This is a genomic window from Klebsiella sp. MBT K-1 (assembly GCF_002556465.1).
Lineage (GTDB): Bacteria > Pseudomonadota > Gammaproteobacteria > Enterobacterales > Enterobacteriaceae > Klebsiella > Klebsiella grimontii.
Window position 1 is genome coordinate 1 of sequence record NZ_PDEL01000001.1, and the last position, 57,671, is coordinate 57,671.

Here is a 57,671-nt window from a genome sequence, read left to right on the forward strand (position 1 = left end):
GACCCCTTCCCCCGCCATTCCCCAGAGCGCCCAACTGGCCCCCTCAATGCGCGCCCGACCGTTCTCCAGCGCGCTAACGGTGCCATGCAGGCGATTATTACTGCCCATAAACTCGGCGGCAAACAGCGTTTTCGGGCTGCCGTACATCTCCTGCGGGGTGCCCTGCTGCTCGATCACGCCGTTATTAAGCAGCAGAATGCGATCGGAAATCGCCATCGCCTCATTCTGATCGTGCGTGACCATCAGCGCCGACAGTCCCAGCTTGACGATCAGCTCGCGCAAAAAGACCCGCGCTTCTTCCCGCAGCTTGGCGTCCAGATTCGACAGCGGTTCATCCAGCAGGATCACCGGCGGGTTGTAAACCAGCGCCCTGCCGATGGCCACGCGCTGCTGCTGTCCTCCGGAGAGCTGATGCGGATGGCGATTGCCAAGATGCCCCAGCCCCAGCTGTTCAAGTACGGTCTGGACCCGCTGCTTGATCTCCGCGGCGGCAACCTTACGCAGCTTCAGCGGGTAAGCGACGTTTTCAAACACTGTTTTATGCGGCCACAGCGCGTAGGACTGAAACACCAGCCCCAGGTTGCGCTCCTCGGCCGGAATTTCGCTACGCGGGTTGCCGTCATAGACGCGGGATTTTCCAATGGTGATAATGCCGCCGGTCGGCTTCTCCAGCCCGGCGACCGCCCGCAGCAGCGTGGTTTTTCCGCTACCCGATGGCCCGAGCAGCGACACCACCTCTCCCCGCTTCAGTTCCATGGACACGCCCTTAAGCACCGGATTATCGCCGTAGGTCAGATGCAGGTTTTCTACCGATAATTCAATCATGTAATTTCACTCCAAAGCGCAGCGCGATACCCAGCCCCACGACCACCAGCAGGATATTGATGAAGGAGAGCGCGGCGACAATATCGATAGCCCCCGCCGCCCACAGCGAGACCAGCATCGAACCGATCGTTTCGGTTCCGGGCGAAAGCAGATAAACCCCGGTTGAGTATTCGCGCTCGAAGATAAGAAACATCAGCAGCCATGAGCCGATTAAGCCGTAGCGCGACAGCGGCACCGTGACGTGACGGGTAATCTGCCCGCGCGATGCGCCGGTACTGCGCGCGGCCTCTTCCAGCTCCGGCGCCACCTGTAGCAGCGTCGAGGAGATCAGCCGCAGGCCGTAGGCCATCCACACCACGGTATAGGCCAGCCAGACGCTAAAAATAGTATTACGCAGCGCGCGCAGCTGAACGATCAGGTGCTCGCGCAGCCAGTCCGCCACCGGCAGCGCCGAGAGCCAGCCGTTTTTCAGCGACTGATCGAGCCACATCGGCAGAAACAGAAACACCCACAGAAACGCCAGCCCGGCCAGCAGCCCCGGCACGGCGCGCGGTACCAGCACGCTGTAGTCAAGAAAGCGCGTGACGTTATCCGGTTTACGGTGCATGGCGATGCCCACGAACAGATAGCAGACCACCGCCAGCGCGCCGCCGAACACGCCAATCGCCATGGAGTTAACGATGGCGCGCAGCAGGTTCGGCTGCTGCCAGATGCTACGGAACGTCGCCAGCGAGAGCTCATCCCATAGCGAAACGCCTACGCCCCAGTTTGAAATAAAGGCCCGCAGCGCCACGCCGATCAGCGGCACGCCGATGGTGACCGTCAGCCAGGCCACCACCACAATCCCGGCGACCCAGCGCCATTTCCCCAACGGCAGCGCGCGGGCCTGGGACGCTTTCCCCTTCATGGTGACAAAGCGGTTGGCAGTGCGCATCAGGCGGCGCTGGAGCATTACCAGCGGAATGGTGATGCAGATCAGCACCACCGCTACCGCCGCCATCAGGTGATAGGAAGGGGTGCCGAGCTTGTTGGTCAGCTTATAAAGATAGGTCGCCAGCACCATGTTGCCCTCCGGGTCCCCCAGCACCAACATCAGGCCAAACACTTCCAGACCAAGGAAAAACAGCAGCACGCAGGCGTAGAGTATCGACGGTCGCACCATGGGCAAGCTCACCGCCGTCATCACCTGCAGCGGCGATGCGCCCACCGTGCGCGCGGCCTCCTCCACGTCCGACCCGACGCTGCGCAGGGCGGAAGAGATATAGAGATAGGCATGCGGAACGTGCGTCAGTCCGGCAATCACCACGATGCTGAACATTGAGTAAATATTCCACGGTACGAAACCGATCAGCTGTTCCGCCCATTGCGAAAAGAAACCTACCGGTCCGGCCGCCACCACGTAACCAAAGCCCAGCACCATCGGCGAAACGAAAATCGGCACCAGAATCAGCGGCTCAATAAACCGCCGCCCGGGTAAATCGGTGCGCACCATTAAAAAAGCGAGGATCCCGCCGAGGGGGATGGCGATCGCCACCAGACCGAAGGCGAGAATAAAACCGGATTTTAGCGCCAGATAAAAATCCGGGTCGCTAAAGATAAACGCGAAGGCTTCGAGGCTGAACGACTTCGAGCGGGCAAAAAAAGGCGCCGAGAGAAAGCTCTGCACCACGATAAACAACAGCGGGACATAAATCGCCAGCGCCGTCATCACGACGACGATACCGCGCGGCAAACCCTGCCATTTTCGACGTAAGACATTCATAAGCGATCCCTTTAAATCTGGCGGGCATTAAGCGGGCTGCGCATCCGGAAAAGAGGCGCAGCGCCGGAGGGTTATTTCGCCGCGGCGGTACGCCACTGTTTGATAAATTCCAGACGTTGCTTCGGCTCAAGATACGCCAGCAGCGTTTCATCGACCGGAATCGGCTTCAGCGCGCTGCCAAGCATTTTGGTCATGCCGTCAATATCATTTTTACCTTCGATATCATTGCGCAGGGAGGGAATATCGGCCTGGTTCGCGAGGATGCTTTGCCCCTTTTCCGACAGCACGTAGTCAAACCACAGCTTCGCCGCATTAAGATGCTCGGCTTCTGCGGTAATAAAGGAGACCCGGGAGAGCACCAGCACGTAATCTTTCGGATATGAGATGCCAAGCGAAGGGTCGGTTTTCGCCCGCGCTTCCGCGTAGGAACCGAGAATATTGTAGCCAATCAGGTTTTCACCGGAGGAGACGCGCTCCATCATCGTACCGGTGGACGATTGCACCGTCAGGCCGCCTTTCGCAATGCCCGCCAGATCGTTAAAGTAGTTAGCATCGGCTTTGCTGTCCTGCACCGCCAGCATAAAACCCAGCCCTGATTTTTCAATATCGTACGTGGTGACCTTGCCTTTGAATTTATCGGCCTGAGCGGAGATAAGCTTCGCCAGCGCGGTATGCGAGTCCGGAACATCACCCTGCGGGATCAGCCGTTTATTATAGATAAAGACCACCGGCTCGTAGGTCGTGCCGTAAGCTTTTTGTTGCCAGACCGCCCATTTTGGCAGCTTATCCCGCTCCGGCGAGGCGTACTCTTCGGCGTATTCGGTGGCAAGCTTCAGCGCCGTATCCATGGAAGAGCTCCAGACCACATCGCCGCTGCCGCCGCCCGCCGCCTGTTCGCTGATATAACGGTTGTACAATTCGGTACTGTTCATATCGTTATATTCAACTTTAATGCCGGGATATTGCGCCTCAAAGCCTTTAATTAACGGGCCTGCGGCCTTGGTATCGGTCGTTGAATAGATAACCACTTTGCCTTCTTTAATCCCGGCATCCACCACTTTTTGATAATCCGCCGGGTAGCCCTCAGGGACTGTGGCAAGAACCTGACCGGAGAATATTGCCGTCAGTGAAATCATTAACCCACTAATTTTCATATACATAAAATCAACCTTTAGGTATCAATTATTAAACGTAATTTTAACATATAGCGGGACGCCAGAGCCTTGCAACGCCGGATTTTGTTTTTTTACGGCTTTTGTGACGCTGGCGTAATTTAAAGGAAGATTCGCGGGATAAAGCGAAAGCGATTAACGCTCTGCGGCGGGAATATTAAGAAAACATTAAGTCCCTCTATTTTATCGGTTATCGAATATGGCGTTTCATTAAATACCAAAATACAACCCGGGGCACATGCCCACAAAAACCATCCAGTGAATATCAGCCGGGTTAAATAATGTCGAACACCGCTTAAATTTTGTGACCTGGCTCGCAAACTACTCTTTAAATGCCGCAAAAAAAAAGCAACTTAAATCAAAGAACTAAAACAAAATCGCCGCGGTGGTAAATATGACAATAGTCACAAAATCACAATCAGGTCATTTTTTTTAAGTAAAGGTGACTTTTTTACTATGTCATCGCTATAACGAACAGGGAAAGATATCAGGAGCGGTGAATAAATTGACGGGTACAGAAGCGTTCAGGAGTCGACATGCCGGTGGTTATAACCTACAAATGCGTGCTAAACGAAGGTATTCATGCCCGGCCAGCGGGTTATATCGCGCGGCTATGTAACCTCTTCCAGGCTGCGATCGACTGGGAAAACACCCGCACGGCGCTGAAAGCTAATGCGAAAAGCGCCCTTTCGTTGATTGCCAGCGACACGCTGCTCAATGATGAATGCCGAATCACCCTGAGCGGCGAAGATGAACAGCAGGCCGCGGCCCAGCTACGCGCACTGCTTTCCGATCTTCCCTCATTCACCCTTGAGCAGGAATCGGTGACAACCCAGGGCTATCTGCCCCGTTGTCTGCGCGAGCTCAATCCGCAGGTTATTCAAGGATGTCGTATTAATAAAGGCGCCGCAATTGCAAAACCGCAGGTTATTCAGGGTCTGACGTTCGACGATCTCATCGACGCCAATCCAGGTTTTATCGGCAGTATCGAATACGAAAAGGACCGTTTTCATACAGGGCTCGCATCGCTACGCGCAGAGAAAGAGGCTGCTCTTGGGCAGACCCAAGGCATTGAGCACGACCTGATGGCGGCGCATCTATCGCTGATAACCGACATGACCTTTCAGGATAACGCAGTCGGATATCTTAATGAGCGGATGAATGCCTGGTCAGCTATCGCTCGGGCGTCGCTCGACATTTGCCACCAGCTTGAGAATTCGTCCAGCCGTTATCTGCAGGAGCGCGCGCTGGATATACTCGATATCGCAGCGCAGCTTATCAGCGCGGTTTATGGTGAACAGGCTCTGGCGTCTCGTCCGATCGCGTTAAATGAACCGGTAATTGTGTTCGCCAACAACCTGACCCCCAGCCAATTTCTGGCGCTCGACCGCAGCCAGCTTGCAGGCCTGGTGCTGTCATCGATGGGTAAAACCTCCCACACGGCAATCCTGGCGCGATCGCTGGGCATTCCGACCCTGGCCGATATCGATTTTTCTAAGCTGGCGCTTGAGGATCAACAGCAGATCATTATCGATGGTGAACCGGGGATACTGATTATCCATCCGGATGAGAAGGTGCTGCGCTACTACCGTCAGGAAATTACCATCCAGCGGGAAATGCAGCGACGGCTGCGGGCCAACGCCCTGGTGCCGGCACAAACCCGCGACGGTCATCGCATAGAGATAGCGGCAAACATCGCAAGCCTTGCCGAAGCGCAGGCCGCCTTTGAAAATGGCGCAGAGAGCATTGGCCTGTTTCGCACCGAAATGGCGTTTATGAGTCGCGATTGCCCTCCCACCTGCGACGAGCTGGCCGCGCTATATCAGCAGGTGGTCGGTCTGGCGGGCGGCAAGACCGTTATCTTTCGCACCTTCGATATCGGAGGCGATAAACCGGTCGGTTACCTGAGTATCGGCCCGGAAGACAACCCATTTCTCGGCTTTCGGGCCGTACGTACCTATCCACACCATCGCGACCTTTTTGCCACTCAACTGAAGGCTATTCTTATCGCTTCTGCGACAGGTACAGTCAAAATTATGTTGCCGATGATCGCCCGGGTGGAAGAGCTTATCTGGTGTCGGAAGGTGCTGGAATCCGTCATGCAGGAGATGCGCCACGCGGGTCTGGCGTTTGATGAGCAGATTGCGCTAGGCATCATGCTGGAGGTGCCTTCGGTACTGTTTGCTATGGCTGAAATGGCCGAACATGTCGACTTCTTCAGTCTGGGCAGTAACGATCTGACGCAGTACTTTTTCGCCGCCGACCGGGGTAATGCCCGGGTAAAAGCGCTTTATGACAGCTATGCGCCGCCATTTTTACGCGCTCTGCAATTTGCAGTCAGCGAGGCCCATCGCCTTGGTAAACCTATCGGCCTGTGCGGAGAACTCGCCGCAGACGAAGCCATTCTTCCGCTGCTTGTCGGTATCGGATTTGATGAATTGAGTATGAACTGCGCGACAATTCCGCGGGCTAAACACGCGCTGCGCGAGCTTAGCCTCGCAGATTGTCGGCCGCTGGCGCAAAATCTGGTGCAACAGAAGAGCGCTCAACAGGTCAACGCCGCGCTACAAAAATCAGGCGCTAGCGCGATGAAAAAACCCTTGCTGTCGCCGGAGATGATTTTATGGGCAATTGACGCCGCTGATAAAAATGAGGCGATCAAAATACTGGTGGATAATCTGTGGCTACAGCAGCGTACCGACGCACGAGACCCGCTCTGCGACGATATCTGGGCCCGTGAAGTGCCCTTTCCTACCGTCGTCGGTTCGGGTTTTGCTATCCCTCACGCCCAAACGGACCACATCAAGGATTCTACCGTCAGTATTGCCACGCTCAGGCAACCTATTGCCTGGGGCGGCGTCATGGTGGATACCCTGTTCATGCTGACGATCGGCAAATCCGCGCAGGATAATGAGCACATGAAGTACTTCTCCACCCTGGCGCGCATGCTCATGAATGATGAATTTGTCAGCCAAATTAAAAGGGCGAAAGACCCGCAAGCCCTTTATCTGCTGATATCCAAAACGCTGGACTTCTGAGCAGCAAACGTTACGAGGCTGTCATGTTAAAACTATTAAAAAATACGAAACGACATTTTATGACCGGCGTTTCCTACATGATTCCGTTTGTGGTCGCCGGCGGCGTTCTGCTGGCGCTGGCGGTGATGTTCAACGGCGAAGCAGCGGTGCCGGACCACGGTTTTCTAAAGGCCATATCGCAAATTGGCATGGCGGGCTTAACCCTGTTTATTCCAATATTGTCGGGGTTTATCGCTTATTCGATGGTCGACAAACCAGGCATCGCGCCGGGCGCTATTGGCGGGCTGATGGCCTATCAGATGGGAGCCGGATTTTTGGGCGGCATGCTCTCGGGAATTATTGCCGGGCTGGTGGTTTATCTCCTGCTAAACCTGATAGCCTGGCTCAAAATCCCAAATTTTCTGCGCATGGTCCTGCCGATATTTATTATTCCACTGGTCGGCACATTCCTCACCGGCATGGCGGTGTATTACATTATTGGCGATCCTATTGCCGGTTTGATGAAGTGGCTTAGCGTCTGGCTGAGCAATATGCAGGGCGCCTCGTTTATTATCCTCGGCACCATTTTAGGCTGCATGATCGCCGTTGATATGGGCGGACCAATGAATAAAACCGCCTTTTTCTTTGCTGTAGCGCTGATCTCCACCAATCCTCAGCTGATGGCGGCGGTTGCTAGCGCCGTCTGCACGCCGCCTCTGGGTCTGAGTCTGGCGACATTTCTGTTTAAAGACGTTTTCACTGACGTGGAACGGGAAGCCGGGAAACCTGCGGTGATCATGGGGATTATGGGGATCACAGAAGGTGCGATCCCTTTTGCAGCGGCCGACCCAGTACGGGTAATCCCGGCAATAATGTTCGGCAGCACGATCGCGGCAATCCTCTCATTATGGTTTGGCGCGGCCAACGCCGCCCCGTGGGGCGGGCTTATCGTATTACCGGTGATCGGTAACCATTTTGGCTACATCGCTTCGATTATCGCCGGCACCATCGCCACCGCGGTGGCGGTGAAGGTTCTTAAAACCGTTATCAAACCGCGGACATAATATGGGCACTTTTATTCAATCTATTCTCAGCGAATTTAGCGCCGAGGGGGCAATAAACGAAAGCGTACTGGTGGCTAACGGTAACGCACAGGCCCCGGCAATGGCCTATCATCTTCACGTGCCACGCATAGAACTAACGGTAAAAGGCGCGCTCAGCATGCTGCTGCCAAAAGGGGTGGACCGCATTGTGAAATATGAACGTCCGGTCGGTACCATTACCTACATTCCCGCTAACAGCTGGAATTCGCCGCAATGGGAAAGCCCGGTTATTTGCATGTCGGTGGTCTTTTGGAAGCAGGACGTCGGTTTTAGCATCAGTAACTGGGACGGCACGCAGTTTAAAGAGGTGGAGAAGTACAATTTGCAAAATTCAAGTAGTACGGTTCGCGACAGGTTGCTCGACCTGGCCGAGTCGCTGGCGTGGTCGCAGGATAACACCGACGAGACTTTCGCCCATGTGATCTATGCGCTCATTAACGACCTGTTGTATCAAATTACGGATGGCCTGACTAACCCGCGAGGCCCGTTCTCTTTGCTGGACGAAATTAAGAGCCATATTGATAGTCACTACCACACGGACATTAGCCGGGAAAGCGTCGCCGAAACATTTAATATCTCGCCTGGCTATCTGTCGCGTCTGTTTTCGAAGGAGTCAGACGTGAAATTCAATGAGTATCTTAAGTTAGCCCGCATCACCCGTTCGAAAGCGCTACTAATCAATACCAATCTGAAAATTAACGAGGTTTCAGAGAAGTGCGGTTTCACTGATACCAACTATTTCTGCAAGGTATTTCGCGATATCAACGACTGTACGCCGCTTGAGTACCGGCGCAAAAATAAGGGAGTAAGCTTATGAGCACTCGTGCAGGAAGAGATGAAATCCAGCCCTTCTCCAGCGAACGGAATCTGCATATTGTGGCGGTGACCGCGTGCGCGACCGGCGTGGCGCACACTTATATGGCCGCGGAGCAACTGGAGAAACTCGCGAAGCAGTATCGCTTTGCGATCAAAATCGAGACTCAGGGCGTGCTGGGGCTTAAGAATAAGATTACCGATAAAGATATTTTCGAATCGGAGCTAGCCATCATCGCCTCTGATATTACTATCGATAATCCCTCACGCTTTGACGGTTGCCGTGTTTTGAACGTCTGTATTAACTCGCTGCTGCTTAAACCGACGGAGGTTATCGCTGCTATGCGTAAGTCTCTAAATCTGCCGCGAGGCAACGTTATTGATCTGTGAATCTGTCGCCCCGGTTAGGCGTCAGCCGCATTAAAACACGGGCAAGGCATACCCCCGATCCTTTTATAAGAGTGAGGGGGTTCAGTCCCCCAGCGCAGCAAGTTCAGGTATGTGCTTCGCTCCGCGCTGTTCCAGAAACGTCAGCACCTGTCGCACAGAGGTGTTCAGCACTCTGGATGGTGGAAAATCCGCCTCCGTTAGCACATGCTGGCAGGCGCTAAAATCTCCCAACGAAAAGGCGCTGTGCGAATCACTTCCTAACGAGAGCAGCCCGCCGCAATCACGCACGGCGGCGACAATTTTACGGCAGTTCCCCTCGCTGCCCTTTCGTGAGTGAACAAACGAGGCGTTATTGACTTCCAACGCCACATGACACGCTTTCGCCGCCGCCACAACTGCCGGTATATCAATCGGATACTCTGGGTTACCGGGATGGCTAATAATATGTACCTTTCCGCTCGCCATCACCGCAATCATCGCATCGGTATTGGTAATGATGTCCGCAGGGGTGAACACCTGTTTGTGGAACCCAGCGATCGCTAAATCCAGCGATGCGCGCATTTTATCGCTGCAATCAGTCTCGCCGCCGGGTTTGATATTGGCCTCTATACCGCGCAGAATCCCTACGCCATCGACAATGCGCGGCAGCACGCGCAAATTATCAAAGTGAAACGGATGCGGCGCATCAACCATTTCCGGGCCATGATCGGTAATCGCAATCAGGCGAATGTGGTGACGCAACGCGGCGGCAATATAATCGTGAACCGTGCTGTAAGCATGGGTGCTGGCCAGGGTATGCATATGAAGATCGACGGGATACATGTGATTCCTTCCCTGAATGAAAAGCGGCCCCTCAGGACGTAAGGGGCCGTACTGGTTAAGCCAGAAGCGCTTTTGCCTGCTGCAATACCGCTTCAAGGGTAATACCAAACGCCTGATAAAGCTGTTCCGCCGGTGCGGACTCGCCGTAGCTTCGCATACCAATAATCGCGCCGTTCAGGCCGACATATTTAAACCAGTAATCGGTTATTCCCGCTTCCACGGCGAGACGAGCGGAAACCGCCGGCGGCAATACCGCGTCGCGGTAAGCCGCATCCTGCTTATCGAAGACATCGGTTGACGGCATTGATACCACCCGCGCCTTTACGCCCTCCGCCATCAGCTTTTGCCACGCGTCTACCGCCAGCTCAGTTTCCGAACCGGTCGCGATAAGAATGAGCTGCGGTTGCCCTTCGCAATCCTTTAATATATAGCCGCCGCGCGCGATATCCTGCACCTGCTGCCAGGTTCGTTCCTGCTGGGTCAGGTTTTGCCGGGAAAAAATCAGCGCGGTAGGTCCATCCAGGCGTTCCACGCCATATTTCCACGCCACCGCCGACTCCACTTGATCGCAGGGACGCCATGTGCTGAGATTCGGCGTCAGGCGTAATGAAGCAATCTGCTCGACCGGCTGATGAGTCGGGCCATCTTCGCCCAGACCAATTGAGTCGTGGGTATAAACCATCACCTGTCGCTGCTTCATCAGCGCCGCCATGCGTACCGCGTTACGGGCGTATTCGACAAACATCAGGAACGTCGAGGTATAGGGCAGGAAGCCACCGTGCAGGGCGATGCCGTTAGCGATGGCGGTCATGCCGAATTCACGCACGCCGTAGTGAATATAGTTTCCACCGGATTGTTCGTTAATCGCCTGAGAGCCGGACCATAGGGTCAGGTTGGATGGAGCCAGATCCGCAGAGCCGCCGAGAAACTCCGGCAACAGCGGGCCAAAGGCTTCAAGGGTATTCTGCGAGGCTTTACGGCTGGCGATTTTTGCTGGTTTAGCCTGCAATTGTTCAATAAACGCCTGCGCCTTACCGGCAAACTCAGCGGGCAACTGCCCCTTAATCCGGCGGGCATATTCAGCGGCCAGCTCGGGGAACGCTTTCGCGTAGGCCGCAAACGCTTCATTCCATGCAGCTTCCTTCACCTGTCCGGCTTTGCGAGCATCCCACTGCGCAGCAATCTCCGAAGGAATAACGAATGGCGGATACGGCCAACCCAACGCGTCGCGCGTCGCCGCGACTTCAGCCTCGCCCAGCGGCGCGCCGTGGACATCATGGGTACCCGCTTTCTGCGGCGAACCGAAGCCAATCACCGATTTACAGATAATTAACGTCGGCATGGAAGCGATCGACTTAGCGACATCAATTGCGGCTCGTATGGATTCAGGATCGTGCCCATCGACTCCGCGCACCACGTGCCAGCCGTAGGACTCAAAGCGTTTGGCTGTGTCGTCGGTGAACCATCCCTCGACGTGGCCATCAATAGAGATACCGTTATCGTCGTAAAACGCCACCAGCTTCCCGAGCTTCAGCGTTCCGGCCAGAGAGCAAACTTCGTGCGAAATCCCTTCCATCATGCAGCCATCGCCCATGAAGACGTAGGTAAAGTGGTCGACAATTTGGTGACCTGGCCGGTTAAACTGCGCCGCGAGGGTTTTCTCGGCAATAGCCATGCCGACCGCATTGGCAATCCCCTGCCCCAAGGGACCGGTAGTGGTTTCCACGCCCGGGGTATAACCCACTTCCGGGTGACCAGGCGTTTTTGAATGCAGCTGACGGAAGTTTTTCAGTTCATCAATCGATAGATCGTAGCCGCTAAGGTGCAGCAGACTGTAAATCAGCATCGAGCCGTGACCGTTGGAGAGAACGAAACGGTCGCGGTTGGCCCACGTCGGGTTATGTGGATTGTGGTTGAGAAAATCCCGCCACAGTACTTCGGCAATATCCGCCATTCCCATTGGTGCCCCGGGATGACCAGAGTTTGCTCGCTGCACGGCATCAACGCTCAGCATACGAATAGCATTCGCCAGAATCTTTCGTGATGACATTTAAAACTCCCTCGAAATCTTAAGGAAAAAATCCGCCTCGCCCTGGCGCGTTACGCTCAGGCCAAGGTAGCGATCAATGGTTTGCCAGGTGTCGATATCATGAACGGTGGACTGACGGGTGAGGACTTCAACGACAGCACATCCCGCCTCGGTCGCGGAAAGCAGACCGGCTATTGAATCTTCAAAAGCCAGGCAGTTAGCAGGTGAAAGGTTGAGCCGGCTTGCACCAATAAGGAACGGTTCCGGGTGCGGCTTGCCCTTAACAATATCTTCGCTGGTCACCAGCACCGGCGGAGAGGGAAAACCGGCCCAGCGGATCCGCGCCGAAGCAACCTTCAGCGACCCCGACGTCACTATTGCCCAGGGCACCTGCAACTGCTCCAGTCGGCGGAGAAAATCCACCGCTCCGTCAACCGCGGTAATACCATCAGTGTTACGCGCCTCAAACGCTTCCAGCGCGGTAAACTCCTCAATAATGGTTTGTTCGCTGGCATCGGGCATAAAGTGGCGCAGCGTATTCAGGGCTGTCTTGCCATGGAGGTAATCGCATACCCCCCACACATCCAGCCCCTTTTTAGTAGCCCATAAGCTCCAGGAAGCCTCGACAAAATCCAGCGAGTTCACCAGCGTCCCGTCTAAATCCAGTAATATACCTCGAAAATTCATCGTAATTACCACGGCGAAATTAAAAGAATGTGCTTTATTTTGTACTCCATTAACCAGCAGCCAATAAATAGAAAGAAAGAGACGTTAGTAGCAATTGCGTGACCATAGACCGAATATTATTTAAAATGTGACCGCTCTCACGCCGGACCCAACAATTCAATTTCACGACTGCGATCACAAAATAATAATCCGGCCCTTTTATTCAAGCAAATGTCACTTTTTTTCTATTCAAAGCCTGCCGATGCTGATGAATGATATAAAACATGAAATGCAGGCATTCATACCTACAAAGAAAATTAATTAGCCCTGGCTAAAATATTATCGGGAGCAGCAATGATGTCAGAGATAATAACCTATCAATGTGAACTTAAGGATGGTATTCACGCCCGTCCGGCGGGACACATCGAACGATTGTGCAATACTTTTCAATCAGTAGTGTGCTGGAAAAATATTCGCAACGGCCTTCAGGGTAATGGTAAAAGCGCGCTCTCGATTGTCGCTACCGATACTTTGCTCAAAGACGCCTGTGAAATTACGCTCAGCGGAAAAGATGCTGCAAAAGCGGCTCATCAGCTTAGCGAGCTGCTCAAAAAGCTGCCCTCTTTCGAGGTGAGCCATGTGCAAGAAACCGCAGCGCCCACGGGCTACCTCCCGCGTTCCCTGCGGGAAACTCAGCTCAGTTTTATTCAGGGTTCATGCATCAGCGGCGGTATTGCCATTGCCAAGCCCGTTCGAATCCAGGGCCTGTCATTAAAGGAAATGCTGGCGCGTAATCCCGGTGGTGAATATTCTTCTGAGCACCAGCAGTGTCTTTTCCTGGCTGGTTTAGAAACGCTTAAGCACGAAAAACAGACAGCCCTGGAAATAAAAAAAGGCGTTGAGCACGATATTTTACAAGCGCACCTGTCCATTATCACCGACATAACCTTTCAAACTCGTATCGCCGCCGCCATTGCCAGCGGAGATAACGCCTGGGAGGCGGTCATTAAAGCGGCGATGGAATTTTGTGAAATCCTTAACCAATCATCAAGCAAATACATTAAAGAGCGCACCCTCGATGTTCTCGATATAACCGGACAATTACTTACTGCGATTTATGGCGCAGGCATACTGCCGCAGCGCAGCCTTGAATTAACGCAGCCATCAATTATTATCGCCGACAGTCTGACGCCGAGTCAGTTTCTCGCGATTAATAAAGAACACCTCGCCGGAATGGTATTATCCGCGACAGGCAAAACATCACACACGGCGATCCTCGCACGTTCGCTTGGTATCCCGACCCTGACGGATATTGATTTTTCGACCCTGGCGCTGAACACCGAAAGTAACATTATTATCGATGGCAATCCGGGGATCTTGATTACGACCCCTGATGAAAAGGTCCTGCGCTATTACCACAATGAAATTGCCATCCAGCAGAGTATGCAGCAACAGATGCGGGCTAACGTCCGCCAGCCGACGATTACACACGATAATCATAATATTGAGATTGCCGCGAATATCGCCAGCCTGGCGGAAGCCGAGGCAGCCTTCAGCAATGGTGCCGAAGGCATCGGGTTGTTTCGTACCGAAATGTCATTCATGGACCGTGAAACCGCACCAGACTACCGCGAACTGGCAGAACTTTACGGGCAGATTATGCAGGTCGCTCAAGGGAAGCCGGTTATCTTCCGTACCTTCGACATTGGCGGCGATAAACCCGTCGACTACCTGAGCATCGGCGAAGAAGAAAACCCGTTTCTTGGTTTCCGGGCGGTGCGAACTTACCCTCGCTATCGTGAACTTTTCGCCATGCAACTTAAGGCCATCCTCAGCGCTTCAGCTTTAGGCGATGCCAAAATCATGATTCCGATGATCGCCAACGTTGATGAAGTGATCTGGTGTCGCGAGGTCCTCGAAGAAGTCAAAAGCGCGATGCGCGATGAAGGCCTGGCGTTCAATGATGGAATCTCGCTCGGTGTGATGCTGGAGATCCCATCCGTTATCTTCGCGATGAGCGAAATAGCAGAATACGCTGATTTCTTCAGCGTGGGCAGCAACGATCTGACGCAATACTTTTTTGCCGCTGACCGTGGAAACACCCAGGTTGCGGCAGTTTACGACAACTATGCCCCGGCATTCCTCCGCGCTATGCAGTATGCCGCCAATGAAGCCCATCGCGCGGGCAAGTGGATTGGCATCTGCGGGGAGTTGGGCGCCAGCAAAGATTTTCTGCCGCTGTTCGTCGGCATGGGCTTTGACGAGCTCAGCATGAGCGGCACTTCAATTCCAGGCGTCAAACATGCCCTGCGGGAGCTGAGTTTCGCTAAATGTCAGGCGCTGGCCCAGGAGTCAGTGACCTTAAAACGCTCAGCTGAAGTCAAAGCCGCGCTGCGTTCGCCGGAGGTAAAAGCGATCGACTCTATGCCAATTCTCGCACCGGAATTTATTCTCTGTGGCCTGGAGGCCCGCGATAAAAACGAAGTTATCAAAAAGATGACCGACAATCTTTGGCTGCACCATCGCACCGATAACCGGGATCAATTAACCGACGATATCTGGGCCCGTGAGGACTCCTTCTCCACCGCCGTGGGCTATGGTTTCGCCATTCCGCACACTAAATCGGAGCATATTCACTACTCCACTATCAGTATGGCCACTCTTGCTGCGCCAATTATGTGGGACGATCAGCAAGTCGAAACCGTATTTATGTTAACGGTCAGTAGATCGGCCGATCCGAACGAGCATATGAAATATTTCTCCACGCTTGCCCGAAAGCTAATGAAAGAGGATTTCCGCAATGAAATAAAGCAAGCCGAAAACGTTACCGTACTCTACAACCTGATGGCCAATACTTTGGCCATGTAAAAAATCATATAAAATTTAGCCAAATAATAAATCAGGAGTCACTTATGAAAATTGTCGGAGTCGCAGCATGCATTACCGGAGTTGCCCATACCTATATGGCTCAGGAAGCTATCGAGCAAGAGTGTAAAAAAAGAGGTTATGCCGTCAAAGTCGAAACACAAGGCGGCATGGGAATCGAAAATGAATTAAGTGAAGATGAGATTGCTGAAGCCGACGTGGTTATTCTGGCGATTGCCATTGGTATTGAAGGCGTCGAGCGTTTTGAAGAAAAAGAAGATGCTGGGCTAGTTATTTCACTTAACCCGGCAGAGGTAGTACGCGATCCGGCTGCAATTATCGACAAAGCCGAGAAACTGGTACAATAAATTAAATTATCTGCTGCGAGTTTATTTCGACACTCGCGACCGGTGAATAATAACGTTAACTCAATTTCTGCGAGCGCTATATTTCGTTAATGGTGCCACGGCATAACAGCACATATATATCATCGCCATCCCGATAAAAATATAGCGTTCTGGAGGATCAACAATGTCGGAAAAAGCAAAAGCGATTAAGGACGATTTAGTTAAAGCGTTCAGTACCGGCGTGTCATATATGATGCCGGTAGTGGTAGTCGGCGGTATCTGTCTCGCGCTCTCGCTGGTGGGCGGCGAACCGGTCGCCGGCAAAGGCATGGTGGTAACCAATCCATTTTTATTAAACCTCGGTGCTATCGGAAGCGCAGGCCTGGGAATGATGATCCCGGTGCTGGCCGCCTATATCTCCTACTCTATCGCCGGTAAACCTGGGCTGACGCCGGGTTTAATCACCGGATTTATGGCCAGCACACCGTTGGGCGCAGACCATGTGGTAACCGGTTTTCTCGGCGCGATGCTGCTCGGTATTCTCAGCGGCTACGTCGCTAAATGGATAAAAACATGGAAAGTCGGTAAGGCACTGATGCCGGTTATGCCGATCATGATTATTCCCATTGTTTCAAGCGTCATTGTCGGCATGCTTTATCTGTACGTACTGATTGGGCCAATTGGATTTGCCATGAACTGGCTGGTATCCATGCTCTCAAATATGCAAGGAAGCAGCGGCGTTATTTTGGGGCTGATCCTCGGCGCAATGGCGGCCTTTGATATGGGCGGCCCGGTGAATAAAACCGCAACGGCATTTACCCTCGCGCTAATGGCCGAAGGGATTTATGGCCCGAACGGCGCTTACCGTATTGCCTGTGCTATTCCACCGCTGGGCATTGCCCTTTCCACGTTTATTTCCCAACGTAAATGGGCGGAAGATGAAAGAAGAATGGGAACCTCTGCCGCATTTATGGGGTTAATCGGTATTACCGAAGGGGCTATTCCTTTCGCAGTCAAAAACCTGAAGACCGTTCTGCCTTCAATTATTATCGGCAGCGCCGTCGGTGCGGGTCTGGCCATGGTTCACGGCGTCGAGTCCATGGTTCCCCATGGTGGATTAATTGCTATTGCTGGCGTCAATAAAGCACCGATGTGGTACGTCATTGATATGGCCATTGGCGTTATTGTCACGGCAATCTGCCTGCATATTTTGCGCCCCAATATTAGCGAGCCGGTAAAAAAACCCCCGGCTAAAAAAACCATCACTTCTGATATGAATAAAGCCTGAGGAATTAACATGAAAAACACAATGAAACAGTACGTCGATTATATTGTTAACGGCGGTAAATCCACGATGTTAGGAATTGGACCAATGTCTCCGGCATTAATTCAGGCTTGTTTTGAACTGGGTAAAGAAAAAGATCTGCCGCTGATGTTTATTGCCAGCCGTAACCAGGTCGACGCCGATGAATTTGGCGCCGGATACGTTAACAACTGGGATCAATTCCGCTTTGCCGCCGATCTGAAAGCCATGGCGGAAAAAGTCGGCTTTGACGGCGATTACTTCCTCTGCCGTGACCATGGCGGTCCATGGCAGCGCGATAAAGAGCGTAAAGACCATATTCCGGAAGCCGAAGCGATGGCCCTGGCTCGTCGCTCCTATCAGATTGATATGGATGCCGGTTTTGACCTGCTGCATATCGACCCGACAAAAGACCCGTATGTCGTCGGTAAAGTTATTGATATTGAACTGGTACTGAGCCGCACCGTTGAACTGATCCGCTTCTGTGAAGAGTACCGTAAGGCCAATAACCTGAAAGAGTTCTTCTATGAAGTCGGCACCGAAGAGACCAACGGCGGCCTGACTGACATCAGCGCCTATGAAGGTTTTATCATTGAGCTGAATAAGCGTCTGGCCGCCGAATCGCTGCCGCAGCCGCTGTTTATCGTCGGTCAGACCGGTACTCTGACCCGCCTGACCAAAAACGTTGGCCATTTTAATGATAAACAGTCCGCCGAACTTTCGGCTATCAGTACCCGTCACGGCGTCGGTCTGAAAGAGCATAACGGTGACTACCTGCCGGATGAGATCCTGCTGAAGCATCCAGGTCTGGGCATCACGGCGATGAACGTCGCACCGGCCTACGGCACCATCGAAACCCGCGCCTATTTAAAACTGGCGGAAGTTGAGAAAGATCTGGCGGCAAAAGGCTTTATCAAGTCAGCGTCTCATCTAAAAACCGTTCTCACCCGCGAGTGCGTCCTAAGCCATAAATGGGAGAAATGGATGACAGATGAGCACAAGAACAAGTCGGAAGAGCAGATCTTTAACGAACCGGAATTGTTGAAAGAAATTCTTGAGCTCAGCGGCCACTACAACTACGAAAAACCGGCGGTAGTCGCAGAGATGCAGACCATGTTCGCCAATCTGAAGTCGTTTGGCATCGAGCCTGAGCGCTACGTCATCAATAAAATTAAAGATATGATCCAGAACGAAGCCGAGTGCTTCAACATGCCAGGCCTGACCACCCGCGTCGCACAGGCTAAATAATCATTTATCCAGCTTAACAACAAGGAGCGGGCACCGCCCCCTCCTTGTTGTTTCCAGCTCAACTCTTGGAAAAACAGGTCATGGCGATGAATCAACTTGAACAACTAAAGCAGCGGACAACGATTGTTGCCGACAGCGGGGACATTGACAGCATTATGGCTTACCAGCCTGAAGATGCGACCACCAACCCTTCGCTTATTTATAAAGCGGCACAGCTTCCGCAATATCAGAAAGTGGTGAAAGATGCCGTCACAACGGTGAAGTCCCGTCAGAGCGGAAAACCTGTACAGCCGTCGGATATTGCCGATTACCTGGCCGTCAGTATTGGTGCGCTGATCCTGAAAAGCGTTCCGGGACGCATTTCAACCGAAGTGGATGCCCGTCTTTCGTTTGATACCCGAGCCAGCATTGCCAAAGCACAGGAAATCATCGCCCTGTATGCAGAGAAGGGTATCGGTAAAGAACGGGTTTTGATTAAGCTTGCCGCCACATGGCAAGGGATTCGCGCAGCAGAAATGCTGGAAAAAGAGGGTATCCAGTGTAACCTGACGCTGCTTTTCTCCTTTGCCCAGGCCAGAGCGTGCGCCGACGCCAATGTTTTCCTGATTTCCCCCTTTGTGGGCCGCATCTACGACTGGTACAAGAAAAACAACCCCGATACGACCTTCACCGTCGATAACGATCCGGGCGTCGAGTCGGTACAGAAGATCTATCGCTTTTACAAAATGCACGGCTATCGCACCGTGGTGATGGGGGCGAGCTTCCGTACGCCGGAACAGGTCCTGGCGCTTAACGGCTGCGATCGTCTGACCGTGTCTCCGGCGCTACTGGCGCAGCTGCAGCAAAATCAGGGGCCGGTGCCTGCCCCGCTGACGTATGAAGGCGAAATACAGGCGAAACCCGCGGCGCTGACTGAAGCTGAGTTCTACTGGGCGCATCATCAGGATGCGATGGCGGTGGAAAAACTTGCCGAAGGTATTCGCCTGTTTGCGCTAGATCAGAACAGCCTGGAGGCGTTACTGAGCCAGTATCTGTAAGATGACAGCATCCCGGGTCGGAGACGGCACTAAGGCGCCTTGCCCGGGCTACAAAATCATCAAACTGTTCCAGGATGGGGAAGCGATTTTTCCCTGACTCGCTGAGTACCCTTGCACATTCCTCGATCTTACTTCGCCCCCGACGCCAACCCAGCGCCGTGCCGCGGCTATCTATTAACACCTGCGTCGGGATCCCCTTGATCTTCGCCGTTGCTCAGCGCAGCATGGAAATGCAAACACGCTAAAACAATAATCCGCAACCCATTCACAGGAGAGAATCAGTGCAAACAGGACATCGCTTCCAGGCCACGGATCTGCATCAATTTGTTAAAACCCTTTTCACCCATATGGGAAGCTCCCCCACCGAAGCGTCGCTTATCGCCGACCACCTTATTGCCGCCAACCTGGCCGGGCACGATTCCCACGGAGTCGGTATGATCCCAAGCTACGTACGCTCCCACGCGCAGGGCTATCTCCATCTCAACCGCCACGCCAGCGTGATGAAGGACGCGGGCGCGGTGGTCACGCTGGACGGCAACGGCGGATTCGGCCAGGTGGTGGCCCATGAAGCCATGCAGATCGGTATTGAGAAGGCAAAACAGCACGGTTTGGCCGCCGTGGCGCTGCGCAACGCGCACCATATTGGCCGCATCGGCTACTGGGCGGAACAGTGCGCGGCCGCCGGAATGATCTCTATCCATTTCGTTAACGTCGTTGGCAACGTGATGGTCGCCCCGTTCCGTGGGAAAGACAGCCGCTTCGGCACCAACCCGCTGTGCGTGGTGTTCCCGCGCGTCGGCCATCCGCCGCTGCTGCTGGATTACGCCACCAGCGCCATCGCCTTCGGTAAAACCCGCGTTGCCTGGCATAAAGGGGTTCCGGTACCGGCAGGGTCGCTGATCGACGCTCGCGGCGTCCCCACCACCGACCCGGCGGTGATGCAGACCTCGCCGCTGGGGGCGCTGCTGACCTTTGCCGAACATAAAGGCTACGCGCTGGCGACGCTGTGCGAAGCGATCGGCGGCGCGGTATCCGGCGGCAAAACCTCGCATCAGGAGACGCTGCAGGGCAGCGTGGACGCCATCTTCAACTGCATGACCACCATTATTCTCAGCCCAGAAGCGTTCGATGCGCCGGATATGCAGCGCGAGACCGAAGCGTTTATCGACTGGTGTAAACAGTCGCCGCACGAGCCGGACGCGCCCATTCTGGCGCCGGGGGAGTGGGAAGAGGCGAACCGTCGGCAGCGTCTGGCGCAGGGCATTCCGCTGGACGCCGGAAGCTGGCAGGCGATTTGCGCCGCCGCCGAGGAGGCAGGAGTACCCGCCGACACCCTCGCGCAGCTGCGCCAGAAGCTGGCCTGATTGTCCCTTGATGACGCCCGAGCGGGCGTCATGTCATCGTCATTAGTGTCGACATCACCGCCGCCCCGCCTGCACCTCCCGACTATTCTAAATAAATTCAATAACTTAAAATTTGGCACATCCTATGCATAACGCTCCCGTCATCTGCCGGTACGCTGGCGCATGACGCCCTGACAAGGGCGGGCCGGGCCCGGCCTGTCCATTGTTGTTTATTCTCTGTTAACAGGTCTGTTACTGATGAAAAAAATCACGAGCGTTTGCCCTTATTGCGGGGCCGGTTGCAAACTTAAGCTGGTCGTCGAAAACAATAAGATTATCCGAGCCGAAGCCGCTGATGGCGTTACCAACCAAAATCAGCTGTGCCTGAAAGGCTATTACGGCTGGGATTTTCTCAACGACACACAGTTGCTGACGCCGCGTCTGCAGCAGCCGATGATTCGCTACCAGAAAGGCGGCAAGTTCACCCCGGTAAGCTGGGATGAAGCCATCCGCTATACGGCGAAAAAACTGCGTGAAATAAAGGAGAAGCATGGCCCGCGCGCCATTATGACGACCGGTTCATCGCGCGGTACCGGCAATGAAACCAACTACGTGATGCAGAAGTTCGCCCGCGGGGTGCTCAACACCAATAACGTCGACTGCTGCGCCCGCGTCTGCCACGGCCCGTCGGTCGCCGGCCTGCAGCTGGCGCTCGGCAACGGCGCGATGAGCAACTCGATTAGCGATATTGAGAACTCAAAATGCCTGCTGGTCTTTGGCTATAACTGCGCCGACTCCCACCCAATCGTCGCCCGCCGGGTGATTAAGGCCCGCGAAAACGGGGCAAAAATCATCGTCTGCGACCCGCGCCGTATCGAAACCGCGCGCATCGCCGATCGTCATCTGCAGCTCAATAACGGCAGCAACATGGCGCTGGTCAACGCCTTCGCTCACGTCCTGCTGGAAGAAGATCTGTATAACCACGACTACGTCGACCGCTTTACCGAGGGGCTGGATGCCTATCGTGAGATGGTGAAAGACTATTCCCCTGAAGCCGTCGAAGGCATCGTCGGCGTCCCGGCCGCTGAAATTCGCCAGGCGATGCGCATGTTTGCCGCCGCGCCTTCCGCCACCATTATGTGGGGGATGGGCGTCACCCAGTTCGGCCAGGCGGTGGACGTTGTCAGAGGGCTGGCGAGCCTCGCGCTGTTAACAGGCAACCTCGGACGCGCCAACGTCGGCGTGGGGCCGGTACGCGGGCAAAACAACGTCCAGGGCGCCTGTGATATGGGCGTCCTGCCGAATATGTTCCCCGGCTACCAGGACGTCACCGACGCCGGCGTTCGCGCCAAATTCGCCAACGCCTGGGGGATTGATCCGGCGAGCATGGACGACCAGGTCGGTACCCGGATCACAGAAGTGCCGCACAAAGCGCTGACCGGCGAGATCAAAGCCTACTACATCATGGGTGAAGATCCGCTACAAACCGAAGCCGATTTGGGTCTGGTGCGTAAAGGGATTGAGGCGCTCGATTTTGTGGTGGTGCAGGATATCTTTATGACCAAAACCGCCGAAATCGCCGATGTGCTGCTGCCCGCCACCTCCTGGGGGGAACACGGCGGCGTCTTTACCTGCGCCGACCGCGGCTTCCAGCGCTTTGAGCAGGCGATTATCGCCACCGGTAACGTTAAGCGCGACTGGGAAATCATCAGCCTGCTGGCCAGCGAAATGGGCTATCCGATGCATTACGATAATAACCAGCAGATCTGGGACGAAATGCGCGAACTCTGCCCGCTGTTCTACGGCGTCACTTACGAGAAAATGGGCGATATGAACCACGTCCAGTGGCCGTGCCCGACGCTGGATCATCCCGGTACTCCGTGGCTGTATAAAGATAACCTCTTCGATACGCCGACCGGTAAAGGTCAGCTGTTCGCCGCCCCGTGGCGGGCGCCTGCCGAGACGCCGGATGAAGCGTATCCGCTGGTGCTGTGTACCGTGCGCGAAGTCGGCCACTACTCGTGTCGTTCGATGACCGGCAACTGCGCGGCTCTGCAGTCGCTTGCCGATGAGCCAGGACGGGTGCAAATCAACCGCGCCGACGCGCAGCGCCTCGGGATCGCCGACCAGCAGCTGGTGTGGGTCAGCTCGCGGCGCGGCAAGGTGATTACCCGCGCCGACATCAGCGATCGCATTAATGAAGGCGCGGTGTACATGACCTATCAGTGGTGGGTTGGCGCCTGTAATGAGCTGACGCAGGATAATCTCGACCCAATCTCGAAAACGCCGGAAACCAAATACTGCGCGGTGAAGGTGGAGGCTATCGCGGATCAGCGCTGGGCCGAACAGTATGCCTGGACAAGCTATAGCGAGATGAAAGCCCGCCTGAAAGCGGCGGTGAACGTGTAAAACAACGCAGGGAGATGCGCGCGTCTCCCTGCATAGCCACTTTTGTTCCCGGGGACGGCGCTCAACGCGCCTTGCCCGGGCTACAGGTTCAGTGCCGTCTGCGGAGCGGTAGCCCGGACAGGTGCGCAGCGCCGCCTCCGGGATCGCCCTCTTACGCCAGCAGTTTCTCCACCAGCGCCGTCCACAGCGCCACGCCGTGAGGGAGCAGCTCATCGTTAAAATCATAGCCGGCGTTATGCAACGGCTTTGACGCCGTCTCGCCATCGGCGCCAATCCAAAAATAGGCGCCAGGACAAGCCTCCAGCATGCAGGCAAAATCTTCCGAGGCCATGGAGGGGTTCCCGTTCCAGCTCACCGCCGACTCCCCCAGCAGCGCGGTCGCTACCTCGCGCACCTTTTGCGCTTCGGCCGGATGGTTAGTGGTCACCGGATAACCGGGATACCAGGCGATTGCGCCTTCCACCTCTGACACCTGCGGCTGGGCGGCGACATAGCTCTCAATCAGCCCCCTGACCCGCGCGCGCACCTGGTTGTCCAGGCAGCGGAAGGTCCCGCGCAGCACCACTTTATCCGGCAGCACGTTGATCGCCTCTCCGCCGGCAATCTGGGTAATGCTCACCACCGTCGACTCCTGCGGCGACAGGCGGCGCGAAGGAATGGTTTGCAGCGCCATAATCAGCTGCGCCGCGGCGACAATCGGGTCCGCTCCGCGCTCCGGCATCGCCGCATGGCAGCTTTTGCCGGTCAGGGTAATTTCAAACGCGTCGAGAGAGGCCATCATCGCCCCGCTGCCGATCGCCACCTGGCCCAGCGGCATACCCGGCCAGTTGTGCAGCGCGTAAATGGCATCCATCGGGAAGCGCTCAAACAGCCCCTCCTCTACCATTTTCCGCGCGCCGCCCAGGTTCTCCTCGGCGGGCTGGAAAACAAAGTGCACGGTACCGCGAAAGCGGCGGGTCTGCGCCAGATGCGCCGCTGTCGCCAGCAGCATCGCGCTATGACCATCATGGCCGCAGGCGTGCATCACGCCAGGATTGCGCGATTTATAGCCGACATCGCTCTGCTCGGCGATCGGCAGCGCGTCCATATCGGCCCGCAGGCCAATCACCGGACCGGGGCCGTTCTCCAGGGTCGCGACCACGCCGGTACCCGCCAGCCCGCGATGCACCTGGAGGCCAAACGACGCGAGCAGTTCAGCCACCCGACGCGAGGTTTCCTGTTCCTGATACCCCAGCTCAGGGCAAGCATGAAAATCACGTCGCCAGCGAATGGCCTCGGCGATCAGTGAAGAGGATACTGCCATGTCATACTCCTTTCCTGCACAGCATCAGCGCTGAACGAGTGTGTTATTCAATAAATTGGGGCTACAGGTAGTCCGCCAGCCTATTGGTTATATCCTTTCGCCTGCTCGCTGACAACTTCCGCCAAACCCTGCGCCGGCGCGCCTTTACGCGGCCCCCTCGCCAGCGCCGTCCTTTTTTGTAGTGATATCAACGGTGACATAAGGCGTGCGATTAATTATTATGCAGCTATACTGGCGTTTTACCGAATAATTCACTCTTCATACCTCCTTAACCGGAAATAAAATGTTCAACCCAGAGCAGAATCGCCTTGCCCCCACGCTGGCGATGATCATGGCGGCTTCATTAGTGGGATTTATCACCGGATACACGGTGCCCTTAATCAGTCTGGAGCTGGCGCAGCAGCAGATTGATACCGTTTACGTCGGCCTGCTGGCCGCGCTACCGCCAGCGGGGATGATGATCTCCTCCTTCCTCTCACCCGCGCTGTGCCGGCGCTTTGAGATGGGGCTTCTGCTCTCCGTCAGCCTGGTGGCGCTGGCGGCGGCAACCATCGCCTCCTGCCTGTCGTTTGATATGGTTCATCTCCTGCTGCCGCGGCTGGTTACCGGCCTGGCGTCGGGGGTGATTATCGTCATTGGCGAAAGCTGGATCACCGGCGGCGCGGCGGGGAAAAACCGGGCAACCCTGACCGGCATTTATGCCTCCGCCTTTACCGGCTGTCAGCTGGCGGGGCCGCTGCTGATCTCCGCCGGAGAAGCGTATCAATCATGGACGCTGCTGCTCGTCGGACTGGTGACCCTCGCCTGCCTGCTGATGCTCCGCCATCTGCCCTCCGGCAGCCGCGAACGGCTGGCGGAACGCGCCAGCTGGCGCAGCCTCGGCGCTTTTTTGCCGGTACTGGCTTCCGGCGTATTCTGTTTTGCCTTTTTTGATGCCAGCATTCTGGCGCTGCTGCCGTTGTACGGTATGGATAAAGGGCTAAGTGAAGTCACGGCGGTGCTGCTGGTGACGGTGGTATTGACCGGCGACGCCGTATTCCAGGCGCCGCTGGGCTGGATTGCCGACCGCTTCGGCATCCGCCGCGTACATCTGACCTGTGCGGTGGTCTTCTGCCTCGCCCTGCTGGCCCTGCCGTTTCTGCTGGCGTCGCATATCCAGCTGATTGTCGGCTGCCTGCTTCTCGGCGCCGCGGCGGGGGCGCTCTATACCCTGTCGCTGGTCCGCGCCGGGAAAACCTTCTCCGGGCAGAAGCTGATTATGATCAACGCCCTGCTGGGATTCTTTTGGTCCGCGGGCAGCGTGGCCGGGCCGGTAGTCAGCGGATTGCTGATCAGCGTCGCGGGCTATGATGGTCTGCTGATGACGCTGTTTGTCAGCGGCGCGCTGTTCCTGCTGATCCAGTGCCTGGGTAAAAGCGAAAAAGCGCTGCTGGCGGACGAACGCGAGCGCGAAGAAGAGATGGATGATATTAGCGAGGCGGCGCAGTAGCGCTTAAGGGCCGTCACGGTTCGACAAAACGAAAGCGCCCTCATCGCCCGCGCAAGATCTTCTCCCCGGCGGCGCAGCCGCGCGCCGGGGTCGTTATCGATTACAGCACTTTACTTAAAAACGCGGCGGTGCGCGGGTTAGTCGGCGCGCTAAAGATCTGCGCCGGTTTTCCCTCTTCCTGAATGATGCCCTGGTCGATAAAGATAACCCGGTCGGCCACTTCGCGGGCAAAGCCCATTTCGTGGGTCACGATAACCATGGTCATCCCTTCGCTGGCGAGGTTTTTCATCACCTCCAGCACGTCGCCCACCAGCTCAGGATCGAGCGCCGAGGTGGGCTCATCGAACAGCATAATCGACGGCTTCATCGCCAGCGCGCGGGCGATGGCCACCCGCTGCTGCTGCCCTCCGGAGAGGCTGGAGGGCCAGGCGTCGCGCTTGTCGCTCAGCCCGACCTTCGCCAGTAGCTCTTCCGCCAGACGCACCGCCTCCGCGCGCGCCATGCCGCGCAGGTTCATCGGGGCCATAATCAGGTTTTCCAGCACCGTTTTGTGCGGGAACAGATTAAAACGCTGAAACACCATGCCGACGCTTTCCCGCATCTTATTCAGATCGGTCGCGCGATCGTGGGCGGCAAAGCCGTTCACCTCCACCTCGCCTTCGCTGACGGTTTCCAGCGCGTTCATGCAGCGCAGGAAGGTGCTTTTCCCGGAGCCGGACGGGCCGATAATACAGACCACTTCCTGCGGTTTGATATCGCAGCTGATGCCGCGCAGAACGTGGCTATCGCCGAAGCGCTTGTGCAGATTGTTAATGTGAATCACTTTTGCCAAACCTCTTTTCCAGACGGTTAACCAGCTGCGCCAGCAGGAAAGTAATGACCCAGTAAACCAGGGAGATGGTCAGGTAGGGTTCCCAGTAGGTGGCGTAGGCGCCGGAAACGGTGCGCGCGGCGTAGGCCAGGTCCGCCAGACCGATGGCCGACGCCAGCGAGGAGTCCTTGACGATGGCGATGGCGTTGTTGCCCAGCGGCGGCAGAATGCGGCGAAACGCCTGCGGCAAAATCACCTGACGCATGGTTTTCCACCACGGCATTCCCAGCGCCCGGGAGGCTTCCATCTGCCCCTTATCGATCGACTGGATCCCGGCGCGGAATATTTCGGAGACGTAGGCCCCGGCGTTCAGCGTAATCGCCACGATACAGGAGAGAAACGCGCCGTAGTTCGAGCGCAGCTCGCGGGCGAAATCGGCGCTCATCATGCCGCTGGTCACCAGCAGACCGTCGCGCGGGTTGATAAACAGCGGCACCAGCGCGAAGTGCACCACCATAATTTGCACGAACAGCGGCGTGCCGCGAAACGCGCTGACGTAAAAGCGCACCGGAAACTGCACCAGATAACGCAGAACGTATTTCCATACCCCGTGCTCGGCTTTCGCCATCCGCCCCAGCCCGAGAGTCAGCCCCCACAGGGTGCCAAGGATCACGCAGATAATGGTACATTTAATGGTCATCAGGGCACCGTCCATAAACAGCGGACCGTACTCCTCAATGATCTCCCAACGGAATCCCGTCATAACCCTTCCCTAAAAAATACGGCTATCGCCAGAGTCGATAGCCGTGATGAAAACAAATATGCGAATTATTGCGCTGGCAGCGTCGGGACGTTGTCGTCGAACCAGGTTTTATAGATTTTGGCGTAGGTGCCGTCAGCGATGATTTTCTGTAAACCGGCGTTGATTTTCGCCTGCAGCTCGCTGTTGCCTTTCGCCACCGCGATACCGAAATACTGGCGCTCAAATTTGGCATCCGGCACCAGCTTGAACTGCTTCTCCGGGTGCTGCTTGATGTAGTATTTCACCACGCCGACGTCGCCAACCGCCGCGCTGACGCCGTCTTCAAACAGCTCCTGCAGCATCAGCGGGGTATTATCAAAACGCTTGATCGAGGTGCTGTTCTTGCCCAGCACGTCGGAGACCACGATATCGCCGGTGCTGGAGTTCACCACCCCGACTTTCTCACTTTTCAGCGCCTCAAGGGAGGTGACTTTTGAATCCGCCGGCACGACGATGGACTGCTCGGCCGGGAAATAAGGGGCGGAGAAATCCACCATCTGCTTACGCTTATCGGTGATGGTGATCCCGGAGATAATAATGTCGCGATCGCCGGTGCTCAGGGTGGCGAAGATCCCTTCCCACGGCGTATTGACCAGTTTGATATCAAAGCCTTCCGCTTTGGCGATCGCTTTAATGATATCGATATCAAAACCTTCCAGCTGTTTCTGGCTGTTCTCAAACTCAAACGGGCGATAGGTTCCGCCGGAGCCCACCACGTATGTTTGCTGAGCCGCGTGGGCGGTGCCGATCATCGCCGCGACCAGGCAGCATGCTTTCATCCAGTTCTTAACCATGACAACTCCGTTTTATGCATTAATTTTGCATAAAAATACACAGAGTCAGCATGGCATGCAACCGGAAACCTTGCCGAGGGTAAATTATCTGCCGTTTAGCTTCGTTTACCGCCGGATTTCCCGATGGCCCGATGCAATTCATTGATCCGCTTCATCGATTTCACCGTCTTCTGCGGCGCGGTGGAGGCCACCGACAGCACGATCATCTCCAGGCATACCAGCACCGTCCCGTGCAGCGGCACCCGCCCGTTATCGCCGCCGCGCGGCACCTCAATCACCACCTGCGCCTGCTGGCTAAAGCGGGAGTCCAGCGCCTGAGTCAGCAAGATCGTCGGGATCCCCAGGCGCCGGGCCTCGCGCAGGGTAGTCATCCCCTCCCGGTGCGGCGACTTTTGCCCCATCATAATCAGCACATCGCCGCGCTGCAGGCCGATCAGCTGCTCGGCGAGGCTAAAGCCGGTGCGGTTCATCACGTACGAAGGCAGGCCGATGCGGCTCAGTAGCCTGGCGGTATATTCCGCCAGTATGCCCGAGGCGCCGATCCCGAAAATGCCCACCTGGCGCGCGCCGGTCAGCAGCGCCACCGCCTGAGCCACCGCCGCGCGGTTGTCAGGTCGCGACAGCACTTCGCAGGCCCGCTGATGCCCCTCAAGGACAAAATCAATGCTCGAATGGACATCGCTGGAGAGCGCGCTCACCGTTGAAATCATCTTTTCCGACGAGGTCGCCGATGGGCCAAACCAGCGTTCCATGGTCTGCTTCAGTTCCCGCAGTCCGGCGAAGCCGAGCGCCTGGATGGCGCGTACCACTGTGGCGTCCGAGGTGTTGGTCGCGCTCGCGATTTCCATGGCCGTGCGCTCCAGCACCGCTTCCCGGTTATCGTTGATATAGCTCGCCACCGCCAGCAGACGCGGCGAAAGCTGATGCGCGCGGGCGCGAAAACGTTCGCCGAACAGGTCAACCCGCCCCTTCTCTCTCTTAACCGCCATTTTCATTTCAGCCCCTCGGGTAGAGGACGCCCGGCGATGTGCGACTGCACCTGGGCGACCATCAGCGACAGCGCGGCGTAGGAGTTAGAGATAACCTCCTCGCGCGGCAGCAGAATATAGCGCCCGGTACGGCAGGCGCGCATAAAGTCGCACCAGCCCGGCATCACGCCCTCCATCGCCCGCAGCTCATCCTGCGGCTTACCGCCGGTATCGGAGCGCCAGGTGGCAAACACAAAATCGGCATCCAGCTCCGGTAGCTGCTCGGCGCTGACGTCAATGCGCTGGCCCTCGGGGATGTTGTCAATCAGCGACGGGAAGCGGAATCCGGCATCGCGCAGCACGCGGCCCAGCGCATGATAGGAGTGATGCACGGTCACTTTGCCGTTGTTGGCCTGAATCACCGAGACAACGATGTTTTGCGTATCCACCATCGCCTTTAGCTGGGCTATCTGCGCCTGATAGCGGCGTTCGAGGATTAAGAGCCGCGGCTGGGTACCGGTGAGCTGCGCCAGCTTGCGGTAGATGCGCGGCGCGCTGCCCTGCAAATGGTCGATGCTGACCGTTGGCGCAATCTTCTCCAGCTGCTCCACCGAGACGTGGCGGCTCGGTTCGGTAATAATCAGGTCCGGTTTCGCGGCGGCCACCGCTTCGAGGTCGATATCCGCCGTGCCGATAAACTGAATCGCGCTGTTATCGAAATCAATCCCGGTCAGCTGTGCGCTGGAGCGTAAAAAGTGGCTGCCGTCCGGACGCGTCCTCCCGTGGCTGGCGACCGGCGGGACGCCAAGCTCAATCAGGGGAATGGTGATATCCAGGTCGTGCATCGACACAATGCGCTGCGGGTGCAGCGGAACGGTCACCGCGCGACCTAAGTCGTCGGTGAAGGTTTGCGTATCGGCGGCCGAGGCGACGCCCGCCAGCAGCACCAGCAGAGAAACGAACCAACGCATAGCGATCCTTTTTGATTTACAGGGCGTCACGGCGACGCCAGAGCAGAACGATAAAAAACGGACAGCCGACCAGAGCAATCACGATCCCCGCCGGTATCTGCAGCGGCGCGAACGCCAGCCGGCCAATGGTATCGGTGGCTAACACCAGCAGCGCGCCGATCAACGCGCTGCCGCAGAGCAGCGCCACCTGGCCGCCGCGCAGCAGAAAACGCGCCATATGCGGTGCCATCAGGCCAACGAAGCCAAGGCTACCAACGCAGGAGACGCTGGCGGAGGTGAGCAGCACCGGCGCGAAAAAGCGCAGCAGGGTGAGCTGCTGCAGACGTACCCCGAGGCCGATGGCCGTGCGGTCGCCGAGCAGCGCCGCATCGGCGGCCCCGGCGGTCAAAAAAAGGATCATCGCCCCGGGTAGCGCCCAGCAGAAAGCGACGGCCAACAGCGGCCAGGTCGCCGCGTGCAGGCTGCCCGCCAGCCAGATCATCGCCGTCTGTACATCGCGCACGTCGGCGGTGGTCATAAAAATGCCGACCGCCGCCGCCAGCGTCCAGGAGACGCCGATGCCGATGAGAATAAAGCGCGGGCGCGAACAGTCGCGGGCCAGCGCCAGAACCAGCAGCGCCACCAGCACGCCGCCGAGCATCCCCGCCAGCGGCCGCCAGATGACGCCCACCGCCGGAAAGAACAGCACCAGCGCCAGAACCACAATGCTGGCCCCCTCCTTCACCCCGATAAGCCCGGGGTCCGCCAGACCGTTGCGGGTAATGCTCTGCATCGCCGCGCCGGCCAGGCCGAGCATCGCCCCGCACAGCAGCGCCATCAACAGCCTCGGCAGGCGGATATCAAACAGGATAAAACGCGGCTGTTCGGCGACGTTTTCCGCGCCCAGCAGCGCGCGAAACAGGGTCCCGGAAGGCATCGGGAAACTGCCGCGGGTCAGGCCAAACAGCGCCAGCAGCAGGATAACGAGCAGCATGCCGGCAGCGATTTTTAACGCCGCGGGCCGCAGCAAAAAATGCCGGCCGCAGCAGGCAAGCGGCTGAAAACCGGCGCGACGGGCGGCGCTTTTCATTTAAAAAACCTCGCGGCGATAAAAATAAATACCGGCGCCCCCACCAGCGCGGTCATCGCGCCGGTTGCCAGCTCCTGGGGCGCGACCAGGGTACGCGCGGCGATATCCGCCAGCAGCAGCACCAGGGCGCCAACCGGGGCGGCCAGCGGCAGCGCCAGGCGAATATCTTCGCTAATCAGCCGACGCACCGCGTGGGGGACCACCAGCCCGACAAAGCCGATCGGCCCGGCCACCGCCACCGCGGAGCCGCACAATAGCGCAATGGCGGCCAGCCCCAGCAGGCGGGTCTGAACAATCTTCACCCCCAGCCCCAGCGCGACCTTATCGCCCAGCGCCAGCACGTTCAGACGCGGCGCGATGGCCAGCGCGACCGTCACTCCCGCCAGCGCCGGGAGCAGCGCCGCGCGCAGCGTTTGCCAGTTCAGTCCGGCAAGATCGCCCGCCAGCCAGGTACGCATCGCCAGTAGCGTTTGTTCATCGAGGATCAGAATCGCCGCCGTGACCGCCGAGGCAAACGCCGACAGCGCTACCCCACAGAGGGTAATGCGTAGCGGCGTCACGCCACCGCGCCCGGATGACGACAGCAGCATCACGCCGCCAAACAGCAGCGCCGCGCCGCAGGCGGCGGTGAGCGGTCTGGCTAACGCCACGCCGCCGAGGCTGATTCCGAGCGCCGACGTCGCCACCACCGCCAGCGAAGCGCCAGCGTTAAGGCCGAGAATATGCGGCTCGCCCAGCGGATTGCGGATCACGGTTTGCAGCAGCAGCCCCGCCACGCCGAGCGCCGCGCCGGTGAGCAGCGCCGCCGCGAGACGTACCAGGCGTAAATCAACGATAATGCGGTGGTCAAAGTTGCGCGGATCGTAGTGAAACAGCGCCTGAAGCACCGTTTGCGGCGCAATCCAGCGCGCGCCGAGCCCGAGATGTACCAGCGAGCCGCCCAGCAGCAGTAAACTCAGCAGTACCAGCGCCAGCCGGGGCCGGGATTGTCGGCGCGGCAGCAGTAGCGCGGAGGCGCTCATAACGCCTTCTCCTCACGGGCGCGGAACGGCATAAAAAAGGGCTTGCCGGTCTGCGGGTTGAGCGACATCTGCACGTCCACGTCAAAAACAGTTTTGATCAGTTCCGGCGTACAGATCTCCTGTTCATTAATCACCCCGGCGATCTGCCCTTTTTTAAGAAACACCAGCAGGTCGGCGTAGTTCACCGCGAAGTTCAGGTCGTGCAGGACGGTGACCACCGTGCGGCCGTGATCGCGGGTTAAGGTTTGCAGCAGTTCGAGAATGTCGACCTGATAGCGCAGATCGAGCCAGGTAGTGGGTTCATCCAGCAGAATTGTCGCCGTTTGCTGAGCGAGGGCCATCGCGATCCAGCAGCGCTGACGCTGGCCGCCGGAGAGGCTATCAACCGCTAGATGGGCAAATTCGGCGGTGCCGGTGAGCATTAGCGCCTCTTCGACCGCCCGTTCATCGGCCTCGGACCATTGACGCATCAGACCCTGCCAGGGGTAGCGCCCGCGGGAAACCAGTTCAAACACCGTCAACCCTTCCGGCGTTAGCGGCGATTGCGGCAGAATCCCCAGCCGCCGGGAGACCTCACGGGTCGGCATCTGATGAATCACCTCGCCGTCCAGACGTACGCAGCCGCCCAGCGGCTTGAGCATCCGGGCGATGGTCGACAGCAGCGTCGATTTCCCCGAGCCGTTGGCGCCGGCCAGTACCGTCATTTTCCCGTGGGGGATGGTCAGATGAATATTATCGACAATTAGCGTCTGGCCATATCCGGCCGACAGGGAATCGAGGACGATCCCCTGCTCTGCAGGCAACACCCGCTGTGGCATAACTCGCTCCCGCGCCGCAACGGCGTGGCGCCAGGCCCGCTCGTTCCGCACTCAAACAAAAATAAATCTCATTCTCTTTTGATCATGCGGCGGATGAATGTAGTAGTCAATACCCCGCGACCGCATCGATAACGGCGGTCTACTACCGACAACCGCACCTCCAGAAAATGAATTAATAACCAATAAAAACAATAAATTAATTTATATCCACTCTGCTTATTCAGCGCTGATTGCGTGATTATTTACGTCGGCACTTTTTTATCTTACATAACGTTTACTACTACATTCCTTCGTGATTGAATGATTCTCAATTACATATCTGCACGCCTTCTGGCGTTAATAACAGATAGCTTTCTTTTTCAGGGCAATGATTTTATTGGCTTTACCTCTGCGCAAAGGCGAGGTTCGTTCACGAGACACAAAAATGATTCCATTAAATGTCCCTTTTTCGGCATTAAAAGGGCGTGCGCTTTTTTCACTGATTTTTTTCACCTCACCGGGATTAGTGGCCGCGGAAAATAGCGCCACTCAGACAAAAAAAACGACTGACGAAACGATGACGGTCGTCGCCGACGGTTCACGGCAGAGCGCTACCAACGGTTATCAGCCGGTCAATACCTCGACCGCCACGCTGACCACCATGCCGATGCTGGATATTCCGCAGGTGGTCAACACCGTCAGCGAGCAGGTGCTCGAGGATCAGCATGCGACGAACCTCGACGAAGCGCTGTATAACGTCGCCAACGTGGTACAAACCAATACCCTCGGCGGGACCCAGGACGCCTTTAGCCGCCGCGGCTTCGGCGCCAACCGCGACGGCTCGATCATGACCAACGGCCTGCGCACCGTGCTGCCGCGCAGCTTTACCGCTGCCACCGAACGCGTTGAAGTGCTCAAAGGCCCGGCCTCAACGCTGTACGGCATTCTCGACCCCGGCGGATTAATCAACGTCGTCACCAAACGCCCGGAGCGCAGCTTCGGCGGCTCCGTCTCCGCCACCTCCACCAGCTTTGGCGGCGGTAGCGGGCAGTTCGACGTCACCGGCCCCATCGACGGGACGCCGCTGGCGTATCGGGTGATTGGCGAATATCAGCATGAAGATTACTGGCGTAATTTCGGCAAACAGAAGACCAGCTTTATCAACCCTTCCCTGACCTGGTTCGGCGAGCGGGCAACGGTGAACGTCTCCTATTCGCACCGTAACTACAGTACCCCATTCGATCGCGGCACCATCTTCGATCTGAACACCGGTCATGCGGTGAATGTCGATCGCAAAACGCGTTTTGATGAACCGTTTAATATTACCGACGGTTATTCCGACCTCGCGCAGCTGAATGCCGAATACCGGCTCAGCGACGCCTGGACCGCCCGCTTCGACTACAGCTACAGCCAGGATCATTACAACGACGATCAGGCCCGGGTAATGGCCTACGATTCGGCGACCGGCAACCTGACCCGCCGCGTCGACGCCACCCACGGTTCAACCCAGAAAATGCACGCTACGCGGGCGGATTTACAGGGTAACGTGGTCATTGGCGGCTTCTACAACGAGATCCTCACCGGCCTGGCTTACGAGAACTACGATCTGCTGCGTACCGATATGATCCGCTGTAAGAACGTCAAGGGATTTAATATCTATAACCCGGTCTACGGTACGCTCGACAAATGCTCCAGCGTTTCGGCATCCGATAGCGATCAGCGTACTCAGCAGGAGAGCTATGCGGGCTACGTCCAGGACGCGCTCTATCTTAGCGATAAGTGGATCGCCATTGCCGGGGTGCGCTATCAGTATTACACCCAGTACGCCGGGAAAGGCCGCCCGTTTAACGTCAATACCGACAGCAGCGACCAGAAATGGACGCCGAAAGCGGGCCTGGTGTATAAGCTGACGCCGTCCGTCTCGCTGTTTGGTAACGTGGCGCAGTCGTTTATGCCGCAGTCCTCCATCGCCAGCTATATCGGCAATCTGCCGCCGGAAGAGTCAACCTCTTACGAGCTGGGCGCGAAGTTCGAGCTCTTCAACGGCGTTACCGCCAATATCGCGCTGTTTGATATTGATAAGCGCAACGTCCTCTATACCGAATCGGTGGGTGATGAAACCGTAGCGAAAACCGCCGGTAAGGTGCGCTCCCGCGGCGTCGAAGTGGACGTGGCCGGATCGTTGACCGATAACCTGAGCGTCATCGCCAGCTACGGCTATACCGATGCGAAAGTCACCGACGATCCGGATTACAAGGGCAAACCGCTGCCGAACGTGCCGAAACACACCGGCTCTCTGTTCCTGAGCTACGACATTCATAACGTCTACGACAGCAATACCCTGACGGTGGGCGGCGGCGGTCGCGCGGTAAGCAAACGTTCCGGTACCAACGGCGCGGATTATTATCTGCAGGGCTATGCGGTGGCGGATGTGTTTGCGGCCTATAAGATGAAGCTGCAATATCCGGTGACGCTACAGGTTAACGTGAAGAATCTGTTTGATAAGACCTATTACACCTCCTCCATCGGTACCAACAACCTCGGTAACCAGATCGGCGACCCGCGGGAAGTGCAGTTTACGCTGAAGATGGATTTTTAAGCCTTATCCCTGTCCCGGATCGCGGCGCGCTGCGCCTTATCCGGGCTACAGCCCCCTCACTCCTTGTCATCCGGGCAAGAATCAGCGCGCTCCCTGTAGCCCGAGCAACATCAGCGCACTCCCTGTAGCCCGGGCAAGGCGCGGCCCTACCGCGCCGCCCCCGGGAATATCCCGGCGCTCCGTCAAACGCAGGCCGTCCAGCAGCCCCCGGTTAGCGCGTTGCTTTACCAATCCTCTTCCTGTCCCAGAATGCGCAAAATATCCTGCCGATGCTGCACCAGCAGCGGATTATCGCGATGGCGGGGAAACGCCAGCGGAAGCGCAAACTCGGCGATAATCCGCCCCGGACGCGGCGACATGACCAGCACCCGCTCGCAGAGCAGCAGCGCCTCTTCAATATCGTGGGTGACCAGCAGGCTGGTATAGCCCTGCTGCTGCCACAGGGCGATCAGCTCCCGCTGCATGCTGATGCGGGTAAGCGAATCCAGCTTGCCCAGCGGCTCATCGAGCAGCAGCAGGCGCGGTTCGTTCAGCAGCGCGCGCGCCAGCGCCGCACGCTGCGCCATGCCGCCGGAGAGCTGGCGCGGCCACGCCTCGCTAAACCCCTGCAGCCCGATGCGTGAAATCAGCGCGTCGGCCTTGGGCTCAAGCCCCTTTTTCCCCTGCGCCTGCGGCCCCAGCAGCACGTTTTGCCGCACCGTCAGCCACGGATAAAGGGTCGGATCCTGAAACACCAGTATCCGTTCAGGCCCCGGTCCGCCCATCGCCGCCTCATCAATCTGAATTTGCCCGGACTGCTGCGGCTCCAGTCCCGCCAGCAGCCGCAGCAGTGTGGATTTACCGCATCCCGAGGGGCCGAGCAGCGCGACGCTCTCTCCGGGCCGCAGCTGCAGGCTAATATTCTCCAGCACCGGCACCATCTGTTTGCCAAGGCTAAAAGCATGATGCAGGTGGCTTATCGACACCGCCGCTCCGGCCGAAACCGCCTGAGGTCTTGCGTTCGCGGTTACCATTGCATGCCTCCCCGCTGCCAGCTCAGCAGCCGGTCGCGGACCATAAACAGTCCGCTAATCAGGCCGGAGCAGAGCAGCGCCATCACCAGCAGCGCCGCGTACATATTGGGGTAGGCGGCCCAGCCCTGCGCCCACTGCAGATAAAAGCCAATACCCGATTTCACCCCGACCATTTCGGCGACGATCAGCACCGAAAACGATGCGCCCAGCCCCATAAACAGGCCGACAAAGACGTTCGGCAGCGCGGCGGGGATCGCCACGCGCAGGATCAGGAAGCGCTGGCTGGCGCCCAGGGTCCGCGCGACGTCATACCATGCCTTATCGATGCCGATCACTCCGGACCAGGTCAGCACGGTCACCGGGAACCAGGTGCTGAGCGCGATCAGGAACACGCTGGCGCCGAAGCTGGAAGGGAAAATAAACAGGCACAGCGGCAGCAGCGCGGTGGACGGCACCGGCCCCAGCAGACGCAACACCGGATGCACCCAGTAGCCGATCCGCTGGGACCAGCCGATCGCCAGCCCGCTGATAAAGCCGCAGCTGGTGCCCAGAAGCACCCCGAGCCCGAGCAGCCCCAGCGAATGCAGAAGGCTATCGAGCAGGCGCGGCCAGTCATCGTGCAGTACCTCAATCAGCGCCTGCGGCGGTGCGAAAAACGGCACCGGCAGAAAGGCCGTCTTTGCCGTCAGCCCCTCCCACAGCGCAAAGAGTACCGGCAGCAGCGCCAGCCACTTTCCGGCATGCTGCAGGCGAGCCCCGCGCTGCCGCCAGTAGCGGTAGCTCAGCGCCAGCAGCAAGAGCCCGCCGCCGAGGGTGAACTGCGCCAGCGCCCACCCTTCGCTAAACGGCCAGCGCCGCCCGGCATCGGGCCAGGCCAGCGTAAACAGGCCCCCCAGCAGCCATAGCGCGGCGGCAAGCAGGCCTTCCGTCCACAGCGGCCTGCCGCTTGTCGTACGCGCCAGCGCCCGTTCAGGCGAAAACGTTGACATAAATGCTCTCCGCAAACTGATGGGGATCGGTGCCCGGCTTAATGACCTGCACCCGCTGAAGATCCACGGCGTACTGGGTCAGCTCTTTGACAAACGCCTCGCCCACCGCGTGATGGCCGTGCCCCTGGCCGTGGAGAATGCCGCTGACCTCCGCCTCATTGGTATTCAGCGCATGGGCGAGGAAGGATTGCGCCACGCTTTCCGGATGCGCGGCGGCATAGCTGTGCGCCTCAAGAATCGCCTGAGTGAGCGCGGCGGCGGCCGGTTTATGATCGCGTGCCAGGCTACCGCTGACGCCCAGTACGCAGCAGCTCAGGTTGGCGTAATCGCCGGTCATATTGCTGGCGATAAGCTGATACTTGCCGGTTGCCAGCAGGCGATAGCTAAAGGGCTCGCTGCCGCTGATGGCGGCGATTTCGCGTTTATCCAGCGCCACGCTGAGCAGGTCCGGCGGATAGACTTTCCACTGCACATCGCTTATCGGGTCGATGCCGTGGCGCTTGAGCAAGATGGCGAAGAAGTTTTTATCTGGCCCGGCCATATCGGTGACGCCGATGGTTTGCCCTTTCAGGCTCTCCAGTCCGCCGAACGGCGAGTTTTTCGCCGTCAGCAGGTTCAGGCAGCCGCCGTGGGTTCCGGCGGTGAGCTTCACGTCGAAACCCTGCTCCAGCGCCTTCAGCCAGCGCAGCGCCATCCCGACGCCGGCGTCGGCCTTGCCGGTGGCAATCGCCTCCAGCAGCACGTCCGTCGAGTTGCCGAAGTTAACGAACTCCACGTCGAGATTGTATTTACTGAAGATCTTCTGCTGCTCGGCGACGGCAACCGGCGCCAGGCACACCGCGCTTTTGTTGATCGCCAGCTTGATTTTATACGGCTGCGCCAGGCGCAGCGCCGGGTGTTCTTCCCCGCTCGCCATGGCCGCCATATCGTGAGCCCAAAGCGGCAGGGATGCTCCCGCCAGCGCGAGACCGCCGGTCAAGCGTAAGAAACGACGGCGGGAAAAAGCGGCTTTCATCATGGCGCCACCTCCGCATGGGCCTGGGCGGCGGGCACGCTAAAGCCGTTATCAAAGGTCGGCGTCACGTCCAGCTTTGCGCGGATGAGTCCGTTGGCGAGGTAAAAATTCGCCGTCGACTGCTGCTGAGCGACCGTCTGCGCGTCCAGAGGCTGCCACTGCGACTGGCGATTGGCAAACTGCGCGCGGGCGATATCCGCCGGGAAACGAATAATCTCCCCCAGCGTTTTACCGTAGCTATCAAGGTTGGCGTAGGCCCAGCGCTCGGCGCCGGCCAGGCGGGTAAGGTAATCCTGCAGCGCCGCGCGTTTTTGCGGGTCTTTCAGGGCATCATCGGTTGCCGCCAGAAAGGTGTTGCCCGGCAGTAGCCCTTTACCGCTGACCAGAATCTTTCCTTCCGCGGTCTTCACCAGCTGCGTGGTATAGGGCTCCCAGGTCGCCCAGGCGTCCACCGAACCGTTGAGCAGCGCCACTTTGGCGTCCACCGGGCCGAGAAACACCCACTGCACCTCTTTCGGCGAAATTCCCGCCTGCTCCAGCGCTTTCAGCGCCACAAAGTGGCCAATCGATCCTTTACCGGTAGCGATGCGTTTGCCTTTTAAATCCGCGGCGCTCTTCAATGCGCTGTCGGGCGAGACCAGCACCGCGGTGCCGGCCGGGTTGCTTTTATCGACGGCGATGGCTTTGACCGGCGCGCCGTTAGCCAGCGCGAACAGTAGCGGCGCATCGCCGATAATCCCCGCATCCACCGCCCCGGCGTTAAGCGCTTCCGCCAGCGGCGCGGCGGCCGGAAACTCGGCCCATTTAATCTCGTAGGGGAGATCCCGCAGGGCGTTGGCGGCCTCCAGCTGCGAGCGCATGCCGCCCTTTTGATCGGCGATTCGCAGGGTGATTCGCTCCTGGGCCGCCGTATAGCCGCTCAGCGCCAGCAGCATCAGCGCCCCGGCTACACGGGTAAAATGAAGTTTGCGCATATGAATTATCCTTATTTTTGAAAAGCGTATTTGCCTGCCGCCAGCCACGCGCTGTCGTTCTGCGGGGTATGTACCCGCCCGCACAGGACGTTGCGATAGTGGCGTTCCAGAGGATTTTGCCGGCTCAGGCCATGGTTGCCGGTCAGCTCCAGCGCCAGGTTTACCGCCTGAATGGCGTTATCGGTAATGGTGACTTTCGCCAGATTGGCCTCAATGGCGGAAAAGCCCAGCTGCGCGGCCTTTTCCAGCAGGCTGCGGCTGACCAGCAGCCATCCGTCCATCTGGCCAACTTTTTCCTGCACCCGCGGCAGGCTGGAAAGCGGTTGCCCAAGGCTGCCCGGAATACGCGTACCCAGCCACGTCACCAGCCAGTCGCGGGCCGCGCGCGCCACGCTGTCGTAGATCGCCGCCAGCAGCGCCGTATGGCAATTGGCAAACAGACGAAACTGCTCGGCGTCCGGCGCGGGAGGCGCATCGGCCGCCCACACGTCCACCGCGTACTCATCGGCCACCCGCACATTGTTGAGCACCACTTCGTGGCTGCCGGTTGCCCGCATTCCGGCGTGATCCCAGCTTTTCACCACGCTGACGCCCTCGCTGTCGGCTGGAACCAGCCAGGTGCCGACCAGTGGACGAGCGTCGTCGCTGCGTCCCCAGACGGCCAGCCAGCTCAGCCCCTCAATGCCGGTGGTATAGATTTTGTGACCGTTAATTTGCCAGCCCCCGGCGCGGCGGGTCGCCACGGTTTGCGGCAGGCCGCCGCGCGCCGGAGAGCCGAGCTCCGGCTCCACCCGCAGGCTGTTGATCAGCCCGCCCCGCTCGACGGCATCGTGAAAAACCCGCTGACGCAGCGGCTCGGCCCAGCCAGCGTTTTCCGCCAGCCGCAGATGATGCAGATACTGCATGCAAACAATGAGCGCGGTCGCCGGTTCGCCCCAGGCGATGGCGGCGACCGCCTGCTGAAGTTCGGCTAAACCGGCCCCCGCTCCGCCGTACTGCTGCGGCACGGCGAGGCTCAAAAAGCCGCGCTGGCGCAGATGCGCGATATTGTGGCGGGGAAAGTCGCCGCTGGCGTCAAGGCTGGCCGCCTGCTCCGCCATCAGCTGGCGGATCTCCGTCAGCCGCCGCGTCCAGTCATCGGTGGCTTGCCCGGTCACGATGCGCGCTCCGCGACGGCGCGCAGGGCGGCTTTTTCGCGGGTTATCGGCAGCAGGGCCTTACCGTACTCCTGAGCATCGTTGAGCGGATCGAACCCACGGATCAGGAAGTTGCGCACGCCGAGGTCGTAGTAGTCGAGCAGCGCGTCGGCGACCTGTTCCGGGGTGCCCACCAGCGCGGTGGAGTTATGGCCGCCGCCCACCAGCTGCGCGATCCCGGTCCACAGGCGTTTATCCACCACCTTGCCCTGCGCCGCCGTGGCCCGCAGACGCTGCGCCCCGACGCTGTCGGGCTTGGCTTTGAAACCGCCCCCGCTCTGCGCCGCCCGCTCGGTGGCGACGTGCAGGATATGCTCGGCTTTCTCCCAGGCCTCGGCTTCGCTGGCGGCGATAATCGGCCGGAACGAGACGCTAAAGCCGATTTCACGCTGATGTTTCGCCGCCTCGGCCCGCACGCGCTGGATGGTTTCCGCGGTTTGCGCCAGCGACTCCCCCCACAGGGCGAAAAGGTTGGCATGTTTACCGGCCACGGCGATGGCCGCTTCCGAGGAACCGCCGAAGTAGAGGGGAATATGCGGCTTTTGCAGCGGGCGAATCGCCGACCACGCCTGTTCAGCCTGATAAAAATCGTTGGCGATATCCACCGGCTGTTCGGCGGTCCACACCTTGCGGACGGTCTCAAGGAAGGCATCGGTTCGCGCGTAGCGCTGGTCGTGATCGAGATAATCGCCGTCGCGGCGCTGCTCGGCGTCATTGCCGCCGCTGATGATATGTACCGCCAGGCGGCCGCCCAGCAGATGTTCAAGGGTGGCGAACTTACGCGCGGCGAGGGTCGGCGAGACAAAACCGGGACGATGAGCCAGCAGGAAGCCGATATGTTGCGTCGACAGCCCCGCCAGCGCGGTCACCAGAAAGCCGTCGGGTTGATCGGACCAGTGGCCCACCAGCAGGCGGTCAAACCCGGCAGCCTCGTGGGTTTGCGCGAAACGCACGATGTAATCACGGTCAAAAATCGGGCCGACCGGGGCGATGGTTTCCGACGACAGGCGGTGGCCGATCATGCCGAGAAACTGAATGCTCATGCAGAACTCCTTGTAGCAGGATAATGAGTGGACCGCCGCGGCGGCGCGTTTTCATTACCCTATACACGGGCTCTTAATGAACAAAATGCATTTTTGTCATATCTTAATATGCGAGATAAGCATTAATAAAAATTGTATTTAGGTTTCAGTCAGATACGTTTAGCTGCTGAACGACTTTGCCGGCGAAAAAAGTCAGCGGCTGGCTCAGATTAGCCAGATTCTGCGCGTGAACCAACCACAGATGCACCGCGGGCTGGAAGTCAGCGAGGGTCAGCACGGCGACGTCATCGCGCCACGGGCTGGCGGCCAGCGCGGCGCGCGGCACCAGGCCAAGCCCCAGCCCCTGCGCCACGAGGCTGATTTGCAGCTGGGCGCCCGCGGTCTCGACATTCAGCGCTAAGCGCAGCCCCTGGGACTGCAGCTCGCGGATCAGCCCCGCCCGCAGGCCGCAGCCGTCGGGATTGAGCACCCAGCCTTTTTCCGCGCAGTCGCGCAGCGCCCCGGCGTGCAGGCGCCAGCTTTTTGCCGCTATCACCACGATATCCAGCGGGCACAGCAGCCGTCCGCCGTAGCCTTCGGCAAAGCGTTGCTGCTCAGGCCCCATCGCCAGCACCCCGTCCAGCTCGACGCTCTCGAGGCGCTTTTGCAGCAGACCGCTCCAGCCGCAGGTTACCTGAGGCTGGAGGGCGGGAAACTGCTGGCGCAGCGCGGTCAGCGCCGGCTGCAGGGCTATTTCCGCCACGCTCTGCGGCACGCCGAGACGCAGAATACCGTGCGGCTCCGCTTCGGGGTCGAGCAGGCCGTACAGCTTTTTGGTCTCCCGCTTGATGCTCAAACACTGCTCGTAAACCCGGTGCCCGGCGGCGGTCAGGGTGAGCGGCCGGGTCTGACGCTCCAGCAGCGTCACGTCGAGGGTGTGTTCCAGACGCTGCAGACGACGGGTAATCGCCGATTGGGTAATACCAAGATATTCCGCGGCCTGGTTAAGCGAGGAAAACTGCACGGTGGCCAGCAGTGCGTCGATGTCGTCAATGCGCATAGCGTCCTTAATGTGATTTTTGCATATTAATATATGCGGAAATTGCATTTTAATTATATTAACGCCTTTGCTAGCGTAAAGACCAGTCCCGACAACAGGAAGCGACCATGACCGCACCGCGAGTGGAAAAATTACGCCAGTTTATTCAAGACCTTGATGCCCTGCATCGCGAGTTTGCCGACGAGACGGCCCTGCTCGACGCCGTAGCTCTGCGCCTGGCCGCGCTGGTGAAAAAAGATGACTGGCTGCCGGAAGAGTACACCCTGCCGCATCCCCATCACTATCAGCAGTACCTGCTGCATGTTGACTCCGGACAGCGTTTCTCCATCGTCAGCTTCGTCTGGGGACCGGGGCAATCGACGCCGATTCACGACCATCGGGTGTGGGGCGCCATCGGCATGCTGCGCGGCGCGGAGGAGAATCAGCGCTACCGCCTGGACGAGCGCGGCCTGCCGGTGGTTAGCGGCGTTGCCGAACGCCTCTCCCCCGGCGAAGTGGAAAAAGTCTCTTCCCGCGACGGCGATATTCACCGGGTGAGCAACGCCCTGGCGGACCGGGTCTCGATCAGTATCCACGTTTACGGCGGCAATATCGGAGGCGTCAGGCGCGCGGTATATACCCCGGAAGGCCTCGTCAAACCTTTTGTCTCCGGTTACTCCAACCGCCACTTACCCAATATCTGGGATCTCTCAAAGGATAATTAATATGCCCACCTGTTCTTATCGTCCGGCCGCGCAGCTGCGCCAGGCGCTGCTTGACGGCGCGGAGCTGGCGCTGATCGATGTTCGCGAAGAGGCCGACTATGCCCGCAGCCATCCGCTGTTTGCCGCCAATCTGCCGCTCAGCAAGCTGGAGCTGGACATTTTTCGGCGCGTACCGCGCCTGACGACGCCGATTACCGTCTATGACGGCGGCGAAGGCCTGGCGGAGCGGGCCGTTGAACGCCTGCAGAGCTGGGGCTACGAAGATGTCGCCCTGCTGGAAGGCGGCCTGTCGGGCTGGCAGCGCAGCGGCGGGGAACTGTTTCAGGACGTCAATTCGCCGAGCAAAGCGTTCGGCGAGCTGGTGGAGAGCGAGCGGCATACCCCTTCGCTGAGCGCCGGGGAAGTGAAAGCGCTGCTCGATAGCTCACAGGAGGTGGTGGTGGTCGATGCGCGCCGTTTCGATGAGTATCAAACCATGAATATTCCCGGCAGCATCAGCGTGCCCGGCGGGGAGTTGGCGCTGCGCATTGAGGGGCTGGTTCCATCATCGCAGGCGACGGTGATCGTCAACTGCGCCGGGCGCACGCGCAGCATTATCGGCACGCAGTCGCTGCGCAATGCCGGTTTGCCCAATCCGGTCTATGCGCTACGCAATGGCACCATCGGCTGGACCTTAGCCGGGTTTGACCTTGAGCGCGGCCAGCAGCGGCGCTACGACGCCGATTTTCGCGCCCCAGCCGAACGCGCGGCGACGGTGAGACAGGTAGCGGAGCGCGCCGGAGTCGCCTTTATCGGTAGCCCCACCCTCCAGCGCTGGCTGCGGCAGCCCGCACGCACCACCTATCTGTTCGACGTCCGGAGTCCGGAAGAGTACGCCGCGGGCCATCTGCCACAGAGCGTCAGCGCGCCCGGCGGGCAGCTGGTGCAGGAGACCGACCATTTCGCCAGCGTGCGCGGGGCGCGTATTGTGCTGGTTGCCGATGACGAGATTCGCGCGCCGATAACGGCGTCCTGGCTGGCGCAGATGGGCTGGGAGGTGGCGGTCTTGCGCGATGCGCGCGCGGAAGATTTTAGCAAGCGCGGAACCCCAGCGGGCCGCGTACCGCCGGGTTCGCAGGTGGAGGAGATCTCTGCGCCGCAGCTGGCGCAACAGCTGCGAGAACCGGGGACCGTAGTGCTGGATTTCACCACCAGCGCCAACTATGTCGCCCGGCACATTCCCGGCGCTTACTGGCTGATACGTTCGCAGCTGCGCCACGCGCTGGAGGTTATCCCTTCCGCCGAACGTTACGTTGTCACCTGCGGCAGCAGCCTGCTGGCCCGCTACGCGGCGCCTGAGGTGGCGGCGTTAACCGGTAAACCGGTGCGGCTGCTGAGCGGCGGCACCCTGGCGTGGATTGACGCCGGGCTGGCGCTGGAGCACGGCGAGACGCATCTGGCGACGCCGCGCAGCGATCGCTATCAACGCCCGTATGAAGGCACCGATAACTCCCCCGCGGCAATGCAGGCCTACCTCGACTGGGAGTTCGGCCTGGTTGAACAGCTCAAGCGCGATGGCACGCACGGGTTTACGGTGTTGTAAATTCCCCCGCTCGCGCTGCGCTTAGCGGGGCTACGGGTCCACCGACATCTGCGATCCGGTCGCCTGGGCAGGTACGCAACATCGCCACCGGGAAATACCCTCACTCCCGGGGGCGGCGCAAAGCGCCTACCCGGGCTACAAGCCCACCGCCATCTACGATCCGCTAGCCCGGGCAAGTTGCGGCGTTATCGCTGACCGCCAGGTTTCCGGGGCGGTATCAATAATGCCCCAGCGCTCTTGACGCTTATCGCCGTCCATTACCTTTGCCGTTGGCGCAAAAACCGTATTCCGTTAGCGGGAGACCGAACCGCGATGGTCGCCCGCACGTAGTTTGAGACCCGCCGGGAACGCTTGCAGCGGATGCTGTTCCACTTTGCTTGTCTAATAGTAGGTTTCGCCTGTCCAGCCGGCAGCTTCAGCGACGGCGCCCAGTAGGCGGAGCTATCGGCTTTGTTATCGCTGGTGGTTTCCGGGAGGTCTGATAGCCAACGACCGCCGATGTTACACATCATCAAACATCATTTCGTCTCATCAGGCTCGCGCATGATCCATGAATACTGAAATGACTTCGGCGCCGGAAAATGCGTACGCCGGCGAAACGACCCCAGCAGTTGGGGCGTACAGTAGGTACAGCTCCCCAGCCACTCCATATTTTCATCCGGCACGCCCGCCCCGCTCAGCAGGAGACGCGCAAAGGCCCGCAGATCGAACCAAAAATTGTCGTCACCGCTCGCTTTCGCCTGTTGTCCCACGGACGCCGCCTGCTGGGGCAGGAAAAGCTGTTGCCGATGGCGTTTCGCCAGTTCGCCGGCGGGCATCGCCAGCAGCGCCGGGTAGAAGTCGCCGGTGACTTCATAGCAGCAGGCATGAATATGCGGCCCGCTCACCACCACCATATCTTGCGGATCGACGTGATAACGCTGAAACAGCGCAAGGCTATTTTCGATAATCCCGCTGGCCGCGCCGCGCCAGCCAGCGTGGACGCTGCAGACATAGCGCCCGTCGCGCGACGCCATCAGCAGCGGCAGGCAGTCGGCGGTCACCACGCCCACCTTCTGCCCGCTGACGGCGGTAAACATCGCATCGGCGTGGGGTCGCTCCACCTGCGGCGCGCGATACTCATGCACGATATTGCCGTGAACCAGTTTAACCGGCGCCATTTCGCTATAGGGAAAGGCGGCGGTTTCATGCACGTCGAGGAAGGCGTAGCGGATGCCGGGGATATCGCTTAATAAACGGGAGGTAAAAGACATGATGCCCGGAAGAATCAGTGGATGATGATTTAACGTATGCCAAAGTGGAGAGATGCGCAAGGCGGCTCCCCGGCTCGCGCTACGCTTAGCCGGGCTACAAGCAACAAGCTTCTGCGGGCCGGTAGCCCGGGCAAGGCGCGGGTTTACCGCGCCGCCCCCGGGAATAAACGAAAATGCTCAGGCCAGCGCGGCGCGCTTTTGGCGGTTCATCAGCCAGAACACCGCCACGCCTGCCAGCAAAATGCCGGGCGCGGAAGCTGCCATCACGCCAACCGTGCCGGTGCCCAACGCCAGCATTTTGCCCGCCAGCAGCGGGCCGCTCATCGCGCCGAGACGACCGATCGCCACCGCCGTCCCCACGCCGGTGGCGCGAATTTCGGTGCGATAGAACAGCGGAGCCAGCGCGTAAAGCACGCTCTGCCCGCCGGTGGCAAACAGCCCGGCGACGAAGCCGGAAAAGAGCATCGCGGCGAGCGAGGTCGCGGTGCCTAGCGCCAGCAGCGACGCCAGCATACCGCTGTAGATCAGCAGCGACATCCATAGCGGGCTGAGCTTATCCATCAGCGCCCCCAGCAGCAGCGTGCCGCAGGCGGCACCAAACTGCAGGACAAACATCACCCCCGCCGCCTCGCTGGCGCTGAATCCCTGGCCGACTAACAGCATCGGCAGCCAGTTAATCAGCATATAGACCACCAGCAGCGTGAAGAAGTAGCACAGCCACAGCAGCAGCGTGGCGGTAGCGTTTCCCGGCGCGAGAAGCGCGCGTAGCGGCACGCCCTGCGCGCTGCGCTGAAAAACCGGCGATTCAGGCAGCCAGCGCAGCAGCAACGGCACCAGCAGCAGCGGAACGATACCGCCGACCCAGAAAACCGTTTGCCAGGCGGCGGCGAGGCCGAAAAAGCCCAGCGCCGCCGCCAGCGCCGCGCCAATGGGCACGCCGCAGTACATCAGGCTGACCGCCCTGCCGCGAAAGCGTGGACCAGCGGCCTCGGAGGTGAGCGCAATCAGATTCGGCAGCGCCGCGCCCAGCCCGACGCCGGTCAGCAGTCGCGCCAGCAGCAGCGTCGGATAGTTCCACGCCAGCGCGGTGGCGATCGAGAACAGGCCGAAGAGCAGCACCGAGCCCAGCAGAATACGCTTGCGGCCGTAGCGATCCGCCAGCATGCCGCCCGCCAGCGCGCCGGGCAGCAGGCCGAGGATCCCGGCGCTGAAAATCCAGCCCATCTGCATTTTATCCAGCGCGAACGCCTGCGCCATGCCCACGGCGGCAATCCCCGCCGCCTGCAGATCCAGCCCTTCCATCAGGGCCACCATAAAACAGAGCCCGACGGTTACTATCAGGCGCGAATTGCTTGCAGTCGTTGTTTGGGTCATAGGGTACCTTTGCGATATCCGGACAAGCGGAGCAGGTGCATGGCGGCTGATACGTTGCCAGCCGCGCGTTGCTTTTATTTTTTACGCTTAAGCAGATCCAGCGCGACGTCGACGATCATATCTTCCTGACCGCCCACCATCCGCCGCTTGCCGAGTTCGACGAGAATATCCACCGCGCTCAGGCCGTAGCGCCCGGCGGCCGCTTCGCTGTGGCGCAGAAAGCTGGAGTAAACCCCGGCGTAGCCCAGCGCCAGGGTTTCGCGGTCAACCCGCACCGGGCGATCCTGCAGCGGGCGCACCAGCTCATCGGCGGCGTTCATCAGCGCATACAGATCGGTACCGTGATTCCAGCCGAGCTTGTCGGCGGCGGCGATAAACACCTCCAGCGGCGCGTTGCCCGCCCCGGCCCCCATTCCCGCCAGGCTGGCGTCGATACGGTCGCAGCCCTCTTCCACCGCGGCGATCGAGTTGGCGACGCCGAGGCTCAGATTATGGTGCGCGTGCATCCCGGTGGCGGTTTCCGGCTTCAGCACCGCCTTGAGGGCGCGAAAGCGATCGCGGATATCGCGCATATTCATCGCCCCCCCGGAATCGACCACGTAGATACAGGTCGCGCCGTAGGACTCCATCTTCAGCGCCTGCTGCGCCAGCTGCTCCGGGGCGGTCATATGGCTCATCATCAGAAAGCCGACGGTGTCCATGCCCAGCTCGCGGGCGAAGGCGATATGCTGCGCCGAGACATCCGCCTCGGTGCAGTGGGTCGCCACCCGCACCACCCGCGCCCCGGCCTGATAGGCGTTTTTCAGATCGTGCAACGTGCCAATGCCGGGCAACAATAAGGTGGCGATTTTCGCCTGGCTGACCGACTCCGCCGCCGCTTCAATCCACTCCAGGTCGCTGTGCGCGCCGAAGCCGTAGTTAAAGCTGGAGCCCTGCAGCCCGTCGCCGTGGGCCACTTCTATCGAATCAACGCCCGCGCTGTCCAGCGCGCGGGCAATCTGGCGCACATTGTCGAGCGAGTACTGATGGCGAATCGCGTGCATTCCGTCGCGTAGGGTCACGTCCGAGATATAGAGTTTTTTACCGTTCATGCTGCTTCTCCCGCCGCGTCGTTCATCGCCTGGGCCATTTTCTCCGCCGTCGCCAGCGCCGCCGACGTCATAATATCGAGGTTGCCCGCGTAGGCTGGCAGATAGTGCGCCGCCCCTTCGACCTCAAGGTAAACCGCCGTTTTCAGGCCGGAGAAGCGGCCGACGCCCGGCAGGTTTACCGGTTTATCTTCCGGGATCACCTCAAACTGCACCTGCTGCTTCAGGCGATACCCCGGCACATAAGCCTGCACCGCCGCCGCCATCTCGGCGATCGAAGCGGCAATGTCCTGCTGTGATGCCGCTTCGCTCAGAACATAAACGGTATCGCGCATCATCAGCGGCGGTTCCGCCGGGTTCAGCACGATAATCGCTTTGCCTTTCGCCGCCCCGCCGACTTTCTCGATGGCCTGCGAGGTGGTCTCGGTGAACTCATCTATATTGGCGCGCGTCCCCGGCCCGGCGGATTTGCTGGCAATCGAGGCGATGATCTCCGCATAGTGCACTTTTGCCACCCGGGAGACCGCCGCCACCATCGGGATCGTCGCCTGGCCGCCGCAGGTGACCATATTGACGTTACCCTCCGCAAGGTTGGCCTCGAGGTTGACCACCGGCACACAGTACGGGCCGATGGCCGCCGGGGTCAGGTCGATCACCCGGATCCCCGGTTTAGCTTCGCGCAGCGCGGCGTCGTTTTTCACATGCGCCCCGGCGCTGGTGGCATCAAAAACAAAATCGATATCGGCGAATTCGGCCATCTGCATCAGGCCGCCCACCCCCTGGTGCGTGGTGGCGACGCCCATGCGCCGGGCGCGGGCCAGGCCGTCGGATTCCGGGGCGATGCCGACCATTACCGCCATCTCCAGATGCTGCCCGTGGCGCAGAATTTTGATCATTAAATCGGTGCCGATATTACCGGAGCCGATAATGGCGACTTTACGTTTACTCATCACTCTCTTCCTCTTTGGCGACAAAGGTCGCCGCCACTGAACCTAAACCGTCGATATGGGCGGCAAAGCGATCGCCGGCGTTAATCGCCACCATCGGGCCTAATGCCCCGGTGAGCACGATATCGCCCGCCCGCAGCGGCTCGCCGAGGCTGGCCATTTTGCGCGCCAGCCACACCGCCGCGTTCAGCGGATGACCGAGACATTCGCTGCCCCGCCCGCTGGAGACCTCTTCCTCGTTACGGGTCATGCGCATCGCGCAGTTTTTCAGGTCCAGCCCGTCCGGGCGCCGCGCCGGGCTGCCCAGCACGTAAACGCCGCAGGAGGCGTTATCGGCGACCGTATCGACGAAGCCAATCGACCAGTCGCGAATACGGCTGCCGACCACTTCCAGCGCCGGCAGTACCCAGTCGATGGCGGCGTACAGCTCATCAAAGGTGGTATCGGCATGCGGCAGATCGCGCTTCAGCAGCAGGGCGATTTCGGCCTCCACCTTCGGCTGCAGCACCCGGGAGAACGGGACCTCGGCGTTATCGCCGTAGCACATATCGGCAAACAGGGTGCCGAAGTCCGGCTGATCAACGCCCAGCTGTTGCTGCACTTTCGGGTGGGTCAGTCCCACCTTGCGCCCCACCACCCGGCGGCCGTTCGCCACGTGGTGCTGCATGTTCATCCGCTGGATAGCGTAGGCCGCTTCCGCATTGTCAACGCCGAGCGTATCGCGCAGCGGTTCAATGGCCTGGCCGCGCGTTTCGGCATCGCGCAGCCGCTGCGCCAGTTGTTCAAGAGATAAAGTTGTCATCAGGATTCCTCAGGGACGCGCCAGAAAATCAAGCACCAGCTGGTTAAAGCTCTCCGCGTGCTCCCACTGGGCCCAGTGGCCGCAGTCGCGATAGATATGCAGCTCGGAACCGTTAATGCCCGCCAGCAGGCGCAGCCCGGCGTCCATCGGTACAAAGCGATCGTTACGCCCCCAGACGATCAGGGTCTGCGCGCGGATTTCGCCGAGACGCGGGCTAAAATCCGGGAACTGCTTCGGGTTGGCTTCCAGGCTTTTGACGAAGTTATCCAGATGCTCCCGGCGCGACAGCATATTGTTGAGGCGCGCTGCAAACAGCGCGTCGGTCAAATCGCGGGTATCGAAGACAAAGATGTTCATCATCTTTTTCAGGTTTTCGATGGTCGGCTCACGGTACAGGCCGTTCAGCAGCTTGATGCCTTCCGTCGGCATCGGCGTAAACAGGCTCATGCCGCCGGTTCCGCCGCCCATCAGCACCAGTTTGCCGACGCGCTCCGGCCAGGTCAGGGTGAAAGCCACCGCGCTGTGGCCGCCCATCGAGTTGCCCAGCAGATGTACTTTGCTGATATCCAGCTGGTCGACGACGCTTTTCAGCACCCGGGCATTCAGGTCGGAACGCGAGCCGCTATTGACGATTGAATCGCTTTTTCCCCAGCCGGGGCAGTCCAGCAAAATGACCCGGTAGCCCGCCTCCACCAGCGGGTCGATATTGCGGCTAAAGTTGGCCCACCCGGTGGCGCCAGGACCTGAACCGTGCAGCAGGACCACGGTTTCATCCCCCTGCCCGCAGTCGTTAAAATGGATGCGTAATGTCTCTCCGTTCTCCTCAACGTTGAGGAAACGGCTGGTGGCGGCTTCGGTTTGCGGTTGGTAGCTCATCATCTTCTCCCGTTAATTCAGTTCTGCGCGGCGGCGCTCAGCGAGCCAAACCCGGCAATCCACTCGGGGATTGGTCGGTAATAGCGGCCTTCGCAGCGCCAGCGGCCAAATGCGGATAGCGCGGCAAATGCGGCCACCCAGGTTTTAATTTCGTGCGTTGATTTCCCGGCCATCGCCGACAGCTCTTCGTTACTGATGGCGTCCAGCTCCGTCAGCCGCCCCTGCTCCAGCAGGCTCATAAAGCGGTTATCCCAGACCGGGTTGAGCGGATAGAGCGAGTGCTGGTCCTCGATAAACCGTTTCGCCGCGCTAATCACCCGCTGCTGGCGCAGTTCACGCTCGTCCGGCGGCAGCTGCCTGCCGCTGCCCAGCAGCCGGTCGCGCATAGGGGCATCGGCCTTCGCCAGCTCCGGTACCGGCGGCTGATGCGACAGGCCGCCGGAGCCGAGAATTAATACCCGCTTATTGAGGGTGGTCAGAAAGCGGCCGATGGCTTCGCCCAGCATGCGGGTACGCTGAAAGCCCGGCAGCGGCGAGGCGACGCCGTTGATAAACACCGGCAGAACCGGCAGCCTGTCGAGCCCGCCGAGCAGGAACTCCAGCGGCTGCGCAAATCCGTGGTCCACCTGCATGCAGTAGGAAACCGCCAGATCGATACCGTCCTTGATCACCGCGTGGGCGCAGGCCTCCGCCAGCGCCGTCGGCACCGGCAAAACGCCGCTGGCGCTGCTGAAGTCGCCGATAGAGGTCGCCCCGATGCCTAAACAAAACGGCGGCATAACATCGTAGAAAAAGCCGTTGTAGTGATCGGGGGCAAACAGCACCACCAGCTCCGGGTCGAAGGCGGCAATGCGCGCCCGCGCGTCGGCGATGGTGCCGTTCACTTCGTCCAGCACCGCCTGTTCCGGGTCAACGTAGCCCACCAGCGGGGTATGCGAGAGGCAATGAAGATACGCGTTCATATCAGGCCACCTGTTCAATCGTCGTTGCCGCCTGCGCGGAGGCCGCCAGCCGCATCTTGCTTGCCAGCGCGTCGAGCTTTTTGCTCAGGGTTTGCGGGATGGCCACGGTGGCGACAAAGCGGTCCGGACGCACCACGGCGATGGCGGTATCGTGCTGCGCGAACCAGCTTTTCAGGCGGTTTTGCGTATCGCCAAGGCGGATGACGCCGGGTACGTTGTCCTGATCGCAATGAATCTGCACCTCCGGCACCACCTGGATAAACCGCACGCCGACGGCGCGCCAGCGAGCTATCTGCTCGTCGTTAAGCCCCCATAGCGGGTTGCAGCCCCAGGCGATGATGGCAAAGTTCGCGCCAATCACCTCATCCAGCAGCGTCACCTGACCGTCCTCCAGCGTGACCTTCGGCTGGATAAACATTTTGCCTACCGGGGACGTTTTGCCTTCGCCTTCCACCAGCAGCGCGCCTTCGCGATACTGCGGCATCGGCTTGAAGCGCATTTCAAGGAAGTAGCGTTTGACCGGCGGCAGATAGTTGAGCAGCCACGAAATGCCGTCGCGCACCGCGCCGTGCCAGCGTTTCGGCGGCGCCAGCACGTTGCCGGCGGTCACCGACAGGTCGATCATCGCTTTGGCGTGATCGCGCCGCTCCTGCTGGTAGCTGTCGAGCAGCGCTTCGCCAGCTTTGCCGTTCACCACCAGCGCCAGCTTCCACGCCAGGTTAAAGGCGTCGCGCATGCCGCTGTTATAGCCCTGCCCCTGCCAGACCGGCATGATGTGCGCGGCGTCGCCCGCCAGCAGCACGCGATCGACGCGAAAGCGTTCGGCGATACGCGCGTTATGGGTGTAGACGCGCTGGCGGATCGGTTCGACGTTGTCCGGGTCCGGCAGCACCTTGCTCAGCAGCTGGCGCATCTTGTGCGGCTCGCTGAGCTGGGCCTCGGTTTCGCCGGGCATCACCATAAATTCAAAGCGCCGTACCCCGTGCGGCAGCGCGGCTGACACGTACGGGCGCACCGGATCGCAGCACAGATAGACGTGCGGCGTCGCCAGCGGGTCGTTGGCGATATCGATAACAATCCACTGATTCGGCGCGGTTTTCCCTTCGAAGGGGATATTGAGCGTGCGGCGAATCAGGCTCGCTCCACCGTCGCAGGCCACCAGCCAGTCGGCGCGTACGGTTTCATGTTCGCCAGCGCTGCCTTTGAGATTTAACGTGACGTTGTCACCATTCTGGCTAAAAGCCTCCACTTCACGGGAAAACAGGCAACGCACGTTGGGGAAGCGGCTCAGGCCTTCGTACAGCACCCCATCAACCTGCGGCTGAATAAACGCGTTACGCCGCGACCAGCCAAACTCGTCGGTCATCGGCTGGATATCGGCAAAGCAGCGCCCTTTCGGCGTCATGAAGCGCATCGCGTGCCACGGCGTGGTGTGCGGCAGCACCTTGTCCACCAGCCCCACCGCCTGCATTGCCCGCAGCGACTCATCGTCAATACCGATGGCGCGGGGATAGTCGATCAGCGACTCGAGCTTCTCAATCAGCAGGACGCTCACGCCCATTTGCCCGAGGTAGTTGGCGATCGCCAGGCCCACCGGACCGGCGCCGACAATCGCAACCTGGGCGGTGTGCTGTACGGCCGGTTGAATATCAGGATTAGATGTTGTCATTTTCAAAACCTCACGCTTCGGACGCATTACCAACATTGCAGAAAAATCAACGCGGTAATTTGTTAACTAAATGTGAATTTATTTTTATAGTGAGGTCAGTATAGGGGCGGTGATTTGCGCTACAATCAAAACATCACCTAACGTGCACCAAGTGCACATCATTGTTTAATTTGATGTTTATTGAGGCAGCATGGACCAAGACGCGTCGGCGGATTACAAAACGGTACGCGGTTTAAGCCGCGGCTTATTGTTATTAAATTTGTTAAATAAATTCGACGGAGGCGCGACGGTTGGCACCCTGGCCGAGTTTAGCGGCCTGCACCGCACCACCGTCAGGCGGCTACTGGAAACGCTACAGGATGAGGGATATGTGCGCCGCAGCCGCTCCGATGACAGCTTCCGATTGACGATTAAAGTGCGTCAGTTAAGTGAGGGATTTCGTGACGAACATTGGATTTCTGCCCTCGCCACGCCGCTGCTTGGCGAGCTGTTGCGGGAGGTTTTATGGCCTACCGATATCACGACTCTCGACGTCGATGCGATGGTCGTGCGCGAAACCACCCATCGCTTCAGCCGCCTCTCCTTCCACCGGGCGATGGTCGGCCGCCGCCTGCCGCTGCTGCTGACCGCCTCCGGATTAACCTGGCTGGCCTTCGCCCCGGAGCATGAACGAAGCCCGATCGTTGAGATGCTGGCCGCCCGGCCGGAAGCGGAGTATCAGCTGGCGCGCGAGCCGGAGAAGCTGGCCGCCATCCTCGAACGCACCCGGCAAAACGGCTACGGTGAAAACTTTCGCGGCTGGCAGCAGGAGGAGAAAATCGCCTCCATTGCCGTCCCCATTCGCCGCCAGCTGCGGGTTATCGGCTGCCTGAACCTGGTGTATATGGCCCAGGCCATGACTATCGACCTGGCGGCGCAAAAGTACCTCGCCTCGTTGCAAAAGGTCGCCGGTCAGATTGAGGCACGGATGTCCGATGAAGAGGTTTTTTACGGATAGGCTGGTTCTGAAAGGAACCCAGGCCTGGCAGATATCTCCGGCAGGCCTGGCGCAGTTCCGGCTTCAGTAGCGAATTTCCGCCAGCTCGCGCAGCTGTTCCGGCGTCGCCACCGGCAGATTGAAGAAACGAAGGTAAGCGGGGATCATCTCAAACAGCATGTCGGTGCCGCGCTGTATGGGGCAGCCCGCCGCCCGCGCCGCCTGCAATAACGGGGTGAATTCCTGGGCCATGACCACTTCGCCGACAAAGGTGCCCGGCGTCAGGCGCTGCGGATCTAACGGCAGCGGATCGCCCTCTTTCATCCCCAGCGGCGTGGCGTTGACCACCAGATCGTGCCCCTGCGGATCGCGCCGCATCAGCGTAATATCCAGCCGAGGATAGTGCTGAAGCAGACGCCCGGCCAGCGCTTCAGCCGTCTGCGAACGGACGTCGTACAACGTCAGCGCGCTGACGCCCGCCGCCGCCAGCGAAGCGGCAATAGCCGAGCCGACGCCGCCGCTGCCCACCACCAGCGCCCGCGCCCCTCGCGTCTGGAAACCTTTACGTTTAATACCGAGGACAAAGCCTTCGCCGTCAAACATATCGCCGCTCAGCGTACCGTCGGCTTCGGCACGAATCGCGTTGCACGCCCCCGCTATCGCCGCCGTCGGGCTCAGACGCTGCACCAGCCCGCAGGTGGCGATTTTGTGCGGCATGGTGACCAGCGCGCCAATAATATTGGTCATCTTAAACAGCATCGGCACAAAGGCGGCATAATCCTCAGGCTTCACGCCCATCGGCACCACTTTGGCGTCAACCTGCTGATGAACCAGCCACGGATTGTAAATCATCGGCGCTTTAAACTTCGCGGTCGGGTAGCCAAGATGCGCTATCAGCCGCGTATTTCCACTAATCACCATTTGCTGCTCCTTTTGCTACTGCGCTACTGCGAAAGTTCGATACGTTTAACATCGCCGAGAATAAACAGATAGGCCGCTACGCCCAGCAGCGCGGCGCCGCCGATATAAATCAGCGCGTAAAAGAAGTTGCCGGAGGCCGCAACGATAAAACCGATAATCAGCGGCGTCAGGATCCCGGCAAGGTTAGCGCAGAAGTTAAACAGGCCGCCGGTCAGTCCGCCAAGGCCCTTCGGCGCGATATCGGAGATTAACGTCCAGCCCAGTCCAACCATCCCCTGACCAAAGAAGGCGAACGACATCACCAGGATCACCGCCAGATCGCTGGTCAGCCAGTTGGCGGCGATAATGGTGCTCGCCATCAGCAGACCGGCGATAATCGGCAGCTTACGCCCGAGGTTTGCCGAGCCGGTGGCCTTCAGCAGCTTATCCGAGACCCAGCCGCCGAACATGACGCCGCCCGCCGCCGCGAGAAACGGCATGATGGCGAAGAAGCCGACTTTGATCCACGGCATATGGCGCTCGGTGGCCAGATAGGTCGGGAACCAGGTGAGGAAGAAGACCAGCACCGTATTACCGGCGAACTGCCCGATGCTGGCGCCGAGAATCTGCCGTTTAGCCAGCAGCTGGCGAACCAGCGGCCAGCTAAAGGCGGTATGCTGCTCCGCGCCGGTGGACATTCCGCCACCGTTGATAATGTGCTCGCGCTCCAGCTGATTGAGATGCTTATCCTCATGCGGCTCGCGGTAGCAGCGCCACCACACCAGCGCAAACAACACCCCGGCGGCGCCGACGCTAATAAACAGCGCTCGCCAGCCGAAGCTGCCCATTATCCAGAACAGCAGCGGCGCAAAGCAGGCCAGCCCGAGATATTCGCCGACGGTATAGACCGCCGTCGCCTTGGCGCGCTCCTGCTGCGGAAACCAGGCGCTCACTACCCGGCTGTTTACCGGGAAACAGGGTGCTTCGCTGACGCCGAGGCCAAAGCGGCACAGCAGCAGACTTTTCAGGCCAACCGCCATGCCGTGGAACAGGGTGAATAACGACCACAGGGTCAGCGCCAGAAAATAGGTGACTTTATTACCAAAGCGGTCAAGGAAGATGCCGCCGGGGATCTGCGCCAGCGCGTAGGTCCAGGCGAAGGCGGAGAATACGATGCCCATCATCGCGGCATCAATCCCCAGCTCTGCGGTCAGCTGCGGCGCGGCGATACCCAGCACCGTGCGGTCGAGATAGTTGATCATGGTGCCGACCGCCAGCAGCGCAAGGATACCGATACGCCGCCGGGAAGGCCGCGCGCCGGACGCGGAGGCCGCCGTCGTCTGATTATGGCTATAAGAGTTCATAGTCGTTTCCTGTCATAGGGTACAGCCGGATGTTGTTATTGTGTTTGCGACGTTGGGTTGTGAACCATCTGCTACATTACTAGGTGTACTGCATTGCTGACAAGCGTACAGCTGCATTTACAGCACCAT

Annotated in this window: 48 protein-coding genes and 3 pseudogenes (1 of these 51 running past the window's edge); 16 read left to right on the forward strand and 35 right to left on the reverse strand. The window is 59.0% G+C overall.

What is annotated here, in order from left to right; genetic code table 11:
- The 3 genes from CMQ96_RS00005 to CMQ96_RS00015 form a co-directional block, all read right to left on the reverse strand.
- A partial coding sequence (locus CMQ96_RS00005) for an ABC transporter ATP-binding protein (RefSeq protein WP_098065600.1) occupies window positions 1-825 on the reverse strand: 825 nt, incomplete at its 3' end.
- Window positions 818-2,587 (reverse strand): iron ABC transporter permease, encoded by a 1,770-nt coding sequence (locus CMQ96_RS00010; protein ID WP_024357940.1) that lies wholly within the window; start codon window positions 2,585-2,587, stop codon window positions 818-820. The genes CMQ96_RS00005 and CMQ96_RS00010, both read right to left, overlap by 8 nt.
- Before the next feature lie 71 nt (window positions 2,588-2,658).
- On the reverse strand, window positions 2,659-3,747 hold the full coding sequence (locus CMQ96_RS00015) for an ABC transporter substrate-binding protein (RefSeq protein WP_004136699.1): 1,089 nt from the start codon (window positions 3,745-3,747) through the stop codon (window positions 2,659-2,661).
- Between the two features lie 548 nt (window positions 3,748-4,295).
- Here CMQ96_RS00015 and ptsP (CMQ96_RS00020) point away from each other — a divergent pair.
- From ptsP (CMQ96_RS00020) to CMQ96_RS00035, 4 genes are read left to right on the forward strand one after another with little or no spacing between them, the layout of a single operon-like run.
- A complete protein-coding gene (ptsP, locus tag CMQ96_RS00020) occupies window positions 4,296-6,797 on the forward strand; it encodes a phosphoenolpyruvate--protein phosphotransferase (protein WP_098065602.1) in 2,502 nt (833 codons plus the stop codon).
- Window positions 6,798-6,820: 23 nt separating this feature from the next.
- Window positions 6,821-7,840 (forward strand): PTS fructose transporter subunit IIC, encoded by a 1,020-nt coding sequence (locus tag CMQ96_RS00025; RefSeq protein ID WP_098065604.1) that lies wholly within the window; start codon window positions 6,821-6,823, stop codon window positions 7,838-7,840.
- Between the two features lies 1 nt (window position 7,841).
- Window positions 7,842-8,696: an AraC family transcriptional regulator gene (locus CMQ96_RS00030; protein WP_098065606.1), complete on the forward strand. Its 855-nt coding sequence runs from the start codon at window positions 7,842-7,844 to the stop codon at window positions 8,694-8,696.
- On the forward strand, window positions 8,693-9,082 hold the full coding sequence (locus CMQ96_RS00035; protein ID WP_024357935.1) for a PTS fructose transporter subunit IIB: 390 nt from the start codon (window positions 8,693-8,695) through the stop codon (window positions 9,080-9,082). The genes CMQ96_RS00030 and CMQ96_RS00035 overlap by 4 nt, the downstream gene beginning before the upstream one ends.
- Window positions 9,083-9,163: 81 nt before the next feature.
- Here the strand turns inward: CMQ96_RS00035 and CMQ96_RS00040 are convergent, their stop codons facing one another.
- From CMQ96_RS00040 to CMQ96_RS00050, 3 genes are read right to left on the reverse strand one after another with little or no spacing between them, the layout of a single operon-like run.
- Window positions 9,164-9,904: a phosphatase gene (locus CMQ96_RS00040; protein WP_098065608.1), complete on the reverse strand. Its 741-nt coding sequence runs from the start codon at window positions 9,902-9,904 to the stop codon at window positions 9,164-9,166.
- Window positions 9,905-9,959: 55 nt separating this feature from the next.
- Window positions 9,960-11,954 (reverse strand): transketolase, encoded by a 1,995-nt coding sequence (gene tkt / locus CMQ96_RS00045; RefSeq protein WP_098065610.1) that lies wholly within the window; start codon window positions 11,952-11,954, stop codon window positions 9,960-9,962.
- Entirely contained in the window at window positions 11,955-12,620 is a 666-nt protein-coding gene (locus CMQ96_RS00050; RefSeq protein ID WP_098065612.1) for an HAD-IA family hydrolase, read from the reverse strand.
- Window positions 12,621-12,956: 336 nt separating this feature from the next.
- On the opposite strand from CMQ96_RS00050, the gene ptsP (CMQ96_RS00055) reads away from it, so the two are divergent.
- The 7 genes from ptsP (CMQ96_RS00055) (at window position 12,957) to fdhF (ending at window position 23,151) form a co-directional block, all read left to right on the forward strand.
- Window positions 12,957-15,467, forward strand: coding sequence for a phosphoenolpyruvate--protein phosphotransferase (ptsP, locus tag CMQ96_RS00055; protein ID WP_098065797.1), 2,511 nt, complete (start codon window positions 12,957-12,959; stop codon window positions 15,465-15,467).
- Between the two features lie 44 nt (window positions 15,468-15,511).
- On the forward strand, window positions 15,512-15,832 hold the full coding sequence (locus CMQ96_RS00060) for a PTS fructose transporter subunit IIB (RefSeq protein WP_024357930.1): 321 nt from the start codon (window positions 15,512-15,514) through the stop codon (window positions 15,830-15,832).
- A gap of 163 nt (window positions 15,833-15,995) precedes the next feature.
- Entirely contained in the window at window positions 15,996-17,099 is a 1,104-nt protein-coding gene (locus CMQ96_RS00065) for a PTS fructose transporter subunit IIC (protein WP_098065614.1), read from the forward strand.
- A gap of 9 nt (window positions 17,100-17,108) precedes the next feature.
- The gene (locus CMQ96_RS00070) at window positions 17,109-18,362 is read left to right on the forward strand and encodes a class II D-tagatose-bisphosphate aldolase non-catalytic subunit (protein ID WP_024357928.1); all 1,254 of its coding nucleotides are present in this window, start codon (window positions 17,109-17,111) and stop codon (window positions 18,360-18,362) included.
- 86 nt (window positions 18,363-18,448) lie between these two features.
- Complete coding sequence (gene tal / locus CMQ96_RS00075) at window positions 18,449-19,399, forward strand: transaldolase (RefSeq protein ID WP_024357927.1); 951 nt, start codon at window positions 18,449-18,451, stop codon at window positions 19,397-19,399.
- A gap of 281 nt (window positions 19,400-19,680) precedes the next feature.
- Window positions 19,681-20,763 (forward strand): malate/lactate/ureidoglycolate dehydrogenase, encoded by a 1,083-nt coding sequence (locus CMQ96_RS00080; RefSeq protein ID WP_098065616.1) that lies wholly within the window; start codon window positions 19,681-19,683, stop codon window positions 20,761-20,763.
- A 237-nt stretch (window positions 20,764-21,000) separates the two neighbouring features.
- On the forward strand, window positions 21,001-23,151 hold the full coding sequence (gene fdhF, locus CMQ96_RS00085) for a formate dehydrogenase subunit alpha (RefSeq protein WP_024357925.1): 2,151 nt from the start codon (window positions 21,001-21,003) through the stop codon (window positions 23,149-23,151).
- Between the two features lie 151 nt (window positions 23,152-23,302).
- Here fdhF and CMQ96_RS00090 read toward each other — a convergent pair whose 3' ends face one another.
- Window positions 23,303-24,454 carry a M20 aminoacylase family protein gene (locus CMQ96_RS00090; RefSeq protein WP_064342815.1) on the reverse strand — a complete coding sequence of 384 codons (1,152 nt, stop codon included), beginning with the start codon at window positions 24,452-24,454 and terminating at the stop codon, window positions 23,303-23,305.
- A 283-nt stretch (window positions 24,455-24,737) separates the two neighbouring features.
- Between CMQ96_RS00090 and CMQ96_RS00095 the strand changes: the two genes are divergently transcribed.
- Window positions 24,738-25,943: an MFS transporter gene (locus CMQ96_RS00095; protein WP_004139588.1), complete on the forward strand. Its 1,206-nt coding sequence runs from the start codon at window positions 24,738-24,740 to the stop codon at window positions 25,941-25,943.
- Between the two features lie 100 nt (window positions 25,944-26,043).
- On the opposite strand, the gene CMQ96_RS00100 is transcribed toward CMQ96_RS00095, so the two are convergent.
- The 8 genes and pseudogenes from CMQ96_RS00100 to CMQ96_RS00135 form a co-directional block, all read right to left on the reverse strand.
- Window positions 26,044-26,766 (reverse strand): amino acid ABC transporter ATP-binding protein, encoded by a 723-nt coding sequence (locus CMQ96_RS00100; protein ID WP_024357923.1) that lies wholly within the window; start codon window positions 26,764-26,766, stop codon window positions 26,044-26,046.
- Window positions 26,753-27,517 (reverse strand): amino acid ABC transporter permease, encoded by a 765-nt coding sequence (locus CMQ96_RS00105; protein ID WP_004113535.1) that lies wholly within the window; start codon window positions 27,515-27,517, stop codon window positions 26,753-26,755. The genes CMQ96_RS00100 and CMQ96_RS00105 overlap by 14 nt, the downstream gene beginning before the upstream one ends.
- 65 nt (window positions 27,518-27,582) lie before the next feature.
- On the reverse strand, window positions 27,583-28,350 hold the full coding sequence (locus CMQ96_RS00110) for a basic amino acid ABC transporter substrate-binding protein (protein WP_004139585.1): 768 nt from the start codon (window positions 28,348-28,350) through the stop codon (window positions 27,583-27,585).
- A 95-nt stretch (window positions 28,351-28,445) separates the two neighbouring features.
- Complete coding sequence (locus CMQ96_RS00115; protein WP_004139584.1) at window positions 28,446-29,345, reverse strand: MurR/RpiR family transcriptional regulator; 900 nt, start codon at window positions 29,343-29,345, stop codon at window positions 28,446-28,448.
- A pseudogene (locus CMQ96_RS00120) lies at window positions 29,342-30,312 on the reverse strand (ABC transporter substrate-binding protein); the annotation flags it as partial. The pseudogene CMQ96_RS00120 and the gene CMQ96_RS00115, both read right to left, overlap by 4 nt.
- Complete coding sequence (locus CMQ96_RS00125) at window positions 30,306-31,358, reverse strand: iron ABC transporter permease (protein ID WP_098065620.1); 1,053 nt, start codon at window positions 31,356-31,358, stop codon at window positions 30,306-30,308. The gene CMQ96_RS00125 and the pseudogene CMQ96_RS00120, both read right to left, overlap by 7 nt.
- Window positions 31,355-32,380, reverse strand: a complete 1,026-nt coding sequence (locus tag CMQ96_RS00130; RefSeq protein WP_024357920.1) for an iron ABC transporter permease — start codon at window positions 32,378-32,380, stop codon at window positions 31,355-31,357. The genes CMQ96_RS00125 and CMQ96_RS00130 overlap by 4 nt, the downstream gene beginning before the upstream one ends.
- On the reverse strand, window positions 32,377-33,198 hold the full coding sequence (locus CMQ96_RS00135) for an ABC transporter ATP-binding protein (RefSeq protein ID WP_049088721.1): 822 nt from the start codon (window positions 33,196-33,198) through the stop codon (window positions 32,377-32,379). Before CMQ96_RS00135 ends, CMQ96_RS00130 begins: the two co-directional genes overlap by 4 nt.
- A gap of 556 nt (window positions 33,199-33,754) precedes the next feature.
- Here CMQ96_RS00135 and CMQ96_RS00140 point away from each other — a divergent pair.
- Window positions 33,755-35,776: a TonB-dependent siderophore receptor gene (locus CMQ96_RS00140; protein ID WP_170960588.1), complete on the forward strand. Its 2,022-nt coding sequence runs from the start codon at window positions 33,755-33,757 to the stop codon at window positions 35,774-35,776.
- An 81-nt stretch (window positions 35,777-35,857) separates the two neighbouring features.
- On the opposite strand, the gene CMQ96_RS28585 is transcribed toward CMQ96_RS00140, so the two are convergent.
- The 8 genes and pseudogenes from CMQ96_RS28585 to CMQ96_RS00175 all read right to left on the reverse strand — a co-directional run bounded on the left by CMQ96_RS28585 (window position 35,858) and on the right by CMQ96_RS00175 (window position 43,045).
- Complete coding sequence (locus CMQ96_RS28585; protein WP_176518967.1) at window positions 35,858-36,007, reverse strand: hypothetical protein; 150 nt, start codon at window positions 36,005-36,007, stop codon at window positions 35,858-35,860.
- Window positions 36,001-36,789: an ABC transporter ATP-binding protein gene (locus CMQ96_RS00145; RefSeq protein WP_098065622.1), complete on the reverse strand. Its 789-nt coding sequence runs from the start codon at window positions 36,787-36,789 to the stop codon at window positions 36,001-36,003. Before CMQ96_RS00145 ends, CMQ96_RS28585 begins: the two co-directional genes overlap by 7 nt.
- Window positions 36,783-37,778, reverse strand: a complete 996-nt coding sequence (locus CMQ96_RS00150) for an ABC transporter permease (protein ID WP_024357917.1) — start codon at window positions 37,776-37,778, stop codon at window positions 36,783-36,785. The genes CMQ96_RS00145 and CMQ96_RS00150 overlap by 7 nt, the downstream gene beginning before the upstream one ends.
- Window positions 37,759-38,796: an ABC transporter substrate-binding protein gene (locus tag CMQ96_RS00155; protein ID WP_098065624.1), complete on the reverse strand. Its 1,038-nt coding sequence runs from the start codon at window positions 38,794-38,796 to the stop codon at window positions 37,759-37,761. Before CMQ96_RS00155 ends, CMQ96_RS00150 begins: the two co-directional genes overlap by 20 nt.
- Complete coding sequence (locus CMQ96_RS00160; RefSeq protein WP_049086804.1) at window positions 38,793-39,767, reverse strand: ABC transporter substrate-binding protein; 975 nt, start codon at window positions 39,765-39,767, stop codon at window positions 38,793-38,795. The genes CMQ96_RS00155 and CMQ96_RS00160 overlap by 4 nt, the downstream gene beginning before the upstream one ends.
- Before the next feature lie 11 nt (window positions 39,768-39,778).
- Window positions 39,779-40,867 (reverse strand): acyl-CoA dehydrogenase family protein, encoded by a 1,089-nt coding sequence (locus tag CMQ96_RS00165; protein WP_098065800.1) that lies wholly within the window; start codon window positions 40,865-40,867, stop codon window positions 39,779-39,781.
- 34 nt (window positions 40,868-40,901) lie between these two features.
- Window positions 40,902-42,006, reverse strand: a pseudogene (locus CMQ96_RS00170) (LLM class flavin-dependent oxidoreductase).
- A 145-nt stretch (window positions 42,007-42,151) separates the two neighbouring features.
- Entirely contained in the window at window positions 42,152-43,045 is an 894-nt protein-coding gene (locus CMQ96_RS00175) for a LysR family transcriptional regulator (RefSeq protein WP_004139949.1), read from the reverse strand.
- A gap of 107 nt (window positions 43,046-43,152) precedes the next feature.
- On the opposite strand from CMQ96_RS00175, the gene CMQ96_RS00180 reads away from it, so the two are divergent.
- Both CMQ96_RS00180 and CMQ96_RS00185 read left to right on the forward strand, forming a co-directional pair.
- Window positions 43,153-43,749 carry a cysteine dioxygenase gene (locus CMQ96_RS00180; protein WP_049088724.1) on the forward strand — a complete coding sequence of 199 codons (597 nt, stop codon included), beginning with the start codon at window positions 43,153-43,155 and terminating at the stop codon, window positions 43,747-43,749.
- A gap of 1 nt (window position 43,750) precedes the next feature.
- A complete protein-coding gene (locus CMQ96_RS00185) occupies window positions 43,751-45,331 on the forward strand; it encodes a rhodanese homology domain-containing protein (RefSeq protein ID WP_098065629.1) in 1,581 nt (526 codons plus the stop codon).
- A gap of 259 nt (window positions 45,332-45,590) precedes the next feature.
- Here the strand turns inward: CMQ96_RS00185 and CMQ96_RS28790 are convergent.
- The 9 genes and pseudogenes from CMQ96_RS28790 to CMQ96_RS00230 form a co-directional block, all read right to left on the reverse strand.
- Window positions 45,591-45,843 (reverse strand): annotated as a pseudogene (locus CMQ96_RS28790) (hypothetical protein); the annotation flags it as partial.
- 6 nt (window positions 45,844-45,849) lie between these two features.
- Window positions 45,850-46,584: a polyphenol oxidase family protein gene (locus CMQ96_RS00195; RefSeq protein WP_098065631.1), complete on the reverse strand. Its 735-nt coding sequence runs from the start codon at window positions 46,582-46,584 to the stop codon at window positions 45,850-45,852.
- 177 nt (window positions 46,585-46,761) lie between these two features.
- Window positions 46,762-47,958: a 3-(3-hydroxy-phenyl)propionate transporter MhpT gene (gene mhpT / locus CMQ96_RS00200; RefSeq protein ID WP_098065633.1), complete on the reverse strand. Its 1,197-nt coding sequence runs from the start codon at window positions 47,956-47,958 to the stop codon at window positions 46,762-46,764.
- A gap of 74 nt (window positions 47,959-48,032) precedes the next feature.
- On the reverse strand, window positions 48,033-49,049 hold the full coding sequence (mhpE, locus tag CMQ96_RS00205) for a 4-hydroxy-2-oxovalerate aldolase (RefSeq protein ID WP_024357910.1): 1,017 nt from the start codon (window positions 49,047-49,049) through the stop codon (window positions 48,033-48,035).
- On the reverse strand, window positions 49,046-49,996 hold the full coding sequence (gene mhpF / locus CMQ96_RS00210) for an acetaldehyde dehydrogenase (protein WP_098065635.1): 951 nt from the start codon (window positions 49,994-49,996) through the stop codon (window positions 49,046-49,048). Before mhpF ends, mhpE begins: the two co-directional genes overlap by 4 nt.
- Window positions 49,989-50,795, reverse strand: a complete 807-nt coding sequence (mhpD, locus tag CMQ96_RS00215; protein ID WP_098065637.1) for a 2-keto-4-pentenoate hydratase — start codon at window positions 50,793-50,795, stop codon at window positions 49,989-49,991. Before mhpD ends, mhpF begins: the two co-directional genes overlap by 8 nt.
- 9 nt (window positions 50,796-50,804) lie before the next feature.
- Window positions 50,805-51,671 carry a 2-hydroxy-6-oxonona-2,4-dienedioate hydrolase gene (gene mhpC / locus CMQ96_RS00220; RefSeq protein ID WP_024357907.1) on the reverse strand — a complete coding sequence of 289 codons (867 nt, stop codon included), beginning with the start codon at window positions 51,669-51,671 and terminating at the stop codon, window positions 50,805-50,807.
- A 17-nt stretch (window positions 51,672-51,688) separates the two neighbouring features.
- Window positions 51,689-52,633 carry a 2,3-dihydroxyphenylpropionate/2,3-dihydroxicinnamic acid 1,2-dioxygenase gene (gene mhpB, locus CMQ96_RS00225; RefSeq protein WP_004132396.1) on the reverse strand — a complete coding sequence of 315 codons (945 nt, stop codon included), beginning with the start codon at window positions 52,631-52,633 and terminating at the stop codon, window positions 51,689-51,691.
- Window position 52,634: 1 nt separating this feature from the next.
- Window positions 52,635-54,302 carry a bifunctional 3-(3-hydroxy-phenyl)propionate/3-hydroxycinnamic acid hydroxylase gene (locus CMQ96_RS00230; RefSeq protein ID WP_098065802.1) on the reverse strand — a complete coding sequence of 556 codons (1,668 nt, stop codon included), beginning with the start codon at window positions 54,300-54,302 and terminating at the stop codon, window positions 52,635-52,637.
- 190 nt (window positions 54,303-54,492) lie between these two features.
- Here CMQ96_RS00230 and CMQ96_RS00235 point away from each other — a divergent pair, with 190 nt between their 5' ends.
- On the forward strand, window positions 54,493-55,299 hold the full coding sequence (locus tag CMQ96_RS00235) for a DNA-binding transcriptional regulator (protein ID WP_098065638.1): 807 nt from the start codon (window positions 54,493-54,495) through the stop codon (window positions 55,297-55,299).
- A gap of 63 nt (window positions 55,300-55,362) precedes the next feature.
- Here CMQ96_RS00235 and CMQ96_RS00240 read toward each other — a convergent pair whose 3' ends face one another.
- The 3 genes from CMQ96_RS00240 to CMQ96_RS00250 all read right to left on the reverse strand — a co-directional run.
- Window positions 55,363-56,199, reverse strand: a complete 837-nt coding sequence (locus tag CMQ96_RS00240; protein ID WP_024357904.1) for a shikimate dehydrogenase — start codon at window positions 56,197-56,199, stop codon at window positions 55,363-55,365.
- Between the two features lie 23 nt (window positions 56,200-56,222).
- Window positions 56,223-57,542, reverse strand: coding sequence for an MFS transporter (locus tag CMQ96_RS00245; protein ID WP_024357903.1), 1,320 nt, complete (start codon window positions 57,540-57,542; stop codon window positions 56,223-56,225).
- A 79-nt stretch (window positions 57,543-57,621) separates the two neighbouring features.
- A protein-coding gene (locus CMQ96_RS00250) for a bifunctional sugar phosphate isomerase/epimerase/4-hydroxyphenylpyruvate dioxygenase family protein (protein ID WP_098065640.1) crosses the window boundary here: on the reverse strand, window positions 57,622-57,671 show its final stretch. Its footprint extends 1,804 nt past the window's final position; 50 of the gene's 1,854 nt are visible here — the last part of the coding sequence; its start codon lies off the right edge, out of view; it ends in the stop codon at window positions 57,622-57,624.

Bases quoted from the DNA above. Each gene is read 5' to 3' on its own strand.
- CMQ96_RS00050 (WP_098065612.1), bottom strand. From the start codon at position 12,620: ATGAATTTTCGAGGTATATTACTGGATTTAGACGGGACGCTGGTGAAC.
- CMQ96_RS00110 (WP_004139585.1), bottom strand. From the start codon at position 28,350: ATGGTTAAGAACTGGATGAAAGCATGCTGCCTGGTCGCGGCGATGATC.
- CMQ96_RS00090 (WP_064342815.1), bottom strand. From the start codon at position 24,454: ATGGCAGTATCCTCTTCACTGATCGCCGAGGCCATTCGCTGGCGACGT.
- CMQ96_RS00065 (WP_098065614.1), top strand. From the start codon at position 15,996: ATGTCGGAAAAAGCAAAAGCGATTAAGGACGATTTAGTTAAAGCGTTC.
- tal (WP_024357927.1), top strand. From the start codon at position 18,449: ATGAATCAACTTGAACAACTAAAGCAGCGGACAACGATTGTTGCCGAC.
- CMQ96_RS00095 (WP_004139588.1), top strand. From the start codon at position 24,738: ATGTTCAACCCAGAGCAGAATCGCCTTGCCCCCACGCTGGCGATGATC.
- CMQ96_RS00160 (WP_049086804.1), bottom strand. From the start codon at position 39,767: ATGCGCAAACTTCATTTTACCCGTGTAGCCGGGGCGCTGATGCTGCTG.
- CMQ96_RS00195 (WP_098065631.1), bottom strand. From the start codon at position 46,584: ATGTCTTTTACCTCCCGTTTATTAAGCGATATCCCCGGCATCCGCTAC.
- CMQ96_RS00125 (WP_098065620.1), bottom strand. From the start codon at position 31,358: ATGAAAAGCGCCGCCCGTCGCGCCGGTTTTCAGCCGCTTGCCTGCTGC.
- mhpF (WP_098065635.1), bottom strand. From the start codon at position 49,996: ATGAGTAAACGTAAAGTCGCCATTATCGGCTCCGGTAATATCGGCACC.
- CMQ96_RS00240 (WP_024357904.1), bottom strand. From the start codon at position 56,199: ATGGTGATTAGTGGAAATACGCGGCTGATAGCGCATCTTGGCTACCCG.
- CMQ96_RS00145 (WP_098065622.1), bottom strand. From the start codon at position 36,789: ATGGTAACCGCGAACGCAAGACCTCAGGCGGTTTCGGCCGGAGCGGCG.
- CMQ96_RS00015 (WP_004136699.1), bottom strand. From the start codon at position 3,747: ATGTATATGAAAATTAGTGGGTTAATGATTTCACTGACGGCAATATTC.
- ptsP (WP_098065602.1), top strand. From the start codon at position 4,296: ATGCCGGTGGTTATAACCTACAAATGCGTGCTAAACGAAGGTATTCAT.
- CMQ96_RS00035 (WP_024357935.1), top strand. From the start codon at position 8,693: ATGAGCACTCGTGCAGGAAGAGATGAAATCCAGCCCTTCTCCAGCGAA.
- CMQ96_RS00230 (WP_098065802.1), bottom strand. From the start codon at position 54,302: ATGACAACATCTAATCCTGATATTCAACCGGCCGTACAGCACACCGCC.
- CMQ96_RS00165 (WP_098065800.1), bottom strand. From the start codon at position 40,867: ATGGCGGAGCAGGCGGCCAGCCTTGACGCCAGCGGCGACTTTCCCCGC.
- CMQ96_RS00235 (WP_098065638.1), top strand. From the start codon at position 54,493: ATGGACCAAGACGCGTCGGCGGATTACAAAACGGTACGCGGTTTAAGC.
- mhpC (WP_024357907.1), bottom strand. From the start codon at position 51,671: ATGAGCTACCAACCGCAAACCGAAGCCGCCACCAGCCGTTTCCTCAAC.
- mhpD (WP_098065637.1), bottom strand. From the start codon at position 50,795: ATGACAACTTTATCTCTTGAACAACTGGCGCAGCGGCTGCGCGATGCC.
- CMQ96_RS00140 (WP_170960588.1), top strand. From the start codon at position 33,755: ATGACGGTCGTCGCCGACGGTTCACGGCAGAGCGCTACCAACGGTTAT.
- CMQ96_RS00040 (WP_098065608.1), bottom strand. From the start codon at position 9,904: ATGTATCCCGTCGATCTTCATATGCATACCCTGGCCAGCACCCATGCT.
- tkt (WP_098065610.1), bottom strand. From the start codon at position 11,954: ATGTCATCACGAAAGATTCTGGCGAATGCTATTCGTATGCTGAGCGTT.
- CMQ96_RS00105 (WP_004113535.1), bottom strand. From the start codon at position 27,517: ATGACGGGATTCCGTTGGGAGATCATTGAGGAGTACGGTCCGCTGTTT.
- CMQ96_RS00180 (WP_049088724.1), top strand. From the start codon at position 43,153: ATGACCGCACCGCGAGTGGAAAAATTACGCCAGTTTATTCAAGACCTT.
- mhpB (WP_004132396.1), bottom strand. From the start codon at position 52,633: ATGAACGCGTATCTTCATTGCCTCTCGCATACCCCGCTGGTGGGCTAC.
- CMQ96_RS00025 (WP_098065604.1), top strand. From the start codon at position 6,821: ATGTTAAAACTATTAAAAAATACGAAACGACATTTTATGACCGGCGTT.
- CMQ96_RS00175 (WP_004139949.1), bottom strand. From the start codon at position 43,045: ATGCGCATTGACGACATCGACGCACTGCTGGCCACCGTGCAGTTTTCC.
- mhpE (WP_024357910.1), bottom strand. From the start codon at position 49,049: ATGAACGGTAAAAAACTCTATATCTCGGACGTGACCCTACGCGACGGA.
- CMQ96_RS00070 (WP_024357928.1), top strand. From the start codon at position 17,109: ATGAAAAACACAATGAAACAGTACGTCGATTATATTGTTAACGGCGGT.
- CMQ96_RS00030 (WP_098065606.1), top strand. From the start codon at position 7,842: ATGGGCACTTTTATTCAATCTATTCTCAGCGAATTTAGCGCCGAGGGG.
- ptsP (WP_098065797.1), top strand. From the start codon at position 12,957: ATGTCAGAGATAATAACCTATCAATGTGAACTTAAGGATGGTATTCAC.
- CMQ96_RS00245 (WP_024357903.1), bottom strand. From the start codon at position 57,542: ATGAACTCTTATAGCCATAATCAGACGACGGCGGCCTCCGCGTCCGGC.
- CMQ96_RS00185 (WP_098065629.1), top strand. From the start codon at position 43,751: ATGCCCACCTGTTCTTATCGTCCGGCCGCGCAGCTGCGCCAGGCGCTG.
- CMQ96_RS00155 (WP_098065624.1), bottom strand. From the start codon at position 38,796: ATGATGAAAGCCGCTTTTTCCCGCCGTCGTTTCTTACGCTTGACCGGC.
- CMQ96_RS00010 (WP_024357940.1), bottom strand. From the start codon at position 2,587: ATGAATGTCTTACGTCGAAAATGGCAGGGTTTGCCGCGCGGTATCGTC.
- CMQ96_RS00115 (WP_004139584.1), bottom strand. From the start codon at position 29,345: ATGAAAATGGCGGTTAAGAGAGAGAAGGGGCGGGTTGACCTGTTCGGC.
- fdhF (WP_024357925.1), top strand. From the start codon at position 21,001: ATGAAAAAAATCACGAGCGTTTGCCCTTATTGCGGGGCCGGTTGCAAA.
- CMQ96_RS00130 (WP_024357920.1), bottom strand. From the start codon at position 32,380: ATGAGCGCCTCCGCGCTACTGCTGCCGCGCCGACAATCCCGGCCCCGG.
- mhpT (WP_098065633.1), bottom strand. From the start codon at position 47,958: ATGACCCAAACAACGACTGCAAGCAATTCGCGCCTGATAGTAACCGTC.
- CMQ96_RS00150 (WP_024357917.1), bottom strand. From the start codon at position 37,778: ATGTCAACGTTTTCGCCTGAACGGGCGCTGGCGCGTACGACAAGCGGC.
- CMQ96_RS00060 (WP_024357930.1), top strand. From the start codon at position 15,512: ATGAAAATTGTCGGAGTCGCAGCATGCATTACCGGAGTTGCCCATACC.
- CMQ96_RS00135 (WP_049088721.1), bottom strand. From the start codon at position 33,198: ATGCCACAGCGGGTGTTGCCTGCAGAGCAGGGGATCGTCCTCGATTCC.